The sequence below is a fragment of the Paludisphaera soli genome (assembly GCF_011064595.1).
Lineage (GTDB): Bacteria > Planctomycetota > Planctomycetia > Isosphaerales > Isosphaeraceae > Paludisphaera > Paludisphaera soli.
In genome coordinates this window covers 1-43,840 of the sequence record NZ_JAALJI010000039.1, presented here as the reverse complement: position 1 = coordinate 43,840, position 43,840 = coordinate 1, and the positions used below count along the sequence as shown (strand labels likewise).

27 protein-coding genes and 2 pseudogenes are annotated in these 43,840 nt (G+C 71.1%); 8 read left to right on the top strand and 21 right to left on the bottom strand.

The window, feature by feature from the left end:
- Positions 1-594: 594 nt before the first annotated feature.
- The gene (locus G6O68_RS29045) at positions 595-963 is read left to right on the top strand and encodes a response regulator (protein WP_165252773.1); all 369 of its coding nucleotides are present in this window, start codon (positions 595-597) and stop codon (positions 961-963) included.
- 53 nt (positions 964-1,016) lie between these two features.
- On the opposite strand, the gene G6O68_RS33085 is transcribed toward G6O68_RS29045, so the two are convergent.
- From G6O68_RS33085 to G6O68_RS29005, 9 genes and pseudogenes are all read right to left on the bottom strand, one after another.
- Positions 1,017-1,187 (bottom strand): hypothetical protein, encoded by a 171-nt coding sequence (locus G6O68_RS33085; RefSeq protein WP_240911552.1) that lies wholly within the window; start codon positions 1,185-1,187, stop codon positions 1,017-1,019.
- Between the two features lie 308 nt (positions 1,188-1,495).
- A pseudogene (locus G6O68_RS33700) lies at positions 1,496-1,591 on the bottom strand (ATP-binding protein); the annotation flags it as partial.
- A gap of 158 nt (positions 1,592-1,749) precedes the next feature.
- Positions 1,750-2,046: pseudogene (locus G6O68_RS33695) on the bottom strand (histidine kinase dimerization/phospho-acceptor domain-containing protein); the annotation flags it as partial.
- 201 nt (positions 2,047-2,247) lie between these two features.
- Positions 2,248-4,200, bottom strand: a complete 1,953-nt coding sequence (locus tag G6O68_RS29030; protein ID WP_165252771.1) for a hybrid sensor histidine kinase/response regulator — start codon at positions 4,198-4,200, stop codon at positions 2,248-2,250.
- Position 4,201: 1 nt separating this feature from the next.
- A complete protein-coding gene (locus G6O68_RS29025; RefSeq protein WP_165252769.1) occupies positions 4,202-6,358 on the bottom strand; it encodes an ATP-binding protein in 2,157 nt (718 codons plus the stop codon).
- Positions 6,355-7,347, bottom strand: coding sequence for an ATP-binding SpoIIE family protein phosphatase (locus G6O68_RS29020; RefSeq protein WP_165252790.1), 993 nt, complete (start codon positions 7,345-7,347; stop codon positions 6,355-6,357). Before G6O68_RS29020 ends, G6O68_RS29025 begins: the two co-directional genes overlap by 4 nt.
- A gap of 47 nt (positions 7,348-7,394) precedes the next feature.
- On the bottom strand, positions 7,395-7,799 hold the full coding sequence (locus tag G6O68_RS29015; RefSeq protein ID WP_206108244.1) for an anti-sigma regulatory factor: 405 nt from the start codon (positions 7,797-7,799) through the stop codon (positions 7,395-7,397).
- Positions 7,780-8,175, bottom strand: a complete 396-nt coding sequence (locus G6O68_RS29010) for an STAS domain-containing protein (RefSeq protein WP_165252768.1) — start codon at positions 8,173-8,175, stop codon at positions 7,780-7,782. Before G6O68_RS29010 ends, G6O68_RS29015 begins: the two co-directional genes overlap by 20 nt.
- 14 nt (positions 8,176-8,189) lie before the next feature.
- Positions 8,190-9,056, bottom strand: a complete 867-nt coding sequence (locus G6O68_RS29005) for an STAS domain-containing protein (RefSeq protein WP_165252767.1) — start codon at positions 9,054-9,056, stop codon at positions 8,190-8,192.
- A gap of 437 nt (positions 9,057-9,493) precedes the next feature.
- On the opposite strand from G6O68_RS29005, the gene G6O68_RS29000 reads away from it, so the two are divergent.
- The gene (locus G6O68_RS29000; protein ID WP_165252765.1) at positions 9,494-11,488 is read left to right on the top strand and encodes a glycoside hydrolase family 32 protein; all 1,995 of its coding nucleotides are present in this window, start codon (positions 9,494-9,496) and stop codon (positions 11,486-11,488) included.
- Positions 11,489-11,907: 419 nt separating this feature from the next.
- On the opposite strand, the gene G6O68_RS28995 is transcribed toward G6O68_RS29000, so the two are convergent.
- The 3 genes from G6O68_RS28995 to G6O68_RS28970 all read right to left on the bottom strand — a co-directional run bounded on the left by G6O68_RS28995 (position 11,908) and on the right by G6O68_RS28970 (position 21,495).
- Positions 11,908-12,615 carry a hypothetical protein gene (locus G6O68_RS28995; protein ID WP_165252763.1) on the bottom strand — a complete coding sequence of 236 codons (708 nt, stop codon included), beginning with the start codon at positions 12,613-12,615 and terminating at the stop codon, positions 11,908-11,910.
- A gap of 328 nt (positions 12,616-12,943) precedes the next feature.
- A complete protein-coding gene (locus G6O68_RS32530; protein WP_240911550.1) occupies positions 12,944-15,658 on the bottom strand; it encodes a hybrid sensor histidine kinase/response regulator in 2,715 nt (904 codons plus the stop codon).
- Positions 15,659-15,840: 182 nt separating this feature from the next.
- On the bottom strand, positions 15,841-21,495 hold the full coding sequence (locus G6O68_RS28970) for a HAMP domain-containing protein (RefSeq protein WP_165252761.1): 5,655 nt from the start codon (positions 21,493-21,495) through the stop codon (positions 15,841-15,843).
- 780 nt (positions 21,496-22,275) lie between these two features.
- Here G6O68_RS28970 and G6O68_RS28965 point away from each other — a divergent pair.
- The 3 genes from G6O68_RS28965 to G6O68_RS28955 all read left to right on the top strand — a co-directional run bounded on the left by G6O68_RS28965 (position 22,276) and on the right by G6O68_RS28955 (position 30,259).
- Positions 22,276-22,473 (top strand): hypothetical protein, encoded by a 198-nt coding sequence (locus G6O68_RS28965; RefSeq protein ID WP_165252759.1) that lies wholly within the window; start codon positions 22,276-22,278, stop codon positions 22,471-22,473.
- 395 nt (positions 22,474-22,868) lie between these two features.
- Positions 22,869-23,219, top strand: a complete 351-nt coding sequence (locus G6O68_RS28960) for a hypothetical protein (RefSeq protein WP_165252757.1) — start codon at positions 22,869-22,871, stop codon at positions 23,217-23,219.
- Between the two features lie 1,169 nt (positions 23,220-24,388).
- Positions 24,389-30,259, top strand: coding sequence for an Ig-like domain-containing protein (locus tag G6O68_RS28955; RefSeq protein ID WP_165252755.1), 5,871 nt, complete (start codon positions 24,389-24,391; stop codon positions 30,257-30,259).
- A 34-nt stretch (positions 30,260-30,293) separates the two neighbouring features.
- On the opposite strand, the gene G6O68_RS28950 is transcribed toward G6O68_RS28955, so the two are convergent.
- From G6O68_RS28950 to G6O68_RS33690, 3 genes are all read right to left on the bottom strand, one after another.
- A complete protein-coding gene (locus G6O68_RS28950) occupies positions 30,294-30,869 on the bottom strand; it encodes a hypothetical protein (RefSeq protein ID WP_165252753.1) in 576 nt (191 codons plus the stop codon).
- 378 nt (positions 30,870-31,247) lie between these two features.
- A complete protein-coding gene (locus G6O68_RS28945; RefSeq protein ID WP_165252751.1) occupies positions 31,248-32,144 on the bottom strand; it encodes a hypothetical protein in 897 nt (298 codons plus the stop codon).
- Positions 32,145-32,202: 58 nt separating this feature from the next.
- Complete coding sequence (locus G6O68_RS33690) at positions 32,203-32,709, bottom strand: Y-family DNA polymerase (protein WP_390625402.1); 507 nt, start codon at positions 32,707-32,709, stop codon at positions 32,203-32,205.
- 713 nt (positions 32,710-33,422) lie between these two features.
- Here G6O68_RS33690 and G6O68_RS28935 point away from each other — a divergent pair.
- Together G6O68_RS28935 and G6O68_RS28930 are read left to right on the top strand one after the other, a co-directional pair.
- On the top strand, positions 33,423-34,601 hold the full coding sequence (locus tag G6O68_RS28935) for a WD40/YVTN/BNR-like repeat-containing protein (protein ID WP_165252747.1): 1,179 nt from the start codon (positions 33,423-33,425) through the stop codon (positions 34,599-34,601).
- Positions 34,598-34,894, top strand: a complete 297-nt coding sequence (locus G6O68_RS28930) for a MoaD/ThiS family protein (RefSeq protein ID WP_165252745.1) — start codon at positions 34,598-34,600, stop codon at positions 34,892-34,894. Before G6O68_RS28935 ends, G6O68_RS28930 begins: the two co-directional genes overlap by 4 nt.
- Positions 34,895-35,029: 135 nt before the next feature.
- On the opposite strand, the gene G6O68_RS28925 is transcribed toward G6O68_RS28930, so the two are convergent.
- From G6O68_RS28925 to G6O68_RS28900, 6 genes are all read right to left on the bottom strand, one after another.
- Complete coding sequence (locus tag G6O68_RS28925; RefSeq protein WP_165252743.1) at positions 35,030-35,890, bottom strand: hypothetical protein; 861 nt, start codon at positions 35,888-35,890, stop codon at positions 35,030-35,032.
- A 1,409-nt stretch (positions 35,891-37,299) separates the two neighbouring features.
- Positions 37,300-38,892, bottom strand: coding sequence for a hypothetical protein (locus G6O68_RS28920; protein WP_165252741.1), 1,593 nt, complete (start codon positions 38,890-38,892; stop codon positions 37,300-37,302).
- Positions 38,889-40,046 (bottom strand): hypothetical protein, encoded by a 1,158-nt coding sequence (locus tag G6O68_RS28915; protein WP_165252739.1) that lies wholly within the window; start codon positions 40,044-40,046, stop codon positions 38,889-38,891. The genes G6O68_RS28920 and G6O68_RS28915 overlap by 4 nt, the downstream gene beginning before the upstream one ends.
- On the bottom strand, positions 40,043-40,516 hold the full coding sequence (locus G6O68_RS28910; protein ID WP_165252737.1) for a hypothetical protein: 474 nt from the start codon (positions 40,514-40,516) through the stop codon (positions 40,043-40,045). Before G6O68_RS28910 ends, G6O68_RS28915 begins: the two co-directional genes overlap by 4 nt.
- Positions 40,517-40,587: 71 nt before the next feature.
- The gene (locus G6O68_RS28905) at positions 40,588-41,949 is read right to left on the bottom strand and encodes a hypothetical protein (protein ID WP_165252735.1); all 1,362 of its coding nucleotides are present in this window, start codon (positions 41,947-41,949) and stop codon (positions 40,588-40,590) included.
- A gap of 72 nt (positions 41,950-42,021) precedes the next feature.
- A complete protein-coding gene (locus G6O68_RS28900) occupies positions 42,022-42,945 on the bottom strand; it encodes a helix-turn-helix domain-containing protein (RefSeq protein ID WP_165252733.1) in 924 nt (307 codons plus the stop codon).
- Between the two features lie 125 nt (positions 42,946-43,070).
- On the opposite strand from G6O68_RS28900, the gene G6O68_RS28895 reads away from it, so the two are divergent.
- Entirely contained in the window at positions 43,071-43,316 is a 246-nt protein-coding gene (locus tag G6O68_RS28895; protein WP_165252731.1) for a hypothetical protein, read from the top strand.
- Positions 43,317-43,840: the final 524 nt, after the last annotated feature.

Here is a 43,840-nt window from a genome sequence, read left to right as displayed (position 1 = left end):
TAGCTCCGGGCGGGAGGTCGTCGCAACCGAGATTCTCGGCCTCGCGCCACTCGTCGTCGGTCTTGGAGATGCGGGTCGGCTAGACGCTGTACCCGTCGCCGTGTTCGGCGAGGTTCCGCCGGATGAAAGAGGTGAGGTTCGAGATCCGGATCTTGTGCGCGGGTTCACTCATGCCGTCTCCCCCTTCTCTGTTTCCAGCCCGCCTTTCAGGCCTTGCAGGAGAGCGGACCGGAGCCGCTGGTGCTCCGCCGTGCAGGCTGAAGAGTGGGGGGCAAACTTCAGAGGGAGCCGCTTTTCTGCTGGAGCGGCGTGGCTCTGCTTTCAGTTTTCCGATGAAAGGTTGAGGGCGGGGTGGCATGGGAAAGGGATAGATGGTGTCTTGGGCCTGCTCGCGATGCATGGGAGCATCATTCGGAGGGACGGGATGCAGGGGGTGTAATGGTTTTACCCTAAGTGCACCAAAGGCAAATCGGAGCGACTCGTCCTGACGAGGCAGGAGTGGCCCGTCAGTTGCCTTATCGAAGGCCGCAGCCGAAGACGCAGCGACAACGAACAGGGAGGACGGTGCCAGGCCCGTCCGGCACCGTTATCGCCATGCGAGTACTTCTCGTCGAGGACATGGACGACCTGCGCGAATCGTCCGCCTGGCTCCTCCAGTACGCCGGCTGCGAGGTGCTCGCGTCCCCGTCCGGGACCGACGCCCTAAGTCGGCTGGAGGGCTTCACGCCCGAGCTCGTGCTGACCGACTTCATGATGCCCCAGATGGACGGCATCGAACTCATCCGTCGGCTCGGTTCCATGCAGGGGCTCGACAGGGTGCCGAAGGTCATGGTGACGGCCGACTCCAGGCAAGACGTCGAACGCCTTGCTCGGGAGGCCGGTGCGACGGACGTCGTCATCAAGCCGGCGGACGTCCTCGATCTGCTGGCCCGGTATGGGAGTGGCGAGTTCCGCGTCGAGTGATCGGGCGACCGAACGGCCTCACGCCCTCTAGGTCCTGCCGGCCAGGCTGGCCATCACGGCCACCAGCTCCTCCGACTCGACCGGCTTGGCCGGAAGCCGGCGAAGAGCGCCTGCCTGCGGTCCTCCGCCCTGGCGAAGGCCGTGGGTGCCGCCGCCGGCAGCTCCCTGAACGACCGTTTAGCCCGCACCTGGCGGATGAAGTCGTAGCCGTCCTGCTCGGGCATCCCAACGCCGCTGACGATCTCGTCGGGGCGGAACGACTCGACGAGTTGGAGGGCTTCGCGCCCGAAGCGGCCTGCGCGACCTCGGCCTCGCAGTCCGTGAGCACGCTCTGGATCAGCTGCCGTGCGTCCGGCTCGTCGTCCAGGATCAGAACCCGGGCACCTTCGAGCAGGTGGTCCTTGCAGACTTGGTCGGCCTCGCTCCTCGGTTTCGGTCGCGAGTCGGCCGCCGGCTGCTCCGAGTCGACGACCGCTAAAGGCAGGGTCACGATGAAGGTCGAGCCACAGCCCTCGTCCGGGCTCTTGGCCCGCACCGAGCCGCCGTGCAGCTCGACCAGCTGCTTCACAATCGCGAGGCCCAGCCCAAGTCCGCCGTGGCGCCGCGTCGTGCCCGAGTCGGCCTGGCGGAAGCGGTCGGATACGTGCCGGCCAGCGAGTCGATCATCTTTTGGTGGCCCCCCTTGGCCATGGCCGCCGGCGTGGCCGAACGACCGCCGCCTCGACGACGTCCTGGGCCTTGACCCGCTACCTCCAGGCGGAAGTTGGCCGAGACGATCCGAGAGATGTCGAGCAGATCCTTAATGATCTGCACTTGGGCGGCCGCATTGCGCTCGATCACCGCCAGGCCTTCCCGCACGTGATCCTCGCTCACGCGGCCGGACCGCAGGATCTTGGCCCAGCCGAGTATGGAGCCCGGCGGCGTGCGCAGCTCGTGGCTGAGCTCGGCCAGGATCGGGCCTCGCCGCTCGCCGATCCCGGCCTCGACGTCGAGCGGGTCCGCGAGGCGGTCGCTCGCGCGGCGTGCGGACCATCGCGCCGCCGACGGGGCCGGCCGCCGGACTTTTCGTCGGCGGCGGCACATGAATCTGCGGTTGGCGCCGGTGAAATGGAAACACGGCTAAACGGCAGGGGGTAAAGGTCGACTCGATGATAGAACGCTATCAGGTCTCGGCGCAACGCGCCCGAATCGGGCCGTGCGAGGCCCGAGGCCTTCCCCGCCGTCATGAGATGCAACGTTCCAATCGTGCAAGATGGGGGCTCTGCTCGGCGGGACGGCCGCTCATCATCGGGACTCGCCGGCCACCCCCCCGGTGGAATCTCGACGACCACCCCTCCCTCGCTGAAAAGATGGATCCCCGAGCATCGTGCGGAGTCGATCCAAATCCACCGGCTTGGTGAGGTGTTCGTCGAATCCGACGTCCCGCGAGCGTGCCGAGTCCTCGGCCTGGCCGTATCCCGTCAGGGCGATCAGAACGGGGCCGGCCGAACCGAATTGATCTCGGACCCGCTCGGCGACCTGATAGCCGTCCATCCCCGGGAGGCCGATGTCGAGGAAAATCACGTCGAACGGCTGGGATGTCGCGACCGCGACCGCCGACGGGCCGTCGTGGGCGACGCTAACCTCGTCGTACCCCCAGAGCTTCAGACATTGGGCGAGGCTCCGCGCCGAATCGACGCTGTCGTCCACGACGAGGAGCCGCAGCCGCCGCCGCAGTTCGACCCCGAGGGGCTCGACCTCTCGCTCGGGCGTCGGCTCGACGTGCGAGTCCGCGGGCAGGCGTACGATGAACTCGCTGCCCTGGCCGAGCCCGCGGCTCTCGGCGCCGACGGTCCCCCCGTGCAGCTGGACCAAGCTGCGGACGAGCGTCAATCCGATGCCAAGGCCCCCCTGGGAACGTGCGAGCGAGCGGTCTTCCTGGGCGAAGAGGTCGAAGACCCTCGCGAGCATCGGGGCGTCCAGTCCGACGCCGTCGTCCCGCACGCGGATCACCGCCTCGCCCCCCTCGCGTGCGGCTGTGAGGGCGATCCGCCCGCCCGGGTCGGTATACTTGGCGGCGTTGTTCAGCAGGTTCGCAACGACCTGGGCCAGCCGGGTCGGATCGCCCACGAGCCAGACGGGCTCGGGCGGGAACGATGTGGCGAACTGGTGGCCGCCGCCTTCGATCAGGGGGCGTGCGGTCTCCACGGCCTGCGCCAGCACCGAGGCCAGCTCCACCGGGACCTTGCTCAGCTGGACGTTGCCCCGCGTGAATCGCGCGACGTCGAGCAGGTCGTCCAGCAGGCGGGACATGTGCTTGACCTGACGCGCCGCGATGTCCAGCGCCTCTTCCGACTCCGGCTGCTTGCCCCGCAGCATTCGGATCATCTGGAGCGCGTTGGAGATAGGGGCGAGGGGGTTGCGAAGTTCGTGGGCCAGCATCGCCAGGAACTCGTCCTTGCGCCTGTCGGCCGCCACCAACTCGTCGGCCCGCCGCCTCAGCTCCTCCTCCATGGACCTGCGGTCGGTCACGTCGGAGGCGATGCAGAGGCCCCCCTTGACGACCCCGGCCGCGTCGCGGATGGGGTCGATGGTGACGCGCAGCCATCGGTCGCCCAGCGTCAGCTCGACCTCCTCGCGGCGGCCGCTGTCGAGCATCCGCAGGAAGGGCGACCGATGTGCGGCGGGGGAGATGGACAGCAGGTCGTGGATCGAATCTCCAGCCAGGGCGTTCCAGGGCCTGCCCAGGATGCCCTCCATCGCCGCGTTGCACTGGACGGCCTTGCCGCTCCGGTCCAGCAAGAGGACGCCGTCGCTGACCGAGTCGAAGGTCGCCTGCCATTGCTTGGACGAGATGTGGGCGGCTTCCTCGGCCCTCCTGGTGCGCAGCAAGGCCCTCACCGTCGCCACCAGTTCGAGCGGCTCCAGGACGTCGGTCAGGTAGCCGTCGGCCCCGCCCTCCAGGCCGTAGATGCGATCCTCGATGTCGACGAAAGTCGTCGAGAGGTGGAGGACGGGGATCATGGCGGTGGCGGGGTCCTCCTTGATCCGGCGGCAGACCTCGAACCCGCTCAGGTCCGGCAGCTTGACGTCGAGGACGATCAAGGACGGCCTCTCGGCGACGAGGCGGAGGGCGTCGGTGCCGGTCTCGGCCTCGCGGATGGCGTACCCTGCCCTGCGGAGGATCTTCGTCACCGCGTGCCGTTTCGCCGCGTCGTCGTCGACGACCAGGATGGTTTCGGGCGGTTGAGCGGCCATGTCACCCCTCCGGGCCCGCGGGGTCCAGGTTCAAGCCGGCGTTGGCCAGGGCCTCCCGGATCGTCGCCGACGCCTCTTCCGCCGTCCCCGCGGACTTGGAGAGGATCATCGCGGTCTTTGGCGCGAGACGGCCGAGATCTCGGTCGTCGAGGACGCCCGAGGTGTTCAGGACGACGGGGATGTCCCTCGTCCCCTCGTCGGACTTCAGTCGCTCCAGGACCTCGAAACCGGTCATGTCCGGCATGAACAGGTCGAGGAAGATCGCGTCGGGCCGCTCGGCCCGGGCCCGCCGGAGGCCTTCCTCGCCGCTGGGCGCCTCGACGATCGCAAACCTCCCCTGGGCGTTCAAGAGCCCCTTCAACGCGTACCGGTCCGCCTCTTCGTCGTCGATGATCAGGATGGTGTCGAGAGGCCGGGCCGCCCCCAACGCCTCCAGGCGGCCCAGGAGCCAATCGCGGCCGATGGGCTTGAGGTGGAAATCGGCGGCCCCGAGCCCCATCGCGCGTTCCCTCCCGTCGAGGACGGACACGACGAAGATGGGGACTTCCCTGTTGGCCTCCGACCCTTTCATCTCGGCGAGCAAGCTCCACCCGCTTCCCGCATCCAAGACGACGTCGAGCAGCACGGCGACCGGGCGGACCCGATCGAGGACCCGACGAGCCTCGTCGAGGCTCCGCGCCGGGAGGACCTGGAAGCCGGAGCCCCGGAGGTGGTTCTCGTACAGCAGCAGGTCGACGGGGTCGTCCTCGACGACGAGGACGGGCCGGCGGGGCGGGGCCGTCCGCCATGTGTCTTCGTGCTTGACGTCGCCCTCGTCCGGCTCTTTGTAGGATCGCGGGATGACGGCGAAGAACGTCGAGCCGGCCCCCGGGTCGCTCCGCACGGAGACGCCGCCGCCCAGCAGCTCGGCGAGCTTGCGCGACAGAGGCAGGCCCAGCCCGGTCCCCTTGACCCGCTTCTGGACCGGCCCATCGACCTGGTTGAATTCCTCGAAGACCCGCCGCTGGTCCGCCGGGGCGATCCCGATCCCCGTGTCGGAGACCGTGAAGACGACGGTGCCCCCGGGGCCGACCTTCGCGCCCAGGCGGATCTCCCCGCGCTCGGTGAACTTCGCCGCGTTCGAGAGGAAGTTCCTGAGGATCTGTGCGACCTTCCCCTCGTCGGTGCGGAGCGGCGGGAGGCCGGCGGCCTCATCGACGATCAGCAACACGACCCCGGGGGCGAGCAGCGGCCTGGTCGTCCCCCGCAGGGTCTCGAACAGGTCGGCGACGTCGAACGTCTCGACCCGGACGACGGCCTTACCCGCCTCGACTTTCGCGAGGTCCAGCAGGTCGTTGACGAGGGCCGTCAGGGATTCCGCCGCCTTGCGGATGAAGCCGACCTCCGTCTCCTGCTCGGCCGTCAGCCGGCCGCTGCTGCCGTCGAGCAGGAACCCCGACATGCTCAGGATCGTGTTGAGCGGCGATCGGAACTCGTGGCTCATGTTGGACAGGAACCGGGACTTGAGCTCCGAGATCCGGCGCAGGTCCTTCGCGTTCTCGTCGAGCTCGGAGTAGAGGGCCACCACGCCGCGATTGGTCTCCTCCAGCTCGCGGGCGTGCAGCTCGGCGAGCTCGGCCTGCCGCTCCCGGAGCTCCTGCAAGGTGCGGAGCAACTCCTGGTTCTGGATCAGGAGTTCTTCCTGCAGCCCGAGGGGGGCGTTCCGGGCCAACTCGGCCGAGACCCGAGCCATTTCGGCCTGGCCCCACGGGGCCCTCCCGCGCGGCGAATCCTTGATCATCGTGACGGCGGCGCCGCGGTCGGTCGACTCGATCTCGAACCGGTCCATCAACCGCTTGGCCCCCAGGATGCCGACCCCGAGACCCGTCGGCGAGTCGTAGCGGCCGTCGAGGATGGCCTGCAGGTCCCGGATGCCCGGGCCCCGCTCCCTGACCCGGATCAGCATCCCCGGCGAAGCCCCCGTCTCGACCCGGAACTCGACCGTGCCGCCGCCCGCATACTGGAAGGCGTTGCGGGCGATCTCGGAGACGGCCGTGGCGATTCGCGTCTGGTCGAGCGGGGGGTAGCCCAGCAGCCCCGCGATCTGGCGGGCCCTCTGGCGGGCCGACACGACGTCGGGCTCCAGGCGGATCTCCACGGTCAGCAGGGGGAGGCTCATGGGCGGCCCGGCCCGCAATCCCGGGCTACCACGACGGTCGCGTCGTCCCGGGGCCGCCGAAAATCCCGGTGGAGCGTCCCGGCGATCAGGCCGGGGTGCTTCGCGGACAGGCCCGCGTAACGGTCTAGGCGCCACTGGGTGGCCACGCCGTCCGAGTGCATGATCAGCGTCGAGCCGGGGGTCCAGGGGTAGACGAACTCCTGGATCTTGCGGACCGTGTGCCCCACGGTGCCGTTGTGGGACACCATGCTCGTCCTCCCGGCCTCGTCGACGGAGCCGTAGATGACGCCCGAGATGTTTCCCACCCCGGCGAACCGGACCTCCCCCCGCTCGCGGTCGATCCGCGCGACGGCGAGCGCGGCCCCGCGCGTGCCGCCGAGGGCCGCGTGGGCCGCCTTGAGGACTTCCGCCGGTTCGAGCCGGGCCGCCGCCTCCGCGAAGCTCCCGACGGCCTTGCGCGCGGCTTCCGCGGCCTGCGGGCCGTGGCCCAGCCCATCCACCACCAGCACGAGGGCCCGGCCCTCGTCGCCGTCGATCGCCCAGCAATCGCCGCAGACCTCCTCGCCCGCCAGGGGGACGCTGACGGCCCCGAATTCCAGCCCCGCGAACGACGAGGCCCCGGGGGAGGCCCCCGCCCAGAGTCGCGACAACGCGGCCGTGCCGAGCTCGGGCAGCGAGTGGACGTCGAAAGTCCCCGAGAGGCGGGACATGGCCCCCAGCCCCGTCCCGGGCGAGCCGGCGGTCGAATATCCGTCCGACATGCAGCGATCGACGTCCGCCATGCCGGGCCCTCGATCCAGGGCCAGGATCTCCACCCCGCCGAACTCCCCGGCCTCGATCCCCTGGATGAGGATCTCGCCGCCCGTCGCGTGCTTCGACAGGTTCGTCGCCGCCTCCGTCGCCACGATGGCCACCCGGCCGCGCCCGGTCTCGCCGAAGCCGAGGCTCCCCGCCAGCGCGGTCGCCGCCCGCCTGGCCTCGCCGACCATGCTGGCGTCGTCGATCGCCAGCGCGAACGGCCGGCCCGCCGTCGTGATCACTTCCACCTCGTGATGGTGACGCGGGTCCCCTCGCCGACTCGCGAGACGATGTCGAATTCGTTGACCAGCCGTTTGGATCCGCTCAGGCCCATCCCCATCCCCTTGCCGGTGGTGTATCCGTCCGTCAGGGCCTTCTCCAGGTCGACGATGCCGGGCCCCTGGTCCTCGAAGATCAGCCTCAAGCCGCGTCTGCCCCCCGACTCGACCGCCTCCAGGCGGACGGTCCCCCCGCCGCCGTAGTCAAGCGTGTTCCGCGCCAACTCGCTGGCGGCCGTGATTATCTTGGTCTGGTCGACCAGCCCGAAGCCGAGCTCGGTCGACCACTTCCGCACCGCTTGACGCACCAGCACCACGTGATCCGACGCCCGGATCTCCATGATCTCATCTTTCGACACCACCATCGTCGGCCTCCGCGAGCCGCCGCCGCGTCGCGGCCCGGAGGAGGCCCATGCCCTTCTCGACGTCGAGCGCCGTGCGAACGCCGGCGAGCGAGAGCCCGAGCTCCACCAGGGTGATGGCGACGGCGGGTCGCATGCCGACCACGACCGTCTCGGCGTCGAGCACGCGCGACATCCCCGCGATGTCGCCGATCATCCGGCCGATGAAGGAATCGACCATGTCGAGCGACGAGATGTCGATCAGGACCCCGTGGGCCCCCGTCTGGGCGATCATGGTCGTGAGCTCGTCCTGCAGAGTCGTCACGAGGCGGTCGTGCATGTCGACCTGGATCGTGACCAGGAGGAATCCGCCCATCCTGAGGATCGGGATGCGTTCCATCGGGACGGACTCCTTCAGGAACCGGCCCGGACGCGGCGGACGGCCCGCCCGGTCCGTTCCAGGGCGACGGCTAGCGCGTCGGCCAGCGAGGCCTTGGTCGTGACGTCGCCCAGGTCCACGCCCAGGTGGACTATGGTCTGCGCGATCTGCGGGCGGATGCCGCTGATGATGCACTCGGCGCCCATCAACCGGGCGGCGGTCACCGTCTTGAGGAGGTGCTGGGCGGTGAGAGTGTCGACGGTCGGGACCCCGGTGATGTCGATGATGGCGATGCTCGACGCCGTGTCGACGATCTTCTGCAGGAGGGACTCCATGACGACCTGGGTCCGGGCGCTGTCGAGAGTGCCGATCATGGGGAGGGCCAGGATCCCCTCCCAGAGCGTCACGACCGGGGTGGACAGTTCGAGCATCTCCTGCTGCTGCCGCGCGATGATCTCCTCGCGGGCCTTCTGGTGGACCTCGGTCGTGTACAGCCCGAGGCCGTCGAGCAGCACGGTGGCCGCCAGGGTGGCCTCGGCCATGGCCTCGCCGTCCTTGGAGAGGTCCCGCCGGATGCGGGCGAACAGCGGCTTCTTGAGGGAGAACACGAAGGACGCGGTCTCCGACGGGGTGAACCCCTGGAGCCCCCGCGAGCGGGAGAGGTTCGCGAGCAGATCGCGCACCGGGTTCCATCGGGGCCCTCGGACGTCGAGGTCGCCACCGCCTTGGAGGGCCTCGATGACCAGCCCGAGGAACTCCTTGCACTGATCCCGAAGCTCGACCTCCTTGATCGCGCCGGTCCTCCGCGCCGAGCCGGCCGTCTGCTCCTTGATCCAGTCGGCCTGGAGGTCGGCCTCGTGTTTCGAGAGGACTTCGGAGAGTCCCTTCCCGTTGTCGCTCATCGTCAACCGGCTCCTGGCGAAACGAGGGGCGTCAACGCATCGTCCCATCTCCGCGGCGGCGGCCGTCCAAGGCTGCCGGCTTTGATGGCGCGTTCGGCGACGTCCCAAACCACTGACATGGCCGCTCGAACGGTGCGGCGAAGGCCGGCCTCGTCGCTCGGCCCATCCGACGCCCGCCGAACATCGTTTGTTCGGCGCTCCACGAGCGGAGAGCGATTGTACGATCTGCAGCAGATCGAGTCCAGGACCACGGTCGAGCAGGGCCCGCGTTCGAGGCTTTTCCCTAATCACCTGGATCGCTCGATCGGCGAGAGCGGACGCCGGCCGTGTCGGAGCAGGATCGCGACGACGGCGGGCCTGTCCGGGAGGCCGCCTGGCGCCGCCCGCGCGGCGTCGGCTAGACTCGGGCCGTCGCCATCGACCGGGAGACGATCGCCATGCCAGTCGTCCGCAGTTCGTGGATCATGATCTTCGGAGTCGCGTTGCTCCCGACGGGCGACCCGCCCGCCGCCGCCCAGGAGGTCACGTCTTCTTACTCGGAGAGATATCGCCCGCAGTACCACTTCTCGCCGCGCTCCGGCTGGATCGGCGACCCCTGCGGGCTGGTGCATCACAAGGGGGTCTACCACCTGTTCTGGTGGGGCCACGCGACCTCGAAGGACCTCGTCCACTGGGACGAGCGCCCCTACCCGCTGGCGGACGGCGCCCCGGGCCTCCTGAAGACGACCGGGAGCGCCGTGATCGACGAGGCGGACACCGCCGGCTTCGGGCGCCCGGGCGAGCCGGCGATGGTCGCCGTCTACACGCTCGACCACGGCCCCGCCCGGCTCCAGACCCAGTGCCTGTCGTCCAGCACCGACTTCGAGACCTTCAAGTTCTACGAGGGCAACCCGGTCCTCGACATTCAGAGCCCGGCCTTCCGCGACCCGGACGTCTTCTGGCACGAGCCGACGCGCCGCTGGGTCATGGTCATCGCCCTCCCGGAAGAGCGCAAGGTCCGCTTCTACGCCTCGCCCGACCTCAAGTCGTGGACGCCGCTGAGCGACTTCGGCCCCCTCGGAGCCCGCGAGCAGATCTGGGAGGTGCCCAACCTCATCCGCCTGCCGCTCGACGGCGACCGCTCGCGGATGAAGTGGGTGCTGGTCTGCGGCATGGGGCCGAACAAGGAGCAGTTCTTCGTCGGCGAGTTCGACGGGACGCGGTTCACGCCGGACGAGGCCCAGCGGGCGTTCCTGAAGGATGGGGCCGGCGTCCCGGGCGAGGTGTTCGCCGACTTCGAGGCCGACGGCTACGCGGGCTGGACGGCCGAGGGGGACGCCTTCGGGGCCGGGCCCGACGTCGGCGCCCCGCCCCTGGCCGGGTACCTGGGCAGGCGCCTGGTCTCGACGCGGAGGGCCGGGCCGGAGGCGACTGGCTCGCTGACCTCGCCGGAGTTCACGCTCGCCCACGGCTGCATCAACTTCCTGATCGGCGGCGGGGACCACCCGGGCGAGACCGGCCTGCAGCTCCTCGTGGACGGCGAGGTCGTCCGCGAGGCGACGGGACGGGACAGCGACGCCCTGACCTGGTCGGGCTGGGACGTATCCGCGTTGAAGGGGAATCGGGCGCGGCTGCGGGTCGTCGACCGGCATCGGGGCGACTGGGGCAACGTCACGCTGGATCACGTGGTCTACTCGGACGTGCTCCTGGACCACGGCCGCGAGCAGGCGAGCTGGATCGACTGGGGGCCGGACTACTACGCCCTGCGCGCCTGGCGGGACTTCGGCGAGCGGGAGGACCGGACGGTGTGGCTCGGCTGGATGGGGAACTGGGAGTACGCCCAGAAGGTCCCCACCTCCTGGGGCAGGGGGGCCGAGGCCCTCCCCCGCGAGGTCGAGCTGGCGACCGCCCCGGGAGGCTACGCGATCCGCCAGCGACCCATCCCCGAGCTGGCCTCGCTGCGTCGGGAAGCGTTCGAGATCCGCGATCGGCCGCTGCGCGGCGGGGGCGAGGATCTCGGCTTCCGCCCGTCCCGCAATTGCTACGAGATCGAGGCGTCGTTCGCCTGGGACGGGCCCGGCGCCGCCGTCGGATTCGACCTTTGCATCGGCGGCGACGCCCGGACGACGGTGGGCTTCGACGCCCGGACGTCGACCGTCTACCTCGACCGTCGGCGTTCCGGCGAGGCGGGGTTCGACCCGCGGTTCGCCCGCCGCGTCTCCGCGCCGCACGCGCCGTCCGGCCGCGAGATCAGGCTGCGGATCTTCCTCGACCAATCCTCGGTGGAGGTCTTCGTCGACGACGGCGGGACGACCCTGACGGCCCTGATCTTCCCCGACCCGGCGAACCGCGGCGTGGAGGCCTTCTCGCGTGGCGCCCCCGCGATGCTCAAGCACTTCCGTGCGTGGGAGCTCGAATCGATCTGGAAGACGCCGGGGCCCGCGCTCCGGTGATGAGGCTTCCATCCTCCGGATCGCGGCGCGGGCCGTGGAACGACGTCGACGGCCTTGGCGTCGGGGGAACATGAGCGAGTCGGATGGCCGTCGACGGAGAGCGTCGGTCGTGGGAAGTCCAATTCCAAACTTCGATTAACGTCAATCAGCAGACCATCTTCGTCCCGCCGCCAGCGGGCCCCTGCGCGACATCCCGCGGGTCGAATCGGCATGGCTGAAGGAGGGCTTCGGTGGGCGTGGTTCGTTGGCGGATGTCGAGGCCGAGGCGGCCAGGCTCGCGGGTGCGGAATCCGCGAGAGCTCCTCTAACCCCACGGCCGGGCGGGACCACGCGACGATCGGTCGGGCTCGCGGCGAGGACGGCGTGGAGCATGACCGACCCGTCGCATCGGACGGGAGGGCTTTGTTCGTCCGGCGTCTTCACGACCCCCGGACGCGCCGGCGGCGGCGTCCGCCCTCGGTCGAGCTTGCGCCGCCGGACGGTCCCCGGCCCTCGGCGGGGGGGGGAAGGGACGATATCGGCCGTATGGTCGTGCACGCCGGGGGGCTGGGCCGGCGCCTCGTGCGCCCTCTCGCCCGGCGTCGCGACGACCGGCGGCATCCGTCGCAGCCGCGCCAGCGCCTCGATGGCGCCGGCGTAGCGGCGGCCGACTGCCGCCTCGTCATGCGGTCCCGGCCCTCGGCCGTCCGGCCCCCCGGCCGGGCGGCGGCCAGGTCGGCGTGGCGGACCTGCAGCCAGCAGGCGACGACCCGGTCGACCAGCAGCCGCTCCAGGGGCGAAGGGGCCGGCCCGATCAGCTCGCGCCTCAGGTCGGCCGCCCTGCGAGCGAACACCTCGGCCAGCGCCGCGTCCGGCCCGGCGAGCTCGCCGATCCAGGTCCTCTCGACGTGCGCGGCCGGGTCGCCCAGCCTCCGCCAGACCTCGGGCCGGCGGTCGAGCGCCGCCCGCAGCTCTGGCATGGCTCCCGCATCTTTGCCGGCGGCGCGCCGCAGCAGATCGCGGATCTCGTCGAGTTCGACGGTCGGGACGGCCTGCGGATTCTCGGTTTCGTTTATTTTCGTCATGACTCCTCCGGACTCCCGGACGGCCTCGCACGCCGCGGTGCAGGCCAGGTCCAGCTCGACCATCGCCTCGTCCAGCTCGGCCAGTCTGACGCGTCCGGCCTCGCGGGCCTCGGCGACCAGATGGGCCGCCAGCTGCCTGAGCGGCCCCGAGCCGTAAGCGTCCTCGACCCACTGTCCCCGCCCGCGCCGGCGGCCGCCCCCACCGGCTGCGTCGATCTCCGACCTTACGGTCGCGCCCCCGGGAGAGCGTCCGCCCCAGGCCGTCGAACCGCCGCTCGGAGGGTCCCGGTCTTCATGAGGTAGAAACTGCCGTATGCGGACGAGGGGTACGTTCTCGGGGGACGATCCCTCGCCCACGGATCCTGAACCGGGAACCGCCAGGCCAGTCTCTTCACTCCGGCGTCGCAGCACGTCGGACAGGCGGTCGATGGAGGGAGAAAAGCTCGTTGAGCGTCTGCAGGTCGACGGGCTTCGTGAGGTGGGCGTCCATCCCCGCCTCGCGGGATCGACGTCGGTCCTCCTCCTGGCCGTATCCGGTCAACGCGACGATCATCGCCCGGTCCAGGCCCGAAGCCCGAAGCCGCCTGGCCACCTCGTAGCCGTCCATGCCCGGCAGCCCGATGTCCAGCAACACCACGTCCGGCGGCCGGGAGCCCGCCCGCTCCAGGGCGGCCGGCCCGTCGTGGGCCGCCTCGACGCGGTGGCCGCTCGACTCAAGGAGCCGGGCCAGGGTCAGCGCGGCGTCGGCGTTGTCGTCCACGATCAGCACGAACTTCGGCCCGGCGGCGCCCCGCCCGCCGGGGCCGGAGGGCGGCGATCCCTCGTCCTGCGTCGAGCCCCCCTCTCGGAACGCCCGGATGGGCAGGCGGACGACGAACTCGCTGCCCCGGCCGACGCCGGGGCTGCCGGCGGAGACTTCGCCGCCATGGAGCTGCACCAGGCGCCGGACCAGCGTCAGGCCGACGCCCAGCCCCCCCTGGCTGCGGTCCAAGGAGCGCCCCGCCTGCGTGAACAGGTCGAAGATCCGCGGCAGGAGCTCCGGCTCGATGCCGACGCCCGAGTCCTGCACCCGGACCACCGCGTCCTCCCCCTCGCGTCGCGCCTCGACCGCGATCAGGCCCCCCGGCTCGGTGTACTTGGCGGCGTTGTTCAACAGGTTGACCAGGATCTGTTCCAACCGGGCCGCGTCCGCCTCCAGGGGGATCGGCTCCTCGGGCAGCGTGATCGTCAGCTCGTGCCGACGGGATTCGATCAGCGGCCGCGCGGTCTCGGCGGCGTGGGCGACGGCCTCGCGCAGGTCGACGACCCCTCGACGCAGCTCGATCTTGCCCGTGCTGATCCGCGAGACGTCCAGCAGGTCGTCGACCAGACGCACCAGATGCCGAGCCTGACGCTCCGCGACGTCCCGGAGGGGGCCGGCACCCGGCCCGAGCATTTGCAGCGCGTGCAGCAAAGGCGAGAGCGGGTTGCGAAGCTCGTGCGCCAACATGGCGAGGAACTCCCCCTTTCGCCGGTCGTCGTCGCGAATGGCCCGGTAGAGTCGGGCGTTGTCGATCGCGTCGCCCGCCTGGCGGGCGTAGAGCTCGACGAGGCGGGTCTCGCGCCCGGTGGGACGGTGGGGCGATGAGAAGTAGGCGGCGATGCTACCCACATGCACGCCGCCGCTGGTCAGCAGCGGCGTGAGGACCGCGTCGACGTCGCCCTCGGGCCGCTCGGCCGGCCGGTGGGGTGCGGCGCACGGAGGTGAGTTCGCCGCGCCGGCCGCCGGAGCGGTGAGGCCGTCGTCAAGCCCCTCGGCCGTGAAGCCCATGCTGACCGCCGTCGCCGCGGCGTCCCGGTCGGCGTCCCTGAGCGTCAGGACGCCCCGCTCGGATCCGCGGAGCGCCAAGACCGCGGACAGGACCTCCTCCAGGACGGACGTCAACTCCAGGCTGGTGGACAGGCGGGCCACCAGGGCGTGCAGCCGCATCATGTCGGCCAACTGGGCCGCCAGCTCGTCGCGGACCGCCGCCAGCTCGTCCTCGTCGCGTCGGCGTTGGACGGCCGCCGCCAGCACGTTGGCGACGGATTGCAGGAAGTGGACGTCGTCCCGGGCGAAGGTCCTCGCGCCGTCGCTGAACACGCCCAAAGTGCCGTACGGCCCTTCTCGCCCCTGGATGGGGACGCACAAGCCGGCCGCGACGCCGTGGTCGCGGAGGAGCGGCGACGGGGCGAAGCGGCTCTCGGCCTGAAGGTCCTCGGCGACCACCGGTTCCCCCGTCAGAAGGGTGAATCCCGCGATCGACCCCGCACCGGCGCCGAGGACGGCCCGTTCCGCATTCCCCGCCGCCCAGCCGAAGCCGGCCCTCACGATCTGGAAATCCCGCCCGGGGGCGGCCTCCGCGACGTAGGCGTACCGAACTCCGAATATCCCCGCCACCTGGGCGACCGCCTCGTTCATCAGGCCGGCCGGGCCCGCGCCCGCCAGGGCCTGGTGGCCCAATTCGGAGACGATCGCCTGCTGGGCGGCCCGGGCGCGGAGGTCCGTCTCGGCCCGCGTGAGTTCGGAGACCGTGCGCGCCAACGCCCCGGCCGCCTCCCGCTCTCGGGCCGCCTCCGCCCGGAGCCTCTCGACCTCCCAGCGGCCCCGTTCCTCGGCCAACGCGCGGTCGTGCTCCCGACGCTGGTTCTCGACCAGCTCGGCCGCCTGACGCCTGACCTGGTCGGTCTTCTGGTGCAGCTCGACGAACACGGCCACCTTGGATCGCAGCACCGCCGGCACGATCGGCTTCGAGAGGAAGTCGACCGCCCCGAGGGCGTATCCCTGGAAGGCCTGCCCCTCGGTGTTCTGGAAGGCCGTCAGGAAGATGATCGGCGTGTGGCTGGAGCGGTCGCGTCGGCGGATCAGCTCGGCCGCCTCGAAACCATCCATGCCGGGCATCTGGACGTCCATCAGGATGACGGCGAAATCCCCGTCCAGGACCTGACGCAGGGCCTCCTCGCCCGATCCGGCCCGCGCCAGGTCCAGCCCCATGCCGCCCAGGACGGCCTCCAGGGCGAGCAGGTTCTTGGGCAGGTCGTCGACTAGCAAAACGCGGGTCGCGCCGCCGGCCCCTGGATCTCCCAACCCAGGGGCCGTTCCTTCGATTCGGCCGGAATCGGCCCGCCTCCCGGGCCCGTCTGGCGTGCGGTCCTCGCCGAATGACATCCTGTCGCCCTCCAGCTTCAAAACCTCGACTCCAGGCCGGTTCGTGCGGGCCGGGGGTGCAGCCGGCCTCGCAACCCGAGACGTCGACGATCGGCCCCACCTCAACCGAGCCCTCGGCTCCCCGCGCCCCCGAGCTCGCCGGGTCGATCGGCGGCTCGTCGCAGCCAGACGCGGAGGGTGGACAGGAGCTGCTCGCCGCCGACCGGCTTGGACAGGTAGTCGGACGCCCCGGCCTCGATGCACTTCTGCCGGTCCTCTTTCATCGCCTTGGCCGTCAGGGCCACGATGGGCAGGTCGCGGAACGCCTCCCGCCCGCGGATGGCCCGCATCGTCTCGTACCCGTCCATCTCGGGCATCATGATGTCCATCAGGACCAGGTCGACGTCGGGCGTGCGGTCCAGCTGCTCCAGGGCCTGAAGGCCGTTCTCCGCCCGCAGGACCAGCAATTCCCAGCGCTCCAGCTTGCTGGTCAGGGCGAAGACGTTGCGCAGGTCGTCGTCGACGATCAGGACCTTCCTGCCGGCGAGCTCCGGGTCGGCCAGTTGGCCCTGGTGGAGCATGCTCCGGGTCTCGGGCCGGAGCTCGGCCTCGACCCGGTGGAGGAACAGGGCCGTCTTGTCGACCAGGTGCTCCAGCGACCTCACGTCCTTGACGATGGTCGCCTCGGCCAGCACGTCCAGGCGGGCCTGCTCCTGCGACGTCAGGTCGCGAGCGGTATGGACGACGACGCGCAGGCCCGGCGTACTGATCTCGCGCTTGATCCGCTCCAGCAACTCCAGTCCGCCCAGGTCGGGCAGGCCCAGGTCGAGGATCAGGCAGTCGAAGCGGCGGGCCTGGAGCGCTTCGAGCGCCTCCAGCGCGGTGCCGACGGCGGTGACGTTCACGTCGCCGTCGCCGACGGCCGCGACGATGCCGCCCCGCTCCAGCTCGTTGTCTTCGACCACCAGCAGCTCGCGGATCCCTCGTTCGACGAAGCCCTTGAGGCCCGCCAGGGCTTCGTCCAGCGACCGGCGGCTGACGGGCTTCTTCAGGAAGGCGAAGGCCCCCAGCCGCATCCCACGCTGCCAGCTGTCGTCGACGGAGATGATGTGGACGGGGATGTGTCGAGTCCCGGGGTCGCGCTTCAGGCGGTCGAGGACGACCCAGCCGTCCATGTCGGGAAGCCGAAGGTCGAGCGTGACCGCCGCCGGCCGCAGCTCGCGCGCCAGCTCCAAGGCCGCCTCGCCGAAGGACGTGGCGACGGCCTTGAAGCCCATTTCGTGGGCCTTGTCCACCAGGATCCCGGCGAAGCGCGGCTCGTGCTCCACGATCAGGAGGACGCGGTCGCCGTCCTCGATCGCGTCGCGATGATCGGCGAGGGCCGCCGGCCTGGGCGAGGCCACGTACGTCGCCTCGCGGCCATTCCAAGAGGGGGCGGTAGGGGGCGGATTCGAGGCCGAGCCGCCGGGCCACGCCGCGTCCCGGCGACCGGCGGGGGCGTGCCCCAACGGCAGGAAGAGGGTGAACACGCTCCCCTGGCCGGGCGTGCTCTGGACGCGGATTTCGCCCCCGAGCAGGTGGGCGATCTCCCGGCTGATCGACAGCCCCAGGCCCGTCCCGCCGTACTTGCGGCTGGTCCCCGTGTCGGCCTGCTGGAACGGCTCGAAGATGATCTTGAGCTTGTCCGACGCGATGCCGATGCCCGTGTCCCCGACCGCGAAGGCCACGGCCGCGCCGGCCCGGCCCAGCGCCGGATGTCCCGAGCTCCAGCCGCCGGCGGCGAGGGCCACTCCCAGGCCGACCCGGCCGCTTTCCGTGAACTTGAACGCGTTGGACAGCAGGTTTCGCAGGACCTGCTGCAGCCGCTTGGCGTCCGTGGCGATCGAGCCCGGCAGGCCGTCGGCCAGCTCGATGGCGAGCTCCACCCCCCTGGTCTCGGCCACCGGGCGGAACGTGCGCTCGACGTAGTCTCGAAGGTCGGCGAACGGGACGTCGGCGACGTCCACGGCCATGGTCCCCGACTCGATCTTCGCCATGTCGAGGATGTCGTTGATGAGCGACAGCAGGTCCGATCCCGAGCCGTGGATCGTCTGGGCGAACTCCCGCTGTTTCGAGGTCAGGTTCCCCTCGGCGTTGTCCGACAGCATCTCGGCCAGGATCAGCAGGCTGTTCAGCGGCGTGCGCAGCTCGTGGCTCATGTTGGCCAGGAATTCGCTCTTGTACTTCGAGGTCAGCGCCAGCTGCTCGGCCTTCTCCTCAAGCTCCTGCTTGGCCAGCTCGATCTCCCGGTTCTTCCCCTCGACCTGGCTCTTCTGGGTGCTCAGCTGGCCCGCCTTGGTCTCCAGCTCCTCGTTCGCCCGCTTCAGCTCGTCCTGCTGCCTCCTGAGCAGGTCCTCCGACTCCTGGAGCGAGGCGGCCTGCCTCTCCAGCCGGGTGTTCGTCTCGCGCAGCTCCTCCTGCTGGCTGGTCAATTCCTGGGCCAGGGACTGCGACTGCTTCAGCAGCGCCTCGGTGCGCATGTTGGCCGCGATCGTGTTGAGGACGATCGCGATCGTCTCGGTCAGCTGGTCGAGCAGGTTGAGGTGGATCTCGGTGAAGCGACGGAACGAGGCCAGCTCGACCACCGCCTTGACCTGGCCCTCGAAGATCACCGGCAGGACGACGATGCTCAGCGGCGGGGCCTCTCCGAGCCCGGAGCCGATCCGCACGTAGTCGCCCGGCACGTCGGTGACGAGGATGCGTTCTCGCTCGTAGGCGCACTGGCCGACGAGGCCCTCTCCGACGCGGAATTCGGTCCGCAGCCCCCGACGCTCGCGGTACGCATAGGTGCTCGTCAGCTTCAGCGTCGGCGACTCGCCGTCGGCCCCGTCCATCATGTAGAAGACGCCGTGCTGGGCCTGGACGACCGGGGCGAGCTCCGAGAGCACCAGCTTGGTGACGGCCATCAGGTCGCGCTGGCCCTGGAGCATGCGGGTGAACTTGGCCAGATTGGTTTTGAGCCAGTCTTGCTCGGTGTTCTTCTGCGTGGTGTCCTTGAGGTTGCGGATCATCTCATTGATGTTGTCCTTCAGCGCCGCGACCTCGCCCTGGGCCTCGACGGTGATGGAGCGGGTGAGGTCGCCCTTGGTGACGGCGGTGGCGACCTCGGCGATGGCGCGGACCTGGGTGGTCAGGTTGGCTGCGAGCTGATTGACGTTCTCCGTCAGCCCCTTCCAGGTGCCGGCCGCCCCGGGGACCTTGGCCTGGCCCCCGAGCTGTCCCTCGACCCCCACCTCGCGGGCCACGCTCGTGACCTGGTCGGCGAAGGTGGCCAGGGTGTCGATCATCTCGTTGATGGTGTCCGAGAGCGCCGCGACCTCACCTTTGGCCTCGACGATGAGCTTGCGTTTCAGGTCGCCGTTGGCCACGGCCGTGACGACCTTGGCGATGCCGCGCACCTGGCTGGTGAGGTTGCCCGCCATCCCGTTGACCGAGTCGGTGAGGTCCTTCCAGACGCCGGCGACGCCGCGCACCTGGGCCTGGCCGCCGAGCTGGCCCTCGGTCCCGACCTCGCGGGCGACGCGGGTGACCTCGCTGGCGAAGCTGTTGAGCTGGTCCACCATCGCGTTGATGGTGTTCTTGAGCTGGAGGATCTCCCCTTTCACGTCGACGGTGATCTTCTTCGACAGGTCCCCGTTGGCCACCGAGGTCGTCACCTCGGCGATGTTGCGCACCTGATCCGTCAGGTTGCCGGCCATCGAGTTGACGTTGTCGGTGAGGTCCTTCCAGACGCCCGCGACGCCGCGCACCTGGGCCTGGCCGCCCAGGCGGCCCTCCGAGCCGACCTCGCGGGCCACCCGCGTCACCTCGCTGGCGAAGCTGTTCAGCTGGTCGACCATCGCGTTGATCGTGTTCTTCAGCTCCAGAATCTCGCCCCGCACGTCCACCGTGACCTTCTTGGTCAGGTCGCCGTTGGCGACGGCGGTGGTGACCTCCGCGATGTTGCGCACCTGGGCGGTCAGGTTGCCCGCCATGCTGTTGACGCTGTCCGTCAAATCCTTCCAGACGCCCGCCACGCCCTGGACCTGAGCCTGCCCGCCGAGCTGGCCTTCGGTGCCGACCTCGCGGGCCACCCGCGTCACCTCGCTGGCGAAGCTGTTCAGCTGGTCGACGGTCGTATTGATCGTGTCCTTGAGCTGGGAGATCTCGCCCTTCACGTCGACGGTGATCTTCTTCGACAGGTCGCCGTTCGCGATCGCCGTCGAGACCTCGGCGATGTTGCGCACTTGGGCGGTCAGGTTGCTGGCCATGCTGTTGACGTTGTCCGTCAGGTCCTTCCAGGTGCCCGCCACTCCTTCGACCTTGGCCTGCCCGCCGAGCTTGCCTTCGGTGCCGACCTCCTTGGCGACGCGGGTGACCTCGCTGGCGAAGCTGTTGAGCTGGTCCACCATCGTGTTAATGGTGTCCTTGAGCTCCAGGATCTCGCCCTTCACCGGGACCGTGATCTTCTTCGACAGGTCGCCGTTGGCCACCGCGGTCGTCACCTCGGCGATGTTGCGCACCTGGGCGGTCAGGTTGCCCGCCATCCCGTTGACGTTGTCCGTCAGGTCCTTCCAGACGCCTCCCACGCCCTGGACCTGGGCCTGGCCGCCGAGCTTGCCCTCGGTCCCGACCTCGCGGGCGACGCGGGTGACCTCGCTGGCGAAGCTGTTGAGCTGGTCCACCATGGTGTTGATGGTGTCCTTGAGCTGGAGGATCTCCCCCCTGACGTCGACGGTGATCTTCTTCGACAAATCGCCGTTGGCGACGGCGGTGGTCACCTCGGCGATGTTGCGCACCTGGCCGGTGAGGTTGCCCGCCATCCCGTTGACCGAGTCGGTGAGGTCCTTCCAGACGCCGGCGACGCCGCGCACCTGGGCCTGGCCGCCCAGGCGGCCCTCCGAGCCGACCTCGCGGGCCACCCGCGTCACCTCGCTGGCGAAGGAGCCGAGCTGGTCCACCATGGTGTTGATGGTGTCCTTGAGCTCCAGGATCTCGCCCCGCACGTCGACGGTGATCTTCTTCGACAGGTCGCCGTTGGCCACCGCCGTCGTCACCTGGGCGATGTTGCGCACCTGGGCGGTCAGGTTGCCGGCCATGCTGTTGACGCTGTCCGTCAGGTCCTTCCACGTCCCGGCCACGCCCTTGACGTCGGCCTGTCCGCCGAGCTTGCCCTCGGTGCCGACCTCGCGGGCGACGCGGGTGACCTCGCTCGCGAAGGAGCCGAGCTGATCGACCATCGTGTTGACCGTCTGGCCGATCCGCAGGAATTCGCCCCGCAGCGGGCTGCCGTCGTGCTCCAGCGGGATGCGTTGCGAGAGGTCTCCCTTGGCCACGGCGCCGATGACCCGCGAGACCTCCTCGACGGGCCTGACGAGGTCGCCGATCAGGCCGTTCATGGAGTCGATCCTGGCGGCCCATCCGCCGCCCGCCGGCCCCGCGGCGGCGCGCTGCGAGATCCGGCCTTCCTTGCCGACGGCCTCGGCGATCCGGGCGATCTCGCCGGTGCTCCCTTCCATCAGCTCGGCGACGTCGTTGAACGCCTCGGCGATGGACGCCCCGATGACCGAGTCGTCGGCGATCAGTCGGACGCTGAAGTCTCCCTTCTTGAGGGACTTCAAGGCCGCAAGCAGCCGTTTCCCGTCGTACTGGCCGTTGGACGGGAGCGCCGCGGCGCCGGCCCTCCCTTGCGGCTCGGACGGAGAGGCAGCGCCCGAGCCGACCTCGGTCGGCGATCTCGGCGACGGATTCTTGGGCACGGGAAGAACCTCCGGTTGATCGTCCTCGGCCGGTGCGTCGGGTCCCCTGTGGGCGGAGCCGGCACCCGAGCAGGGAGGGGCGCTGTCGATTAGCTGCGACGTAGCTCGACGGGACCGCCCGATCTAGGTCAGGAACCGATCGCCGACGCACGAAGCTCGTGCTTCACGCCGGCTCGGGGCGAGCGGGTGCGGGGTGACGGCAGCGTGGTCGTCGATCGTCGCTCCGACTTCGTCCTCCAAGGCGGGGCGGGGTGGATGCCCGGAGTTTCGGCGCCTCGGAGTGGACGACGCCATCGGTTTTGAATGGGGGCAAGGATCGTCCACTCGTGCCGCAAGCCTCGCACCGGTATGATCGACTACGATACTCACGCCCCGAACAGGTCCGCAAGGGCTCCCACGCGGGATCGACTTGATGGATCAAACATCGGTCTACTTTCGAGACGCCGGGCTTTGCGAGGCCGACGCAACCATTACAAGGCCCAGGCCGACTCGAACTGGGCCGGCGGGGGGACATGGACGGGTCGAGTATGCAGGGTCCTGAAATCGGGGCATGGCCCGGCGAGGTCCCGCATCTCGTACAGTCTTACAGGAGCAGGCATCTCCTCGGCCGTCGACCCGGTTATGATGAGCCTTCGGCCCATAGGGCGCAGGGCGTGCATGAGAGCCCGGACGCCTATCGGGCTCGTCCGCAAGAGGCCTGGGCGCAGGTTCTCGATACGGATCGGTCGCTCGGTCGTCATCGGGGGTCCCTTTCGATTGACACGCAAGATGGGGGCTGACATGCGCCCGGATCAGGCGAGAGAGATTTCGGAGCGAGACCAGCTCTGGGCCAGCTTGCGGGCCCTGCGCGCCGAGGTCGACCATCTGGCCGTCGGCGAGTTCGCCGGCACCGAACGCCAGGTCCGAATCGTGACGCTGCTGGCCCGCATCGTCGCGGCGGAGATGGACTACAGGGCCCGCGCCGCCGGCCCGGAGTAGCGTCTCACGTCCCACCGTCGAGATCGGCCGGGGGGCCGTCCTTACGGGGGTCCGACCCGCTTCGACGACCGCCCGGGAGATGCGGCGAACGAACCGGCGACCGCCGTCGTTCGCGAGCCGCCGCGGAGGTAGAGAGCCTGACGCCAGGCGGTCGCTCCGAGTTCGGCCATGCGGTGCCGTACGACCGGCCGAGCGGTCCTCAATGGGTGGGATCGGATCCCTTCATCGAGCGTGAGAGGCCGCGCCGCCGCGGGGCTCGCGGGATGGGCTGCTTCGACGGTCGACATCGACCGCGTTCCGACCCGCGAGAGGTACCCCGTCCATGTCGAGGCCGAGCGCGACCAGGAGCCGGATTGGGGCCCGGACCACGAATCAAGTACTCTCATCGCGAGGCCATGACGAGGTCTCGGGCAAGCTCGAAGGTAGGGCGGCGGTTCGTCATCGGCGGGGGGGCGGGCGTCGGCTTCGCCGTCGCGCCGAGATACGGCCGCGAGGGGGGCGACGAGATCTTCTCCCACCTCGACGAAGCGGAGGCTGCGAACCCCTTCGAGGCGGCCGCGGCGATGGACCGAGCCGTGGAGGATTTCGACGTCGTCGACGACGCGGTCGGCGACGTCTCCGCAACGGTGCCCGGGACTCATCGCGCCGGCCGGCCCGCCTGGGGGCCCCCCGCCTTCTGGGACGCGATCCATGCCACGGTTGATCGCAGCGTCTTCCTGGAGCCCGTCCGGCTCGGACGGCCGTAAGCAGGAGATGCGGCGAGTCGAGGTGCGACTCCCAGACCACCGGATCGATTGACGTCCATCATCCGAATTGTCTCGTTTTCCACATTCCGAATCCCCTCGACGTCCCTTCCTGCATCGATGCCGCGGATCAATGCCGTCGGGGCCTCCGAGCGGATCGACGGCCTCGTCCGCCCTCGGTCAAGCCTTTGGCCGCCGGTGGCAACCGATGCCGGGATTGCGACATGAAAGGGACGACGTCGGCCGGCTCGTGATCCGCCTCGACGGAGCCGTCCGGCGTCGCCCCCCTCGCCGGGGCAGTCGGCGCGGACGCCGGCGGCGTGCGGCGCAGTCTCGTCAGCGCTTCGGTCGCCCCGACGTATCGCCGCTCGGCCGCGGCCTGCCGCCTCGTCATACGGTCCAGGCCCTCGGCCGTCAGGCCCCCCGGACGGGCGGCCGCCAGGTCGGCGTGGTGGACCTGCAGCCGGCAGGCGAGCACCCAGTCGACGAGTAACCGCCCCGGTGGCAAGGGTCCGGCCCGACCGGGTCGCGCCTCAGGTCGGCCGCCTTTGCGAACACCTCGGCCGGCACCGCGTCCGGCCCGACGTGCACGGCCATGTCGCCCCGCCGCCGCCACGCGACGGACCGGAGGTCGAGATCCGTCCGCGGCCCGGGCGGCGTCTCACCGCCGCGACGCGAGGCGGAAGGCCGTGGGTCTCGGCGAAGGTCTCGATCGGCCCCGACATTCTCCGCGGCTCCTCTGATTTCGCCCCCTGAATCGTTCGCCCTCTTGGCCATGCCTTTCAGCTCGCGGGACCGATATGACCGGAGCCGGTCCAGCCGCCGACTTCGGCCCGGAGTCCTTTCGCGGCCATGCTCGTTCGGCGGGACGACTTAGAGCGCGGCGTCACGACGATGACCAATGTCACCGTTCCCGAGAATTTCGTATCACTGGTTTGACCCGGACTCGCTTCTCTCTTATGTTCCGATGTCCCGGAGGTGAATCCGAACGCCACGTCCGTTCGGGCCCCCGATCGACGGTCGCTCCAGGTCCGTCTCGGCCCAGACGTTCTCTTGCGCATTCGTCCACGTCCGCCGGCGGTGTCGTCCCCGCCGCGTCGGCCGCCATAGCCCGTCCCGTCTCCGTTCCTCCGGGTTCCGATGATTCGCCCCTTGAGGGAAGAGGAGGTCCGATGCGCTCCTTGATCCGGGTCCAGTCGCCTCGACTTCCGGCCCGTCGCAGCCGATGCGCGTCGCGACTGCGGCCCGGCCTGGACGCGCTGGAGCACCGCCGCCTCCTCGCGGCCCCCGGGTTGACGCTGAACATCCTCGCCGACTCGATCGCCGCGAACGCCGGCCCCGGGGCGACCAGCGGGACGATCACGCGGACTTCCGCCGACGTCTCCCAGTCGCTCACCGTCTCGCTGACCAGCTCGGCCCCGTACGCCGCCGCCGTGCCGGGCTCGGTCGTGATCCCGGCCGGCCAGGCCTCGGCGACCTTCGCCGTGGGCGCCCCGACCGGCAATGCGACGCCCGGCAATCAGGTCGTCACGATCACCGGTTCCGCCACGGTCGACGGCGTCTTCGGCCGAGACGCCTCGTTCGGCGCCGCGGCGCCGGGCTTCGGGGCGAACGCGGTGGCCGCTCAGGCCGACGGGAAGATCATCGCGGCCGGGACGTACTACACCGGCGTCTCGTCGAACTATAACAATTTCGCCGTCCGTCGGTACAACCCCGACGGCTCCCCGGACGCGACCTTCCGCAACGGCTCCGCGGCCGTCTACGGGAAGGTCGGGCGGACGATGACGGCGCAGGCCGTGGCGGTCCAGCCCGACGGCAAGATCCTCGTGGGCGGCTACTACCAGGACCAGGGCGCTTCGAGCTGGAACATGCAGCTCGCCCGCCTCACCGCCGACGGGCAGCTCGACCGCTCGTTCGGGGCCGACGGATGGGTGAGCCTCGTCCCCACCTCGGGCTCCTACAATGAGATCTGGGCGCTTGCCGTGGCGGCCGACGGGAAGATCCTGATCGGCGGCGCCATCTCCAACGCCTCGACCTACGCCGATTTCGCCGTCGCCCGCCTGGATTCGACCGGCTCGCTCGACCCGACCTTCGGAAGCGGCGGTTACGCCACGACGAGCTTCGCCGTCGGCGGCGATCGGGGTTATGGCCTGGGCGTGCAACCGGACGGCAGGATCCTCCTCGCCGGGACGAGCTTCGGGGGCAACTCGACCTCGAACTTCGCGGTCGCCCGCTGGACGGCCGACGGCCGGCTCGACCCGACCTTCGGATCGGGCGGCAAGGTCCAGACCGACGTCCCCGGCTCCTTCGATCAGGCGCGCGGGCTCGCCCTCCAACCGGACGGGAAGATCGTCGTCACCGGTTCCTCCGGGGCCGACATGGCGCTCGTACGCTACACGACGACCGGGGCGCTCGACGGCTCCTTCGGCGCGGGCGGGATCGTCGTGAAAGACCTGGGCGGATACGAGACGGCGTCGTCCGTGGTGCTCCAGGGCGATGGGAGGATCGTCGTCGGGGGCTTGTCCGACGGGGCGGCGCCGTTCCGGCCCGTCTCCCGGTTCGCCGCCGACGGCTCCTACCTCGGCTCGGCCTCCGGGACCGCCGTCAACGCGATGGCCCTCCAGCCTGGGGGGCGCATCGTCGTCGTCGGCGGCTCGCCCAACGCCGGCTACCTCGACGCCTACGCCGGGTCCTCCACCGTCACCGCCGGCGACGCGGTGACCGTGATCGGGACGCAGGTCCCCACGGCCGGCGGCGACGCGTACGGCGCGCAGAAGAGCACGACCCTGGCCGTCGCGGCCCCCGGCGTCCTCGCCAACGACGCCAGCCCGTCCGGGAGGACCCTCGCGGCGGTGCTCGTCGCCGGCCCGAGCCGCGGATCGCTCAGCCTCCATCCCGACGGCTCGTTCGCCTACGCGCCGTACGGGTCTTACCTCGGCTTCGACACGTTCAGCTACCGGGTCACGGACGGCGTCTACACCTCGAACGTCGCCACCGTCGGCCTGAGCGTCGCCGGCGTGAACGACGCGCCGGCCTCCGGCGACGATTCCTACGAGCTCGTCACATCCGGCCAGACGTCGCAGCTGCGGATCCAGGCCCCCGGCGTCCTCGCCAACGACGGCGACCCGAACGGCCAGCCGATCACGGCCTCGCTCGCCTCCTCGCCGACCCACGGCACCGTGGCCCTCAACCCCGACGGGTCGTTCACCTATACTCCGACCGGCGGCTTCTACGGCGTCGATCGCTTCACCTACCGGGCGAGCGACGGCGCGCTCGGCGGCGTGCCGGCGACCGTGAGCATCACGGTCTACGGCCGGCCCACGGCCGTGAGCGAATCCTATTCGACCCCTCAGGACACCCCGCTGACCGTCGCGTCGCCCGGGGTCCTGGGCAACGACGTCTCGCCCAACGGGCTGCCGCTCCGCCCCTACGTCTCGGCCGCCCCGAACAATGGGACGCTCGCCCTCAACCCGGACGGTTCGTTCACCTACACGCCCCGGGCCGGGTTCGTCGGCCGGGACGCCTTCGCCTACTACGTCTACGACGGCAAGCAATCCAGCGCGACGGTCGTCGACACGATCGACGTGGCGTTCGTCGATCGGCCGCCGTTCGCCGGCGACGACGCCTACAGCTACCGGCCGGGGTCTCCGCTCACCGTCGCCGCCCCCGGCGTCCTCGCCAACGACGGCGACCCGGACGGCCGGCCGGTCACGGCGTCGGTCGTGACGCAGCCGGCCCACGGCTCGCTGACGTTGAACGCCGACGGCTCCTTCACCTACACCGCCGCGGCCGGGTGGATCGGCCCCGACGCCTTCACTTACAAGGTCCGCGACGGCGAGTTGGAATCCGCGATCGCGACAGTGCGGCTCATCGTCGCCGACTCGTCGGGCAACCAGTGGACCCAGCGCGGGGGCGACGCCGGGCACTCGAACTACGTCGACGCCCGCATCGACGCGACCGGCATCGCGGCCGCCTGGAGTCAGCCGCTGAACTACGCGTCGGTCGGATACTGGGCCCAGTCAGGCAATCGGGCGGTCGCGATCGACGACATGCACGTCTACCGGACCGACCTGGACGGCTACTGGGCTTCCGGCGAATATCACATCATCGCGTACGACCTGAGGACCGGGGCCCCGGTCTGGAACCGGGTCGTCGTCGGCAACGGCCCGGTCAGCGCCCCCTCGATCGCCGCCGGCAAGGTCTACGTCAACCGCTCGGGCCACTCCGGCATCTCGGGCGGGACCGACGCCGACCGGCCGTGGATCTACCAGCTCGACGCCCGCACCGGCGCGACCCTCCTCCGCCAGACGTACTCCGCGCAATGGGATTCGGACGAGCGGCCCGCGATCGCCGGGGACCAGCTCGTCGCCCCGGACGGCTACTACGGCGGCTTCAGCGCGTGGACGGCCTCGTCGCTCGCCCGGCAGTGGAACAATCCGGGGTCGCAGTCCGAGTCCCCGATGGCCGCGTTCGACGACCTCTACGTCTACGCCTACGGCAACAAGGTGTACTCGCGCACGACGGGGGCCTATCAGGGGGAGGTCGCGCCGCCGGCCGGCATGTCCTGGGTCGGCTCCCCGGTCGTCTCGGGCTCGGGGCGGCTGCTGTTCAACGTGCGCGACTCCTTGAACTACCCGGCTCGGTTCGGCGTCTCGTCCTACGACGCCGAGAGGCGGACGCCGCGCTGGACCGTCGTCCTGCCCGCGGCCCCGGCGGGCAAGGCGGTCGGGAACGGCGTGGTCGCGGTCGCCGCGGGGGCGCAGCTCATCCTCCTCGACGAGGCCACCGGCGCGCAAATCAACACGTGGGACGCGCCCGACAGCCTGAACTCCGAGATCGTCCTGACCCGCACCCACGCCTTCGTCCAGGCGTCGAACTACGGTTACTCGCGCGTCTACGCGATCAACCTGGCGACCGGGCAGCCCGAATGGAGCTACGAGAACCGGACCGCGGGCGAGGACGGCGGGACCTTCATGGAGATGGCCTTCGGGGGGGGCCACCTGCTCTTGAGCAACGACGCGTTCGTGACGGCGTTCGCCGTGCCCGGCGCCCCGAATGGGGGCCCCGTCGCCGCGGACGACTCCTATACCACGGCCCAGGGTTCGTCGCTGACGATCGCTGCCCCCGGCGTCCTGGGCAACGACGGCGACGCCGACGGCGACTCGCTGTCCGCCGCCCTGGTCGGCGGCCCGGCCAACGGCGTGGTCGCCCTCGGACCGGGCGGATCGTTCGTTTACACGCCGGCCCCGGGCTTCGTCGGGGTCGACCGATTCACCTACAGGGCGAACGACGGTCGGTCCAGCTCGAACGTCGCGACCGTCACCGTCGTCGTCGATGCGACCCCGACCGCTTCGGGGCAAGCCGTCTCGCTGGTGCAGGGGGACTCGAAGGCGATCACCCTGGCCGCGGCCGACCCCGACGACGCGGCGCTGACCTACACGATCGTGGCCGGCCCGGCCCACGGGACGCTCACGGGCTCGGCCCCGAACCTCGTCTATACGCCCCACGCCGGATACGCCGGCCCCGACGGCTTCACGTTCGCGGCCTCCGACGGCCGATCCTCGAGCGCGCCGGCGGCCGTGACGATCGACGTCAAGCCGGCCCTCGCGCTCACCTGGAACGACCCCGCCGGGATCGTCTACGGCACGCCGCTGGGCTCCTCGCAGCTCAACGCCACGGCGAACATCCGGGGCGAGTTCGCCTACAGCCCGGGCTTCGGGGCGATCCTCGGCGCCGGGGCGGGCCGGGTGTTGACCGCGAATTTCGTCCCGTACGATCCGGACTACCGGGCGACCTCGGTCCAGGCCCGGATCGACGTGCTGAAGGCGACGCCGACGCTGACCTGGTCCGTCCCGGCTCCGATCACGTACGGCACGCCGCTGGGCTCCTCGCAGCTCAACGCGACCGCCTCCGTGCCCGGCGGGTTCGCCTACACGCCGGGGGCCGGCGCCATCCTGAACGCGGGTCCGGGGCAGAGGCTCTCGGCGACCTTCACCCCGGCCGACGCGGCGAACTTCAACGGCGTCGTTCTGACGACTTCGATCGACGTCCTGAAGGCGACGCCCACGATCACCTGGGCCGCGCAGGCGGCGATCGTCTACGGGACGCCCCTGGGGCCGTCGCAGCTGAACGCGACGGCCTCCGCGCCCGGCGCCTTCAGCTATTCGCCCGCCGCGGGGACGGTCCTGAGAGCGGGCGCCGGTCGGGTATTGAGCGTCGCCTTCAGCCCCGCCGACTCGGCGAACTACACGACCGTCGGCTTATCCACGACGATCGACGTGCGGAAAGCCACGCTGACCGTCGCCCCCGCGAGCAAGGACATGGGCCGCGGGGACGCCATGCCGGCCCTCTCCTATGCGATCTCCGGCTTCGTCCCCGGCGACCTCGCCTCGGTCGTCTCCGGGGCGCCCGCCTTGACCACGACGGCCACGACGGCGAGCGCGGCGGGCCGGTATCCGATCACGGCCGCCGTCGGCACGCTGGCCGCGGCCGATTACGACTTCCGGCTCGCCTCGGGGACGATGACGATCCATCCGAAGGTGCTCGACGTCCGGGTCCGCTGGGGGTCGAGGTCGATGTCCCTGATGGGCCCCGCCCGCCCCCTGCCGTTCGCGAACATAACGGCCGTCGACGTCGTCTTCTCGGACGACGTGAATGCGAGCCTCGCCAACCTGTCGCTCGCCAGCACCGCCACGGCGGGCAAGTCGTACCGCTTCGACGGGTTCGGCTTCGACCCGAGCACGGACACGGCCACATGGACGTTGCCGACGGCCCTGGGCGTCGATCGCTTGATGCTGGCCCTCGACGACAAGTTCGGCGCCCTGGTCGATCCGACGATCTCGGTCTGGAACGCCGCGCCGGTCCGGTTCGACGTCCTGCCGGGCGACGTCGACGGCGACGGGCGGGTGAGCAATTCGGACCTCAACTTCTACAAGAAGCCGCCGTCGCATCTGCTCCTGTGGATGGACATGGACGGGGACGGGGACGTGGACAAGGCCGACAGGGATTGGGTGAGCCGAAGGATCGGCACGCGCCTCCCCTGATGGGACGATCCTCCGGCCCCCGAAGGGACTCGGGTCATGCGGCCGGGCGCGTCGCACGCGGGGAGGGCCGATTGCGCCCGGGGCGCGAGCCCCGCCCCGAGCCGTCCGGGACGACGGCGGCCGGCTTCGCGTCCCAGGCATGGCCGGCCTGGCGGGCGTCCGGCGGGCGGCTCGGCTTCGCGGCCGCCGAAGCTTTCACGTACCCCGTCCGGTCGGCGAGCCCATCGACCTCCTTCGGGGGCCGGGCGAGAGCCGGCCCCGGGGCGGCCTCGCCCGACCCATGGCCTGCAGCGCGCGGAAGCTCGCCTGCCGAACGGCCTGGCCCCCCGCCGCCGCTCCCGCCCACGGCCAGCAGGAGATGCGTCCGGTACGCTTCGCCCTGGCCGCCCGGGACCTCGATGATCTCGATCTTGAAGCCCACGTCCTCGGCTTTCATCGGCACCTCGATCAGGGCCCCGACGGGCGGCGTGTCGAGCCCGCGCAGGGCGTCGGCCGCCCCGGCGCGGACTGCCCCGTCCGGGCTCTTCGACAGGTCGATCAGCTTATCGACGGCCCGCCTCAGGCCGTCGACCGCTCGGCCCACCGGATCGGGTCCCCGCTTCGCGTCCATGTCGGCCTCTCGTTGAGGCCGGGCTCGGCCCCGAGGTCCCACCCCATATGAGGCTTCATTCCGTCACCCTACGCCAGGTCGCGGGGGGGGGACGCCGAAGCGGAGGCCGCGAGCGGGTGGACTTGATGCTCGGCCGCTACATCCGATTAACGTCAATCGAGTACGTCATCCGCCATGGTGCCCGTCCGACCAGATCGGCATCTCCGCTGGGGGATGCACGCGGAGCACACCGGCCGAGGCCGACGCCTGGGCGGCCGTGATGATGATAGTGGGCACCCAGGCGTCGATGGTCGGTCGACGTCGCGACGCGAGCGAGGTCGGGGCGGCGGGAGGCCGACTCGCCGCATCGGCCGGGCGGGCGAACCCCGTCCGAACTCGTCAAGACCGCCAGGCACGCCGTCGGCCGCGTCCATCCCCGACCGAGCCCGGGGCGCCGGACGACGCTTTGGCCGCGGCGGGAGGCTCGAACGGGATGACGTCGGCCGAACCGCCGGGCTCGGCCGTCGGCTCGGTGCGGGGCTCCCCGGCTGCCGACGGCGTGCGGCGCAGCCTCGCGAGCGCCTCGATCGCACCGACGTACCGCCGCTCGGCCGCCGACTGCCGCCTCGTCAGACGGTCCCGGCCCTCGGCCGTCGCCCCCCCAGGCCGGGCCGCCGCCAGGTCAGCGTGGTGGACCTGCAGCCAGCAGGCGACCACCCGGTCGACCAGCAGCCGCTCCAGGGGCGAGGCGGCGGCTCCGCCCAGCTCGCGCCTCAGGTCGGCCGCCTTGCGCGCGAAGATCTCCGCCAACGCCGCGTCCGGCCCGGCGAGCTCGCCGATCCAGCTCCTCTCGACGTGCGCGGCCAGGTCGCCCAGCCGCCGCCAGATCTCGGGCCGGCGGTCGAGCGCCGCCCGCAGCCGGGCCAGGGCCTCGTCGCCCCCGCGGCGGGCGTCCGTCAGCAGGCCGCGGATCTCGTCGATCTCGGCGTTCGGGGCGCCCTGCGGCCCCTCGGCATCGCTTCCATGCATCGCGCCTCCACCGGCCGCCCTCGCGGCCTCGCTCGTCATGTCGCAGATGGCGTCCAGTTCGGCCGTCGCCCGGTCCAGGTCGTCCAGCCGGGCCCGCGCGGCCGCGCGGGCCCGCACGCGGTCGGCGCGGAGGTCGCGGACCTCGGCGATCAGGTCGGCCGCCAGCTGCGCCGGGGCCCCCGAGCCGTGGTAGCCCTTGACCACCCGGCCGCCGACGCGGCGGGGGTGGTAGTAGCAGAAGACGTCCCCGCGCCGCTCCCATCCCATGGATTCATCCACCGCTTGTGCTACGAAACCTCGATCGGGACGCCCGGCGTCCTCCCCATCATCCTCGATCCCGGCGGCCGGCGACAGGAAAACGAGGCCGGCGGAGCCTCGGCGGTCCGTCGCGCCCGCTCGTCGGACGCCGTCTCGGCCGGGAGCTCGTTGCGGGAGGCGCCCGCCGACGCGGTCGGCCCGGCCTCGGGGCCGATCCTCCGCGGACCTCCTCGGAGATCTCGGTCGCCGAGGGGATCGCTTTCGGAGCCTCCGCGACGTCGAGACGGGCCTCGTCGAGCGACGGCGGCTCGACGAGCGGGGCGACTTCGGCGGGAACGGCCCGGATCCGAGGCGAGATCGATCGATGGACGTCGGACCGCGGCCTCGCGAAGATCGGCTGCGGACGCCTCCGCTTCGCGGCGATCGAGGGCGTCGCGTGACGTACGCCGGATCGGCGGGCCTCGTCGCTCGGGGCCGTCGACGACGCCGCGGCCGCGCGATTCCCGGCCGCGACCGGCTCGCCTGAGGAGGCCGGGGACGCCCGCCGCCCGGCCGACGCATGGAACGCGTCCATCTCCACGCGAATGATCGTGCTCCGGCGAGCGGGCGCTTCATCGGGCGCGACGCCTGCCGGCGTCGGTCGCTCGATCTACGACCGGGATGTGGGGATCGAGGTCCCGAGCTCGTCCTCGTCCTCCCGATCGATCCCGGCGAGGGCGACGGACGGACCGCGGCGTATTCGGATCGCCCGGGAGTCCGATCCGGGCATGAGAGCGTTTCCCGGCACGCCGTCACGCGGCCGTCCTCATGGGCGCGGCCGAGCCTGGGGCGAAGGCCGGCGGGCCGGGTCGTGGGGGCGGCGGGCGTACGGAAAAGTCGCACGAATCCCCTTGGAGCGGATCGGATCGACGGGTATCTTGCCGGGCGTCGGGGATGCACCGCCCGGGGCACCCGGGGGACGGGGCCGCATCGAGGGCCGCCCCGTCGGGCGGCTTCGCGACGCGGCGGGGGACGTCGGCCGAACCGGGCCTCCCACGTCGATCCGGCCGCTCGGCGACCTCGACATGGCCGGGGGGCGTTCCAGGAGGCCTTGGCGGGCGGCGGACCTACGGGGCGTCGTCCCGGCCGACATCGTCGACCGCCGCGGCCCGCCCCTCGCGTCCGCGACGGCCCGGATTCCGGGGACTTACGGCTTCTTGCAGTCGAGCCGGCCGGGGGGCCGCCCGGAGGACGACGAATCCGGCGCCCCCGCCGCGGGGCGTTCGCGGGCTCAGAAGGAGGGCGGCGATGAGCGGCGTCAGGGTCCTGGTCGGCACGCGCAAGGGGGCGTTCATCCTCACGTCGGACGGCGGCCGGGGCCGCTGGAAGGTCGACGGCCCCCACTTCGCGGGGTGGGAGATCTACCACCTGAAGGGGTCGCCGGCCGATCCCGACCGGCTGTACGCCTCGCAGTCGAGCGCCTGGTTCGGTCAGATCATCCAGCGCTCCGACGACGGCGGCCGGACCTGGTCTCCCCCCGGCGGCGGTCCGACGACGACTCCCGAAGGCATGCCGATCGGGCAGAGCAATCGGTTCGCCTACGACGTCTCGCCCGAGACCGGCAGGCCGCTGACGACGCACCAGTGGTACGACGGCACGCAGCACCCGTGGGAGTTCAAGCGCGTCTGGCACCTGGAGCCCTCGCCGACCGACCCCGACCTCGTCTACGCCGGCGTCGAGGACGCCGCCCTGTTCCGATCCGCCGACGGCGGCCGGACCTGGGGCGAGCTCGCCGGCCTGCGGGGCCACGAGTCGGGCCCGGGCTGGCAGCCCGGCGCGGGCGGGATGGGGCTTCACACGATCGTCCTGGACCCCGGCGACCCGAGGCGGATCTTCATCGCCATCTCGGCGGCGGGGGTGTTCCGATCCGACGACGGCGGCGAGACCTGGGCCCCGAAGAACCGCGGCCTCCGCTCGCAGTACATCCCCGACCCGGACGCCCCGGTGGGCCACTGCGTGCACCGCATCGCCATGCACCCGTCGCGGCCGGACACGCTCTTCATGCAGAAGCACTGGGACGTCATGCGGACCGACGACGGCGGCGAGACGTGGCGCGAGGTCAGCGGCGACCTGCCGTCCGACTTCGGGTTCCCGATCGACGTCCACGCCCACGAGCCGGAGACCGTCTACGTCGTCCCGATCAAGAGCGACTCCGAGCACTACCCGCCCGAGGGGAGGCTCCGCGTCTACCGCAGCCGCACCGGCGGCGACGCCTGGGAACCCCTCACGGAAGGGCTGCCCCAGGCCGACTGCTACGTGAACGTGCTGCGCGACGCCATGTGCGTCGATCAGCTCTACCCGTGCGGCGTTTATTTCGGCACGACCGGCGGCCAGGTGTACGTCTCGCCCGACGGCGGCGACCGTTGGACGCCCATCGTCCGCGACCTGCCGGCGGTCCTCTCGGTCGAGGTCCAGACGCTGCCATGATCCGCGTCGCGCTGCCGTTCCACCTGCGGAACCTGGCTGGAGCGACCGGCGACGTCGTCTTGAGCGTGGAGGGCCCGGCGACCCAACGGGCGGTCCTCGACGCGCTCGAGGCCCGCTTCCCGGTCCTCCGAGGGACGATCCGCGACCAGGAGACGCAACGGCGCCGGGCGTTCTTGCGCTTCTTCGCCTGCCGCCGGGACCTCTCCCTGGAGGACCCCGACGCGCCGCTGCCCGCCGACGTCGCCGAGGGGCGGGAGCCGTTCCTCGTCGTTGGGGCCGTCGCCGGCGGTTAGCACGCCCTGGCGTCCGCGAAGCTCCCGTCGCGCGCTCCGGCCCGACGGACCGACGCCCGTGCGACGATCCCGCGGCCCGGGGGATCGACGTCCACGCTGGGCCTCCCGCCCCGGGCGGGGACTCTGGTCGCCGATTCACGACCCGAAGCGTCGCAGCGGGGCCGGCTCCCCGCCCTCATGGCATTCTCGCACCAAGCCTCCACCCGGACGCCTCGCGGGAGATCCGGGTCCGCCCCGGGCACCTTCGCAGCCCTCGTCCGACGAAAGCACGGCCGCGAGGTCGAGGCCCGCGAGCGTCGGGGCGAGGCCGGTCGCAGGCGCCGATCCGAAGCCGGATTCGTCCAGCGAGGCGATCAGGGGGAGCATGCGGAGGGCGGCGGCCGCGTCGAGGTCGAGCGCCAGGGAGGCCGCGACGAGGCGACGCAGCCGCGCGTCGCGGCCCCTGGGGGCCGCCGGACCGACCGCGAACGAGCCGTCGGCCGCGAACTCGGCCTCGCCCGCGGCGGCCAGGAAGTCGACGACGAGCGGCCCGCCCCCGTAGCCCAGCGCCCTCCAGGCGCGGCCGGCCGGCGGCTCCGACGCGTCGACGGGCGGGTTGATCGCCTGGTGCTGGATGTAGCCCGCGCGGTCGAGCCGGGGCCGGACGTCGAAGAAGACGGCCGCGAAGGCGGCGACCGCCCCGGCGGGCATACAGCACTTCCTCGCGATCGCGTCGTCGCCCTCGGCGGCCAGCAGCCGGGCCTCGACCTCCCAGCGCCGCCGGTTCCCGCCGTCGCGGAGGCGGAGGGCCCGGGCGAGCGACTCGTCCGCGCCGATCGCTCGGCAATCGCTATCGGCGACCTCCTGCGCGTCCTGGCGCGCGACGGCCCGATCCACCCAGGGGTCGGCCCATCCGCGGCCCGTCGCGGCGGCCGCCCCTCGCAGCGACGACGCCAGCCGCCACCGCCAGTCGACGGCGAGGCGGGGGCTCTCGGGGTGGATCAGCTCCAGGGACATGGGGGCCTCTCCCGTCGTGGGGCCGCCGCCCGGATCGAGTGCGGCGGCTCGCATCCCATGGTCCCACAGACGCCGGCCCATGCCAACGCGCCGCGTCGGTCGCCGCATCCGCCGGTCCCGCCCCGGCCCGGCGTCGAATCGCGCCGGCGCCGTGTCGCCGGGCCAGTTTCAAACGACCCGATCGATCGATCAACGTTAATCAAAACCCGCTCACATCGGTGGCGTACCCCTCGGCCGCGCCCATGGCGGGTTTCAGGCCGCCGTGAGCTTCAGGAAATCGTGGCGCGGGTTCACCGCTTGGTCGGCGACGCCGGCTCGGCCCGCGTCGCCGACCGAAGGCCCCCGCCTCCCCGATCGGTTCGGGGTGATCCTCGACGACGCGGTCGGCGGAAAGGGTCGGCGGCGAGGCGGCAGACGGACGGCCGCCAAGGCCGAGGTGGAGAGGGAGAGAGGGGCCGGTAAGAGGGCGGACGGATCACGCCGCGCGGGTCCCGGCGGTAAGGACGTCCCCTCGCTCGCATCGCCGGTGGACGTCGAATCGAGGTTTTGGCCGGGTTGATCGGGCTTGCAAATCCCGCGTCGGCGATTTAGGGACTTTCGGGTCCCGGGACCCGCCGGTACACGCCGGCATCCCCTAGGCGGGACGAAGTCGAAAGGGCCTTTTGGATCGACCCGTGCATCATCGCCCCCCCCCAGACGACCCTTGGCCCCCAGCCGCTCGGGAGGGTGGATCATCGAACGCATGCTGCGATCGATGATCGTTGCAAGATCGTAGGTTGGAGGCGCCCGGTCGCGATTGGCGCGACATGGGGGTGGAATCGGTCGGATGGTCGAGCCGATGCGTCCGCATCGCCCGGGGCCCGGCATCTAGGCCGACGCCATTCCCCGCTTCGACGACCGACGTCGAGCCGGATCGCGGCGACTGCCGACGACAATGTATGCCGAGCGAGATGGAAAAGCACGGTCTCCGGAAGGAGATCGTCCGGTTGCGACCGACTGTCCGCATGGCGCGTCGGAACCGTCTGGCGACGGCGGCGCGCTCGAATTGGTTTGCAGGTTTCGACAGACTTTCAGTCGAGAACTTGTGCTTCGCAAACAACTACATGTCAATTATTTAAATATACAAGCATAGGTTTCATAGGTATCCCTCGACTTTCGCACATACTAAGCGGATCGCTCCCCTATTGATCTAGCAGGAGAGCCCTCGGACCCTAAACCTATGCAACCTAGGCGTCCAATCTAAATCTTGGAACGGCAAAAGTTTAGCTCTCCTAGGTTTGGCGGCGCACCTCATGCCGCACCTCGGAAGGTCGTCCGCCGCCCCACACCGTCCCGGCGTCCCGGATCACGGGGGCCGGCCGGCGAGGCGTCGGATCTCGGCTGGCCGCCCTTCGCACCCGAATCACCCCCTAACCGACGGCCAGAGGCTCCAACCGGTAGAGGGCCCCCCCGTTGCCGGCCGTGCCCGCCGCGAGGACCCTTAGGCCCCCGAACGAGGCGTCACGTCGCCGGGACAGGGCCCTCCCCAGCTTCGACCTCCGACTCAGCTCGTTGCCGTCGCCCAGGACCCCCTCCTGGAAGCCCTCGGCCTCGATCAGGGGGAACAGCACCGGAGCGCCGACGACATCGCCCCCGAACACGGCCCACCAACGCTCTACGAATGCCCTCCATTTCGTCGCGTCGTCGCTGGCGTGCGCCGTCATCTCGGCGGCGTTGGCCATGAAATCGGGGCGGCCGATAGACCCCATGATCCCCCCCATGACCCGCGCCCACGGCTCGTAGCTGCCGACGGCGACCGACCCGTCGGGCCGGCCGGCCGCCATCCACGCCCGACAGAGCGTCAAGGCGGCACCGATCAGCGGCCCGCGATGGGCCGCGGCCCACGCGATCAGGTCCGGATGTTGGAAGTCGGAGGGCGGCCGCGTCCAGGGCTCCTCGACGGGGGCCACCATGCGGATCAGCGGCGTGCGACGGGCTAACTCCTCGCTCATCCGGACGTTGTTGCCGGCCGCCACCCAGACGCAACGGACGGGGACCTCCGCCGTCCGGGACGCGCCCATCATCCGATCCTTCATCGTCCGGGCCGTGAGCGCCGAGGCCAACGCCCCCGAGTCGACGTAGGTGTTGACGTTGTCGATGAACAGGAACTTCGGGTCGCCCAGCAGGGCGGCGAAGACGCGCTTGCGCCACTCGGCGTCGTCGTCGGCCTCGGGCATCGGCTCGGCGCAACGCCCGGCCGCCACGACGTGGACGGCGTCGACCAGCAGCCCCTTGCCGGTGCCGGGCTTGGCGGCGTCGATCAGGTGCAGCGGTGTGGGGCCGTCGATCAAGGACCGGACGAACGGCAGCAGGAGCAGGGCCAGGGCGTTGGTGCGGCTGGCTTCGTCCTTGAAGGGGAAGTCGCCCATCAGATCGCCGAGCAGAAGCTGCAGGGCACCCTGCACCGACTCGGGGCTCGGCTGCTCCGGCACCTCGGGCACGATCAGGCCCGGGGCGGGGCGATAGACGACGGCGGCGGCGGGGTGGTAGCCCGGGGTGGCGACCAGCGTCCCGTCGCGCGCGAAGGTCGGGCACTCCACGACCCCCTCCAGCGGCGGGATCGCCGCTTGCGGCCAGCCCGGCAGGGCCAGCAGGTCGCGGACGGTCTCCAGCGGCGGGGGGACGTGGGCGAGGGCCCCCCCGGCCCGGCCGTACCGCGCCCCCCGCCACGTGGCGATCCGCGCCAGGTGGCCTCGGAGGGCGTCAGGCCCCATCGGCTCGATGAGGGGCGTCCCGCCCGCCCCCGCGGCCCGGACTCGCACCAAGGTCGTGCCCCGCTGGAAAAGCGTGGGAGGGTCGTTCGACAGCTCGACGGCCGCCAGGGCGTCGTCGGTGATCGCGTCGAGCGCCCGGTCGACGCAGACGATCTCCGGGCGTCCGGCCTCCAGCTCGCCCTCGGGCACGGGGACCAACCGCTCCAGCAATTCGTCGGGGGCCGCGGCGACGCCTACGTCGATGCTCATGACGGCGCCCCCTTCCGGGTCAGGAGTTCGCGGACGTCCTTGAAGCCCGCCGGCGGCATGCTGACCGTGACGTCGTCGCGGCCCATCAGGGCGCGGAGCCTGCGACAGGCCGCGACCGCCCCGTCGTAGCCGGGGCGCCGCACCGCAGGAGCGCCGTGCTCCAGCACGAGCCCGCCGTCGCGACGCATCGGCTTGGCGTCGTTCTCGCCCAAGACGACGATCGGCCGCGGGTCCCCGGCCAGCAACTCGGCCAGCTCGGCGACGCCGCCGGAGGCCGAGGGGCGGCCGATCGCGCAGGCGCCGGCGGCGACCAGCGCGGCCGCGTCGCTGAAGCCCTCGGGGCAGTGGACGGGGCCCGGATGCTCGCGCCAGCCGGCCGGGACGTACAGGCCCCGGCGGCCGCCGGCCATGATCCGCTTGCCCCCGTCCTCGTAGCGGCGGTTGATCGCCGTGATCCGGCCGTCGCCGTCGCGCTCGGGGATGGTCCAGCACTGGCCCTCGACCACTTTGCCGTCGACCTGCCGGAGGTCGGGCCTGCGCCAGCCGACGTGGAAGCGCGCCAGGGCCGACTCCGGGACGCCCAGCTGGTCGGCCAACTGCCCCAGACGCCCCGCGTGGCGACCCCTGAGGGCGGCCTCGAAGCGAGCGGCCAGCTCCTCCCAGCGCTCGATCGCATCCTCGTCGAGAGGCGGGCGGTAGGCGCCGTGGGCCGGAAGGCGATAGCGGGAGCCGGCGCGGAGGTCGGCCCGTTCCTCGCCCGCATCCCCGGGGAACAGGTCGCACGGCAGCAGGCCGAGGGCCTTGATGACCCTGGGCTGCGAACAGCCTCGGGCGCCGGCGATGTCGCCGTACGCCTGGCAGTATAGCAGCACCGACCCGACCGGCATGATGCGGCCGTCGCGGGAGTGTCTCTCTCGGTCCAGCTCGACGACCTCGAAGTTCAGGCGGCCGACGTCGCCGAGGTGGCTGGGGCATCGGGCGGCATAGCCGGAATAGGTCCGCTGGTGCTGCAACTCGAGCGCGTCGAGCTGGGCGAGCACACGGTCGAGCGGCTTCAGTCGCCCGAGCTCGGCGCGGGGCCGAGGCTTCGGACGTGCTGCGGGATCGGGCCGGTTTCGGGGGTCGAACCCGGCGAGCTTGCGGGCCAGGCTCATCGCGGGCCCTCCGAGGACGCGGCCGGGATCGAGCCGGCGGTTTCGACGCGAGGCATGGGGTCGGAAGCCTGGAACGCCGGCGGGCCCCCATCGCAGCCTGCGTCGGACAGCCCTTCGACGCGGGCGCGCGCGGCGGCCCGCGTCCCGATTCGTGCGCTCGGTCGCCTTGCGCGATCCCTGGGGCGAGTCCCGATCGTCGCCGCGCTGTGGCCGCCCGCCGCGAGACGCTCGGCCCGCGTGACCAGGGCCCGGAGGTCCCAGGCCGTCCCCGACCCGGCGGCCGCGAGGTCGCCGAGGAAGGATGCCCCCAGGCCTTCGGGGTCCAGGACGACCTCCGCCGCCCGCTCCTCCCAGTGACGCGGCCACGCGGGCGGGGGTGTGTCCCGCTGCATCAGCCGGTCGATCATGTCGGCGCCGCCGCCGAGCCTTTCGTCGTAGAACGCCCCGCGTCGGTCGACTTCTCGTCGCATCGCATGGTGCTCCTCGTGAGACCGGCGACGCGTTCGACGTCGCCGGCCGGGAATGGGTGTCGTACTCGCTGTCAAAGGGAGCCCCGACGTCGGGACGGACGCCGAGGCGCCTGAGTCTCCGCATCGACGGCTTGCTTCCTCCGCGACTTGAGGGCCTTGGGCGCCCCCGCCGGTTCGTCGCGCCCCGCCCTCCCGCGTCGGTCCGACCCGGGGGTCGTCGCGGCGTTTTTGGCGGGCTTGCTCGCCGGGGGAATGCTCGACCCCTTGGCGGGCCGACCCTTCCGGGGACCGGCAGGCTCCTCGGCGTCGCGCGGGGCCTCTCCCGCCTCGATCCCTCGGCACGCTTCGGCGGCCCCTTCGTCGACGCCGGGCTGCGAATCTTCGATCTCATCGAAGGGATCGAAGTGCCGCAGGTTCCGGAACCCATCGCCGCTGCAGAACCAGCACGTCCGGCCCTCGTTGTTGACGCCGGAGCCCCGGCAGTCCTCGCAGAGCCGCCAATCCGCGGGGCGCCGGACGAACAGGAAGGCGTCCGCGAGCAAGGGCCCCGACCCGTGTTCGCGAAGTCGGTCGCAGGCTTCGGCCACGAAGCCGGGGTCCGCCGCGCGGATCCGGTCGTCCAGGGCCTTGAGACGACGCCAGTACGTCGCCTCGCGATCGAACTTCTCCTTGTTACCGCCGCTCAACTTCGACCGGATCGAGAAGCCCTGCAGCCAGAGTTCGTCGGGCTCTTCGTCTCCGACCGCGTCCGTCCCGGAGAGGACAGGGCCGCCCGCCGGCGAGGCCGATCCCTTGGCGGCCCTCTTGGCCTTCTCGGCCCGACCGTTCGCGGCCGCCTTCTTGACGGCCGAGGGGCCTTGCGACACGACCTCGGACTGCGCCGCAGGCGTGAGCTTGGCGATCTCGGCGGCGGGCGTGACCGCGACTTTGCCCTTCGTCACCGCATCGATCAACTCGGGGACCCCGTGCTGCAACACCTTCTCGGCCGACCCCACCAGCCGCGGCGAGACGTTCACGGCCTCGGCCGCCTGGTCGCGGCTGTGACGGGTGGGCAGATCTGCCAACCCTTTCCCGCCCCGGCTCATGTTGAGCTTGGCCTCCTTCGCGAACTCCTCCTTGAGGCGAGCGCCGGACATGGCCCGCTGGGATTCGTTCAGGTGGCGCCGGAGGATGTTCCTGGAGAAGACGTACTCGACCGGCGACCCCGGGCCCGCGAATTCACGAGTCTTGAGGGCCACGCCGGCCGCGGCGCAGGCGCGGGCGCGGTTGCGGCCGTCCAGGATCTTGCCCTGATAGGTCGTGATCGGCTCCAGGAGCCCGTTGGCCCGGATGTCGGCCGCGAGGGCCTCGAACTCCTCGCCTTCGAGCGGGGGAAAGAGCTCGGCGAGGGTATGGGGCTCCAGCTCCGTCCCGGTCTCCGTACATTGCTTCATGGGCGCATCTCCAAAATGAGTGTCGATCTCTCGCGTGCGACGTGGGGCCTCCGCCGGGCGGCCGATCCCCTCTCACATGCGGATCAGCAGGATGCAGTAAGCGACGACGTCGTCGATGCCGGGGCGGGCCCTGACGCCCTCCCCCTCCGTGGGTGAATCCGGATCGGCCTGAGAGGGCTGATGGACGGGCTGCATCGGGGCCGAGGCGGCAGCCGTACGCTTCGAGGGTCCTCTAAGCGTGACGCCGCGGCCCGGCCGGACGCGTGTCGGCCGCGTCGCCCCATGGTCGGTGCCGGCGACCGAGCCTGGCCGGTCCTCTCCTTCGCCTCGTCCCGCCAGTTCCCGCGCCCCGGTCGCCGACGGGACGTCGGCGCCGAAGCAGTCGAATGAGATTTCACGGGTCGTGGGATCCAAGACCGCCTTTGCCAGGACAAAGTCGAGGCCGCGTCCTCCGGCGAGCCGCAGGGCGACCAACCTGCCGACCAGCACCATGCGGTTCCCCAGCCAGAGGTCACGATCCGTCTCCATCAGGAGATGATCGCCCGGCGCGATGCGTTCGCCCTCGACCCGGACGACCGGGTCGCCCGGCTGGACGGTCAGCAGGTACCGCGACTCGCTGCCGTGGAAACGGGCCAACGGGAAGCGGGCCCCGCTGAGAAGGGCCGCGTGCCGGCGCGGGTGGCCGGGGAGGATGCACACGGCCATGGGGGCCATCCAGTCGCCGCTCGCGACGTCCGGGGCCGGGGCGGGCGTCGGCTCGCCGACGCCCCGGAGCAGCCAGTCGGCGTTCACCTTGGGGTCGGCGGCGACCAGTTCGAGGAACCGGCGTCCGGGGGGCTTGTCGCCGCGGACCACCTGGGAGATCGCCGGCTGCGTCACGCCCACGTCCTCGGCCATGCGGCGCTGGTTGCCGCCCCAGACGTCGCGGAGGAGGATTGCGATCCGCCCGAGCTGCGTCTCGGGGTCCAGCGAGCCGTACGTCGTCTTGCGGGGCATGGGTTCCTCGACGCTGCGAGTTTTTTATCAGTTGTCATAGGCTTATCACCCTGGTAATTTACAAAGTCTAATGTCGGCAGTGGGACAGAGCAAGTGATTCCTTGAACTTCATGGAGCCGAACGAAATGGGACCTGCGACCGAGCCCCGATCTACGCCCGATCTCCGGACCGACGCGATCTGCCAGCGCCAGATCGCGGCCCTATTCGGCGTGTTTGAGAGGACCGCGTCGTTGCAAGCCAAGGCGGGCCGGCTGCGCCGCTTCGAGCACGGCGTCCCCAACTGCGGCCGCCGCAAGTATTCCCGTCGGCTGGTCGAGTTGGAGGTGGAACGACGCTGGCGCCAGGCCGTCCAGGGAGCGTACGAGGAATGAGGAGGAGCGTCGGCGCGACCCGAGCGACATGCCTCGGCGACTTTATCCGCGAGGCCATCTACGCAGCTTCCTCCGAGAGGTGGCAGCTTCTCTACGAGTCCAAGGGGCGGACCTCTTCGATCTGCTCGGAAGGCCCCCCCCAGTCGCCGCGGCGCCGGCCATCCGCCGGCCATCGAAACCCGGCAGAGACCTTCGGGATTTCGAGAATCCTCCGCGCCGGCCCCGATTCCGACCATGCGGAAACCCGGATTCCACGAGCGAGGCGACATACGCAGGAGAACCTGATGCCCCGCCTGACCTCTCGACCCGCCGTAGGCCCTCATGCCTCGCCCGCGGCGAGATCGACCGCGCGGGCCGGTACGACAGGCCGACGCGGAACATTCCCACGACCATCCGAAAAGCGACCGCGACCGCCGACGACTCCATCGTCGCAGACGCCGCCGGGGTCGTGATCTCGGCCCCGATCGTCCCGAACGCGGCGGATCGCCGGCCCTACGAATGGCCGACCGGCGTGGAGGTCGACC

Coding starts and splice junctions, on each gene's coding strand:
- G6O68_RS29015 (WP_206108244.1), bottom strand. CDS start 7,799: ATGGTGGTGTCGAAAGATGAGATCATGGAGATCCGGGCGTCGGATCAC.
- G6O68_RS28925 (WP_165252743.1), bottom strand. CDS start 35,890: ATGTCCCTGGAGCTGATCCACCCCGAGAGCCCCCGCCTCGCCGTCGAC.
- G6O68_RS28895 (WP_165252731.1), top strand. CDS start 43,071: ATGGGACCTGCGACCGAGCCCCGATCTACGCCCGATCTCCGGACCGAC.
- G6O68_RS28955 (WP_165252755.1), top strand. CDS start 24,389: ATGCGCTCCTTGATCCGGGTCCAGTCGCCTCGACTTCCGGCCCGTCGC.
- G6O68_RS28960 (WP_165252757.1), top strand. CDS start 22,869: ATGACGAGGTCTCGGGCAAGCTCGAAGGTAGGGCGGCGGTTCGTCATC.
- G6O68_RS28950 (WP_165252753.1), bottom strand. CDS start 30,869: ATGGACGCGAAGCGGGGACCCGATCCGGTGGGCCGAGCGGTCGACGGC.
- G6O68_RS28900 (WP_165252733.1), bottom strand. CDS start 42,945: ATGCCCCGCAAGACGACGTACGGCTCGCTGGACCCCGAGACGCAGCTC.
- G6O68_RS33690 (WP_390625402.1), bottom strand. CDS start 32,709: ATGGACGCGTTCCATGCGTCGGCCGGGCGGCGGGCGTCCCCGGCCTCC.
- G6O68_RS29005 (WP_165252767.1), bottom strand. CDS start 9,056: ATGAGCGACAACGGGAAGGGACTCTCCGAAGTCCTCTCGAAACACGAG.
- G6O68_RS28945 (WP_165252751.1), bottom strand. CDS start 32,144: ATGGGATGGGAGCGGCGCGGGGACGTCTTCTGCTACTACCACCCCCGC.
- G6O68_RS28935 (WP_165252747.1), top strand. CDS start 33,423: ATGAGCGGCGTCAGGGTCCTGGTCGGCACGCGCAAGGGGGCGTTCATC.
- G6O68_RS28910 (WP_165252737.1), bottom strand. CDS start 40,516: ATGCGACGAGAAGTCGACCGACGCGGGGCGTTCTACGACGAAAGGCTC.
- G6O68_RS28995 (WP_165252763.1), bottom strand. CDS start 12,615: ATGGTCGAGCTGGACCTGGCCTGCACCGCGGCGTGCGAGGCCGTCCGG.
- G6O68_RS29030 (WP_165252771.1), bottom strand. CDS start 4,200: ATGGCCGCTCAACCGCCCGAAACCATCCTGGTCGTCGACGACGACGCG.
- G6O68_RS28965 (WP_165252759.1), top strand. CDS start 22,276: ATGCGCCCGGATCAGGCGAGAGAGATTTCGGAGCGAGACCAGCTCTGG.
- G6O68_RS29010 (WP_165252768.1), bottom strand. CDS start 8,175: ATGGAACGCATCCCGATCCTCAGGATGGGCGGATTCCTCCTGGTCACG.
- G6O68_RS28930 (WP_165252745.1), top strand. CDS start 34,598: ATGATCCGCGTCGCGCTGCCGTTCCACCTGCGGAACCTGGCTGGAGCG.
- G6O68_RS29025 (WP_165252769.1), bottom strand. CDS start 6,358: ATGAGCCTCCCCCTGCTGACCGTGGAGATCCGCCTGGAGCCCGACGTC.
- G6O68_RS28915 (WP_165252739.1), bottom strand. CDS start 40,046: ATGAGCCTGGCCCGCAAGCTCGCCGGGTTCGACCCCCGAAACCGGCCC.
- G6O68_RS28920 (WP_165252741.1), bottom strand. CDS start 38,892: ATGAGCATCGACGTAGGCGTCGCCGCGGCCCCCGACGAATTGCTGGAG.
- G6O68_RS29045 (WP_165252773.1), top strand. CDS start 595: ATGCGAGTACTTCTCGTCGAGGACATGGACGACCTGCGCGAATCGTCC.
- G6O68_RS29000 (WP_165252765.1), top strand. CDS start 9,494: ATGCCAGTCGTCCGCAGTTCGTGGATCATGATCTTCGGAGTCGCGTTG.
- G6O68_RS33085 (WP_240911552.1), bottom strand. CDS start 1,187: ATGCCCGAGCAGGACGGCTACGACTTCATCCGCCAGGTGCGGGCTAAA.
- G6O68_RS28905 (WP_165252735.1), bottom strand. CDS start 41,949: ATGAAGCAATGTACGGAGACCGGGACGGAGCTGGAGCCCCATACCCTC.
- G6O68_RS29020 (WP_165252790.1), bottom strand. CDS start 7,347: ATGGTCGGCGAGGCCAGGCGGGCGGCGACCGCGCTGGCGGGGAGCCTC.